We start from the raw sequence: 57,671 nt of genomic DNA on the forward strand, positions 1-57,671 counted from the left end.
GCCGATGGTAGTGTGGGAGTTCCCATGTGAGAGTAGGACATTGCTAGGCTTCTATTATGAGAAAAGGCTATCCTAACGGATAGCCTTTTTTTGTGCGTGTCATTTGATTACCCGCATGCGATGTTTTTTCTATCAAGATATAAAGATATGTCAGTGTGAAATATACGCCCGACATGAAAGAGGCCTCTTGTTGCCTACAGCATAGTGATCATATTTCTGGGACGGAAAGCCTGTTTCTGTGCTTGAAACGCTGAACAGCTAGTTCTATGAGTATTCCTGCCTTCGAAACATTCGCCTTTTATGCAAGCAAATTGTATTGCCAGCAATACAAAGTATCTGAGTGTGCTTGACATTAGATGAGAGTAGGTGATTGAAAGCCTTATATACGAGCTAAAGTTCACAAAAGCCCGCATGCTTGTAGCGGGCTTTTAGATTTCTCTCTATACATTTTTATAAAATTATTTTACCTCAAACCTTGTGAATAGTTTGAATAACTTTATTTCCCTATTGATATCGTTAAATGATCAAAGGTTTTAATTTTATCAATAACTTGTACTACATGATCGTGACTTGTGTCGTAACTAGGAATCACGACTGCACTGTTTGTATTGTTAGTGGCTAGATAACTTTCTATTCTGGCAGCTAACCTTTCAATATCAACCAATTTGCCATTTAGGGAAACTAAACCAGAATCATTAATTGTCACTACGATTACTGGTGAGTTACTTTTACTACTTTTGTTAGCTTTAGGGCGATTAACTTCTAAACCTTCTTCTTTAATGAACGAAGTAGTAACAATGAAGAATATTAATAATATAAATACGATGTCTAACATTGGCGTCATATCTACATCGCCTTCGTTATTTATGTTTTCATGTTTTTTTCTAGTCATGTCGTTACCTTTTATTTATTTTCTTTTATCAATATGTACGAATTTTATCGTAATTGCTAGATATATTTACGATGTTGTTCGTACTTTTATGGCAAGTTGAAGTTATTGGATAGATAAAATGATTATTTAATGCCGGAAATTAGTATTTTTGTTAAAATCTACAAAAACTTAATGTGATAATTTTATAATGGCTATAAATTGGTTTCCTGGGCATATGCATAAGGCTCAAAAAGAAATTAAAGAAATTCTTCCGCAAATTGATGTTGTTATTGAAGTATGCGACGCACGCCTACCCTTTAGTAGTGAAAATCCGATGATCACTGAGATCCGAGGGGATAAACCATTAATAAAAATTTTAAATAAAAGTGATTTAGCAGACCCTGAAAAAACGAAGCATTGGCTCGATTATTTAGAGTCCCAACAAAATGTTAAAGCGATTGCTATGACAACTGAAAATTCTTCTGTCGCTAAAACTATTCCTTCGTTAATAAAAAAATTAGTCCCAAATAAAGATGAAGCGGGAAAGCAAATTAATGTCGTAATTATGGGAATTCCTAACGTAGGTAAGTCGACTCTGCTAAATACGTTAGTTGGAAAAGCAAAAGCTAAAGTAGGTAATGAACCGGCGGTTACTAAAGGACAACAAAGAATCAGGCTCGAAGAAGGATTATATCTTTACGATACTCCTGGCATGTTATGGCCTAAAATTGTAAATGAAAATAGTGGGTACCGATTAGCGATCACTAGTGCAGTAAAAGATACTGCTTTTGATCACGATGATATTGCTTGTTTTGCTGGTGAGTATTTATTGCAGGCTTACCCCAAGCGCTTAAAAGAGAGATATAAATTAGCAGATTTACCACATACTGAAGTTGAGTTAATTGAAGCTATTGGTCGTATACGAGGATGTGTAAAAAGTGGAGGCCGAGTTGATTTTCATAAAGCATCAGCTATTTTAATCAATGAAATTAGAGATAAAACTTTAGGTGGTTTAACTTTTGAAATGCCAGAAATGGTTGAACAAGAGAATCACCATTTTGCTAAGATACAAGAAAATAAAATTGCAGAACGTGAAGCTAAAAAGCAAGCCCGTGGCCGAGGTAGGAAAAATAAACCTAAAAAAGGTAGGTAAAACTTATCTAATTTTCAAGAGGTTAATTATAGGGGGAGTTTAGCTCAACGTCATTATATGGTGCGTATAACAATGACGCTGAGGATTTTTAAATTAGTTTATTGAGAATTAGGCCACACTTTGACAAGGGTTTTCAATCGCATCTAGCGATTGTTTTAAATCCTCAATTAAGTCAGTCACGTTTTCAAGACCAGCTGAAATTCTTATTAAACTATCGCTTATACCTGCTGCTCTGCGCTCCTCATCAGTATAAGGTGAATGTGTCATTGAAGCAGGATGTTGAATCAATGATTCTGCATCACCTAAACTAACTGCAATTGAAAATAATTTCATTCGATTAATAAATTCTGCCCCGCCTTTTAAATTAGTATGTAATTCAAAAGCAATTACTCCTCCTGCTGCTTTCATTTGTGTACCAATATATTGATGCCCTGAATGAGAGGGAAGGCCAGGATAAAAAACTTTATCTACACTTGGGTGTGACTCTAAAAACTCAGCCAATAATTGTGCATTTTGACAATGACGTTCTACACGTAAATGTAATGTTTTTAATCCTCGAAGAATTAACCAAGCATCATGTGGACTCATCGTTGCACCGATATCTTTTAACGCGGTTAATTTTATGTGCTCGATCATTTCTTTTGAACCACAGATAATGCCAGCAACAACATCACCATGACCGTTGAGATATTTTGTTGCACTATGGATGATAATATCTGCGCCCATCTTAGCTGGTTGCTGTAAAACTGGGGTCATAAAGGTATTATCAACTACCGAAATAATATTGTGTTTTTTTGTTATTGCTAAAATACTGGTTAAATCTAATACTTCTAAATTAGGGTTTACTGGGCTTTCTAAAAATAAAACTTTAGTATTTTCTTTTATCTCGGCAATAATATTACTTGGGTTAGACATGTCGACAAAACTCACTTCAATCCCGAATTTTGTTAACATGTGACTAATAAGCGCATAGGTACAACCATAAACGGCTTTAGATGAAATAATGTGATCACCTGCAGATAAATTTGCTAATAAAGCACCTGATACTGCTGCCATACCTGTCGCTGTTGCTGCAGCATCTTCCATACCTTCCATCGCTGCAACGCGCATCTCTAATTGTCTGGTGGTTGGGTTACCAAGTCGAGTATATATAAAGCCTTCTGATTCGCCAGCAAAACGCTCAGCGCCTTGTTCTGCGTTATCAAATATAAATGTCGAAGTTTGATATAAAGGAGTTGCTAATGAGCCGAATTGCTCGTCATTAATTCGACCAGAATGAATTGCTTGTGTCTCTATAAACTTACTGTGATGCATATATCTCTCTAATTTATTGTTTTAATCGTAAATGTTAAAACTAGTTATTTTGAATGCTTATATAAACAGTTAAAGCAATAACGAAACCAATTGTTTAATATCGTTTACTATCAGTGGGTTATGTTTATTTATTGTCTTGTTCGGCAAATGCTTGTAATAAAAATATTACGCGCTTGGCTAGTTTCAAGAAATACTTACTCAATTTGGTTATTTCTATTGAATTTATTCATATCTAGGGTGTAATATAAATATTACTTTGTAATAATATTAATACACTATGCGCGTTAAAATTGAATCATCCGATAGAATTGGTATTAGCCAAGAGATATTATCGATATTTTCTCTGAAATTTTGGAATGTAAAGAGTATTGAAGTAGAAACAAATTTTACTTTTGTTCATCTTGATAGCAAAGATTTATCGCTTGCAGATATTAAGCGTTCATTAAAACAAGTATCAGGTGTTATTGACTGTATAGAAATTGATCAAATGCCTGCAGAGCTTAGAGAAAATCACCTTCAAACCTTATTGAGTAGAATTTCTGATCCAATTATTGATATTGATGCACACGGGGTCATTTTGGCGAGTAATGCTGCGGCTAATCAATTAGTGATCAATAACAGTAAAATAACTTCGTTAGTCAATCACAATATTATCAAATTAATCGATGTTCCTCTTAAACACTTTTTAACCTCAAACGAGGTAAGTTTATCAATAAACTTTCTACAACAACCATTTATTGCCGATGTAAATCCTGTGGTTTCTGCAAAGAAAATTACGGGTGCTGTTATCAGTTTAAAGTCAATGGATAAAGTCGGACGACAACTTGCACTGATGCAATCGTCGACGGATGACGCATTAAAGTCAATCATAGGTGTTTCAGAAAAAATACGTTTGGTACTTGCACAAGTTAAACGTTTTTCCGAGTTGGATTTACCTGTGCTTATTTCGGGAGATACCGGTACAGGTAAAGAGTTAATAGCGCGCGCTTTACATCAATTAAGCGATAGAAAACAAAAGCCATTTTTAACGATTAACTGTGCGGCTTTACCAGAGCAATTATTAGAGAGTGAATTGTTTGGTTATGAGAGTGGTGCGTTTACTGGAGCTAGTAAAGGGGGAAAGCCGGGCTTGTTTGAGCTTGCCCATGGTGGCACCATTTTTCTTGATGAAATAGCCGAAATGTCGAATTACCTACAAGCTAAATTATTACGTTTTTTACAAGACTATAAATATCGAAAAGTAGGGGGGACAAAAGAGTTTACTGCCGATGTTAAAGTGATCAGTGCAAGTCATCAAAACTTTACTGAATTGATCGAACAGCAACAGTTTCGTGAAGATCTTTATTATCGACTAAATGTCTTAAGATTAGAATTGCCTGCATTAAGGCACAGAACTGAAGATATACAATTATTGGTTAATCATTTTGTTTTGAATGCGGCTAGTCAAGTCAATCAACGCGTTCCCTTTATCACTGAAGAAGCATTAAAAATGTTAAAAGCTTTCCACTGGCCGGGCAATATTCGTCAATTGGAAAATGTTATCTTTAGGCTCGTAGCACTGAGTGAAAACGACTATATCACTGAAGAAAATGTCAGCAGTGTTTTATTTGAATCGAACATGGATCTTCAAAGTACTCCAATACCAGAAGAAGGTATTGTTGATTGGGCTGATGCACAAGCCAGGTTTGAACGTAAATTATTAACCGAGCTTTACCCTTTATACCCGACAACAAGAAAGTTAGCGGAGAGATTGAATGTTTCTCATAATAAAATAGCGATGAAACTACGCGCTTATCAGATCAAAGCAAACTAAATCGATTTGATAAGCACTATTGGTAAACGTTATGCTGTTAATGCTCTAGCAATCTAAAAAGGATTTGCTTGACAAATTCTGGCTCGAAAGGTTTATCACATAGTGCGTTCACACCATCTTGTTCAATATTGGCAAGGTGCGTGTCGTTACTTTCACTGGTTACCATTAATATAGGGAGGTGAGATTGTTGACTTTGCTCTCTGACATATCGGGTTAATTCTCTGCCATCAACCTCAGGCATATTGTAGTCAGTCACGATTAAATCATACATATTTTCATTGAGTAAATTAATCGCTTCTTTACCATCAACCGCTTCAGTAACTTTTAATAAACCTAAGTTATTTAATACTCGCCTAATGTGGTTACGAGCTAATTTACTGTCATCAACTAATAAAACGCGGATTTCATGAACATCAAAATATTCTAATTCCATTTCGTCAGCAGTTAATAAGTCAATGGTATTGTTAATTGCCGCATGTAAATGCTCAGAAGTAAAAGGTTTAGGTAAAATGGCTACAACACCCGACTGTTTGTACTCTTCTAGATTATCACGTTTACATTCGCTCGAAACCAACATAAAAGCAGAGTCTTGATTACGCTCAGAGTGTTTGATTTCTTTAAGTAAATCTAACGCGGTACCATTATCAAAATACATGGCACTGGCAATTAAATCATAATGTTGGCGAGTCAGTATTTCTCTAGCTTCAGTCAAACTTTTTGCGAGGGTTATTTTATTAATTCCTTGTGCTTTTAATTGGTTTATTATGTACTTACTTTGCGTATCTGAAGGTTCAATCAATAAAATTGATAATTCGCTTGGTTGTATCGTTGTCATTGTTTTCTCATATAAGATGATGGAGAATTCTTAGTGATTAGCCACCAATAAATTTTACTTTATAGCCGGACTTTTCTAAAATTTTCTGAATGGCTTCGCGGTTGTCGCCTTGAATTTCAATGGTCTCATCGACAACACTACCGCCGGTACCACAACTTTTTTTTAGTTTGCTGGCTAAGTCTTTTAACGCTTTAGTATCTAGGCCTAAACCACTGATCACCATCACGCCTTTGCCTTTTCTCCCTTTGGTTTCTCTTCTTACTTTCGCAAAACCATCGGTTGGGGTAATCGACTTTACTTTATCAGGCTTAATTTTGCCTTTATCAGTTGAATATACAAGATCGGATAATTGGTCTTGCCAAGACATAAACAATACTCTTAAGGGAACTTAGGTAAATTATAGTAAAACTGGACGGAAAAGAATACGATGCTTGCGATGAATAATGAATTTTGTTGATTTTGTTCTAACATTAGTTTTAGCTATCTTTCCAATTATAACGATTACTCAGTGACTGATGATAGATTTAATAGAACATCTTTATCGAATTAATTGATTATATTTATTGCAAGAAATATTAGATAATTATTCCAACTTAATAATTGAACAACAAAAGAGAGTATTATGTTAAAAAATATCGAAGGACAAAAGATCCCATCATTAAGCTTCCCAATGATTGACAATGGTGCTTGGGTTAAACGAACTACAGAAAGTATTTTTGATAACAAAACCGTCATTGTTTTTGCCTTACCCGGTGCTTTTACTCCGACTTGTTCTTCAACACATTTACCTAGATATAATGAATTGGCTGAAACATTTTTTGCGAATGGGGTGGACGAAATTGTTTGCTTATCGGTTAACGATACTTTTGTGATGAATGCTTGGGCGGAAAATCAGCACGCAGAAAAAATCAGCTTTATTCCGGATGGCAATGGCGATTTTTCACAAGCGATGGGTATGCTAGTTGATAAAAGTGATATTGGTTTTGGTAAACGCAGTTGGCGATATGCGATGTTAGTTAAAAATGGCGTTATCGAAAAAATGTTTATAGAACCTGAGGTTGAAGGTGACCCATTTGAAGTCTCTGATGCTGACACTATGTTAAATTATATCAATCCAAATGCTACACAAAAACAAACAGTAACAGTATTTAGCAAACCTGATTGCCCATTCTGTAAAAAAGCAAAGCAATTATTGAATGAAAAAGGCTTATCTTTTGAAGCGTTAGAAGTGGGAAAAGATATTAGTTTATCCACCTTAAAAGCCGTGGCTAATGCAGAGACTGTGCCTCAGGTCTTTATAGATGGTGAGTTAATTGGCGGAAGCGAGGCATTAGAAGTTTACTTTAAATAAAGTTATAAACCGTTTTTATTCCTTTATTCATATAATTAACGTAGAAATATAATAGAATAAAAAAGCCAATCAGTTTTGCTGATTGGCTTTTTAGATTGTTTTTAAAGGTTATTTTTTATTTAAAGTTTTGCTTCAAGCTCTGGTAAAACGTCAAATAAATCACCCACAATACCGTAGTCAGCAACTTGAAAAATTGGTGCTTCAGCATCTTTATTGATAGCAACAATTACTTTTGAGTCTTTCATACCGGCTAAATGCTGAATTGCACCTGAAATACCAACGGCAATATATAAATCAGGGGCGACAATTTTACCTGTTTGACCAACTTGCATATCATTGGCAACAAAACCAGCATCAACAGCAGCGCGAGAAGCACCAATGGCTGCTCCTAACTTATCTGCAATGCCTTCTAATAACTTAAAGTTATCACCATTTTGCATGCCACGGCCACCAGAAATTACCACACTTGCTGCGCCTAAATCTGGACGTTCAGAAACTGTTAACTCATCACTAACATGGCTTGAAGTACCCGCGTCAGTTGCGTTGTCAATGTTGACGATCTCAGCGTTGCCATCAGTAGCAACAGCATCAAAACCAGTAGAACGTACCGTGATCACTTTTTTGCTATCTAAACTTTGCACGGTTGCAATGGCATTACCCGCATAAATCGGACGAACAAAAGTATCAGCTGATTCAACTGCAATAATGTCAGAAATTTGCGCGACATCTAATAGAGCTGCAACACGTGGCATAAAATTTTTGCCTGTAGTTAATGCGGTTGCAATAATATGCTCGTAGTCAGCGGCTAATTCTGTCACTAATAAACTTACGTTTTCAGCTAATTGATGCTCATAAGCAGGGTTATCTGCAACCAGTACTTTACTCACACCATTGACTTTCGCAGCTTGCTCAGCAACCGTTGAACAGTTTGAGCCGGCTACTAAAAGGTGAATGTCGCCACCAATCGCTTGAGCGGCAGCTACCGTTTTTAATGTATCAGCTTTTAATTCGTTATTATCGTGCTCTGCAAAAACTAAAATACTCATGAGATCACCTTCGCTTCATTTTTTAACTTTTCTACTAACTCATCTACTGTTTCAACCACAATACCTGCCTGACGTTCTGAAGGAGGTGTTACTTTTAAAAGTGTTGAACGTGGTGATAAGTCGATACCAAAATCTGCCGCAGCTTTTACATCTAATGGCTTACGTTTAGCTTTCATAATATTAGGTAAAGAAGCATAACGTGGTTCATTTAAGCGTAAATCAGTGGTGACAATTGCCGGTAAGTTAAGAGCTACCGTTTGTAAACCGCCATCAACTTCACGAGTTACATTTACTTTATCACCGTCAACTTTAACTTCAGAAGCGAAAGTACCTTGCGCTAACCCTGTTAATGCAGCAAGCATTTGTCCTGTTTGATTGTTGTCGCTATCAATAGATTGTTTACCTAAAATCACCAATTGAGGCTGTTCTTCTTCAACAATTTTTTGAAGTAATTTCGCCACATTTAATGAATCTAAATTTTGATCTGTTTCAATTTGAATGGCACGGTCAGCACCTAATGCTAAGGCGGTACGTAATTGTTCTTGGCAAGCTTTATCGCCAATTGATACAGCAATAACTTCAGTTGCTGTACCTGCTTCTTTTAATCGAACTGCTTCTTCAACTGCGATTTCACAAAACGGATTGATAGCCATTTTTACATTGGCTAAATCAACATTAGTGTTGTCTGCTTTTACGCGAACTTTAACGTTATAGTCGATGACACGTTTGATGGGGACTAATACTTTCATCGTTGCCTCTAATTATGCTTGTTGGTTTTTTTTGCCTAGTTTTTATCGCAATAAGAATAATGAACTAGACTTAGTTTTATTGGCTCAAAGATTACTTTTAGATAGCGTCAACGTCAACGTAACTTTATCTCAAAATGAGCAAATATGTTTATATCAGTAAATACTCTTTTACAGCATAGTATTTACTGACGAAAATTCTATAGGTATGATATTATCAAACAGGTGTTTGAAAATCAAACGTGCGTTTGAAATTCAATAGTGAAACAATTTTGGGAGAAATTATGGAACGTGAATCAATGGAGTTTGACGTGGTAATCGTTGGTGCTGGGCCATCAGGTTTATCAACGGCATGTCGTCTTATGCAATTAGCACAAGAAAAAGAACAAGAGCTAATGGTGTGCGTAGTTGAAAAGGGCTCAGAAGTTGGCGCGCATATTCTTTCTGGTGCCGTATTTGAACCTAGAGCACTGAATGAGTTGTTTCCTGATTGGCAAGAAAAGGGCGCACCGTTAACAACTAAAGTAACCGGTGATGATATTTATCTATTTAATAATGAAGAAAGCGCAATAAAATTACCTAATTTTAGTGTGCCTAAAACTATGCACAATGAAGGTAACTATATTGCCAGTATGGGGAACATGTGCCGTTGGTTGGCTGAGCAAGCCGAGCAACTTGGCGTTGAGATATTCCCTGGCTTTCCCGCGCAAGAAGTTATTTATAATGATGATGATGGTAGTGTAGCTGGCGTATTAACGGGTGATATGGGATTAGATGTAGAAGGTAATCCTAAAGATTCATTCGTACCTGGAATGGAGTTACGTGCTAAATACACGGTGTTTGCTGAAGGTTGTCGTGGTCATCTGGGTAAAGAATTGATTAAAAAGTTTAATTTAGACGCCGATAAATCCCCACAGCATTATGGATTAGGCTTTAAGGAAATTTGGGATATTGATCCTGAAAAGCACCAAGAAGGTCTTGTTGTTCACACCGCAGGTTGGCCTTTAGATAAAGATACTAACGGTGGTGGCTATTTATATCATGCCGAAAATAACCAAGTATTCGTTGGGTTAATTGTTGATTTAAATTACAGTAATCCTCATTTAAGCCCATTTGATGAATTTCAACGTTATAAGCATCATCCTAAAATTGCTCAATATTTATCTGGTGGTAAACGTGTTTCTTACGGTGCGAGAGCCATGGCAAAAGGTGGTTTTAATTCGCTACCAAAAATGACTATGCCCGGTGCTTTATTAGTGGGCTGTGATGCAGGAACCATTAATTTTGCTAAGATTAAAGGTAATCACACGGCAATGAAATCAGGCATGTTAGCGGCTGAGTCTATTTTTGCCGATTTATCTGCTGAGGCCGCATCTGAACATTCTGGTGGTAAAGATTTAGTGTCGTTTACTGAAGCATATCAAAATTCTTGGCTATATGATGAACTATACAATACGCGTAATTTTGGTCCCGCAATGCATAAGTTTGGTACTTTTCTAGGCGGTGCATACAATACGCTCGACCAAAATATTTTCGGTGGAAAGTTGCCGTTTAACTTTAAAGACGATTCGTTAGATCATGAGCAGTTAAAACCGGCGTCTGAATCAATCATGATCAATTATCCCAAGCCGGATAATAAGTTAAGTTTTGATAAATTATCTTCGGTGTTTTTATCTAATACTAATCATGAAGAAGAGCAACCTTGCCATTTGAAGTTGGCCGATGCTTTGATCCCGTTAACGGTAAATATGCCGAAATATGCTGAGCCTGCGCAACGCTATTGTCCTGCTGGCGTTTATGAAGTTGAACAAACGGAAGAAGGTGAAAAGTTTGTGATTAATTCACAAAACTGTATTCACTGTAAAACCTGTGATATTAAAGATCCGAGTCAAAATATCACTTGGGTAACACCAGAAGGAACCGGTGGACCAAATTATCCTAACATGTAGTTAACTGATTTCAATACAAGAAAGTGAATAATAAAAAGCCAACTTTAAAAGTTGGCTTTTTTGTCTCAAGTTACTTAAGTTAGTTTATGGGTTATACACTACATCTAACGTTAAACCAGATACTGCAGTATAGCCATAAATACCAATATGCCATGTATCTGCACCAGGATTGGTAAATGAACAGGTTTCAGTATTGCCATTTTTATAAGGACGACAATCATACGTTGATGATGTTGGTTGAGCACCTTTTCTTATATAAAGATCGGCATCACCAGTACCACCACTAATATCAAAGTCTAATGTCGCCATTCCAGCAGGTACATCAATTGTGTAGTATTGCCACGCACGTCGAGCAATGCTGATATCTGTGACGTTTGCACTGCCACCCGTTGCTCCACCAGAGCCACCACCTGAATTATCGGTATAGCTGCCAGTTAATGAAACACCTGAAAAGCTTGAGTAAGCTATTGCTTTCACATAATAGGTACCTGCTTGTGCGGTTGCTATTGGACAGCTTTCAGTATTACCATTTTTATAGGGACGACAATCATATGAGCTAGTCGTAGGAGCTGAGCCGAATTTTACGTATAAATCTGCATCACCAGTACCACCTGACATATCAAAATTTAAGTCAGTTGCGTTAGCAGGTACTGCCATCGTAAAGCTAAGTTCTTGACCTGTGCTGGCAGTTAAGCCTGTTTTTGCAACACCATTTTCTAAGACATTGCCTGTTGGCGGTGGTGTTGTGCCGTTACAGTTGCCTGCTAAAGAGTCCGAAGCTGCTTTTGCTTGCACTAAACCGTAACCCGTTTTGTCATCACGACCAGCGGTTTCTAAATCAACAGCAGTCGATTTTAAAGCACTGCGTATATCATTAGCACTACAATTAGGATTATTACTCCATACAAGAGCCGCTACGCCTGCAACATGAGGTGTAGCCATAGATGTACCGTTATAATAAGCATAATCTTGATTGCCATTTACCGTTAAAGTGACATTGCTACCTAATTGTGTTGAAAGCTGTTGGCCTAACGATCTGTTTACTGAAACGGTTGGAACGGTTACATCGTTATTAGCATCCACTAAAAATGGGTTTTGTAATCCAGGACGATCATTATCACTGTAAACTATAACACCGGCTGCACCCGCATCTGCACAAGCTTTTGCTGGGTTAATTTCAGGATAACTACTGCCTACTTGGTTGCCATTTCGTTCTGCTAAACAAATATTACCGCTAACATTACCGCTACAACTGTAGCTACTGCCTGAAACGGTACAGCTTGATAAAATACCCTGTGCAGTGCCGTTAACATTATTAATAGAATAATTACCACCGCTTTCTACATAGCGACTTTGTGGCACAACATTATCATTGCCGTATGTCGTTGAACCGATAGTAATGAAACCTAAGCGACCATCTCCAGCTACCGTAGATAAAACAGCTTCGCCCGGAGCGGCAACTTCAACTTGACTTGTATATTGAGAAAACTCAGCATGTTGACCATTTTGATCAACAGCACCGACCGCCATAACTGAATCATATGAAGCAGGGTAAGAAAGCGTAGAATTACCGTCATTTCCTGATGCTGCTACTAAAAGCACACCCGCATCTGTTGCTGCTTGTAATGCATTTTTCTCTGCATTGGTAGAGCCTGCGCCACCTAAACTCATATTCACAACTTTTGCGCCATTATTAACACAAGTATCTACCGCATCAGATAGATCACCGGAATATCCCCAGCCGCTTGCGTTAAACACTTTTACAATGTGTAAATTAACATTAGTGTTTGGCAAAATACCAACGACACCTTCGGTATTGTTAACACCTGCAATCGTTCCTGCAACATGAGTACCGTGTGAACCACCAGCTTGGTACCAATTTCCTGTACCTGAGTTGTTGGTGCCTGTTGCATTATTGGCATTTAAATCTGGGTTTGTTTGTTCATAACCTGAATCGATAATACAAACCGTCATATTGGCAGCATCAGTATCGGGAATTAAATCAGATTGCGTGTTAGCGATACCCCAAGGTTGGTTTTGAGAGTAGAGAAAACGGCGATAGTTTATTTCAACACTCTCTACTGAAGGGTGCTTTCTCATTTTTTCAATGAATTTTTCTAAGTCTTTTATGTGTTTAAGTTCGCCAATAGAAACAGTGTGCAAGCCACTTTTTAATTGTTTGATATGTTTTAAATCTAGGCCGACTTTCTTAGCTAAACCAGGAGGAATCGCGTGCCCTTGGTTTTTATCTTTAAATTGAATAATTAATTGATCGGTGTAGTCGAATTTATTCAGCTTTTCATTGGCACGCCATTGTGCAAAAGAAGCTTGCGAAGAAGTATCTGTTGTAAGTTTATTGATGTTTTTTATTTTCGCTGATTGTGCTGTAACTGAGTAACTGGTAGCAGATAATAAGGCTATTGCTAACGTGCTTAACAAATATTTATTATTATTTTTCATTTAAGGGTAACTCCAATGTTTAGGTTATCTAAATGACATTTCCCTATGTAGATAACACGGTAGTTATTATTTGTATGTTGATTTTTCAACCTATTCATCATGGGATTAATTGGTGACTTGAACTAGCAAATTAACGACGTTTTTTATGATTTTTCCGCCAAGTTAAATTTATTTAAAACATGTTAGGTGTTTGATTAATAATGAATATTGTTGTGCTTGTCGTTTTTGTACGAAAAGCTGTCGCTATTTTGCTAGGGGATCTTTTGTGTTTAGGTAATATCAAGAACACGAACTTCATTAATAACGTTGTTCAATAAAAATTGAATGGAACTCATTAATAATAAAATTAAAAAAACATCCTCATTCGGAGAGACATATGAAAGTTTCAAAATTTACCGGTTCAGTAGTAGCAATAGCCATTTCAACCGTATTAAGCGCACAAGCGGCTGATGACAGATATATTATTCAAGTCGACAATAGTAAAAAAGGCATCGTTAAAGCGTTAGCAAAACAATTAGGTGGTGATGTTAAAATAGACGGTAACGGATTTCTCGCGGCATCCTTTGCTGGTAAAGATTTAGAAAGTGTCAAAGGTTTACTAAATAACCCACATATTAAGGTGATAGAAGAAGATCATCGTCGTATGCCATTGTCTGTTTATAATGACGATACAGGCAACCCCATGACTGGACAAGTTACCCCATATGCGGTTTACCAATCGCAAGCGAATCAAGTTAATTTTAATGCTTCAGCAGGTATGAAAGTTTGTGTTATTGATTCAGGTCTTGACCGCTCAAACCCAGACTTCGTATGGAATAACATTACTGGTGATAATGATTCAGGAACCGGAAACTGGGATGAAAATGGCGGACCACATGGTACACACGTAGCCGGTACTATTGGTGCTGCAGATAATAATGTGGGTGTTGTTGGCATGGCACCTGGTGTTGATATGCACATTGTTAAAGTCTTTAATGCTGATGGTTGGGGCTATTCTTCTGATTTAGCTTATGCTGCCGATAAATGTAGTAATGCCGGCGCAAATATTATTAGTATGAGTTTAGGTGGTGGCGGTGCAAATAGCACTGAAGAAAACGCCTTTAAAGCGTTCACTGAGTCAGGTGGGTTAGTGGTGGCAGCAGCAGGTAATGACGGTAACAATGTTCGTTCATATCCAGCAGGTTATTCATCGGTAATGATGATAGGTGCAAATGATGCTGATAATAATATTGCTGATTTTTCTCAATTTCCAAGCTGTACAGTGACAACAGGTCGCGGCAAGAAAGCAACGACAACCACTGATGAAACAGTGTGTGTTGAAGTCACCGCAGGTGGCGTTGATACGTTATCTACATATCCCGCTGGTGGCGCTACAAGTTCAGCTCTGACAGCAGACGGTAGTTTCTTTGCTTCTTCGTCGATGGAAAATTCAGGTTCCGCATCTGGTAATACTTATTTTATGGGAACGGCTGAAAGTATTGATTCTTCTGCCAACGGCAAAGTTTGTGTGATTGACCGCGGTAATATTTCATTTCATGACAAAGTACAAAATTGTGAAAACTCAGGTGGTGTAGGTGCCGTTATTATAAATAATGAAGCAGGAATGTTATACGGCACACTAGGTGATACCAACGCAACAACGATCCCTGCCGTTGGTGGTGCCTTCGAAGATAGAACGGCTTTATTAGCGGCAACTAGTATGGATATTACGATTGGAACCAGTGATTATGGTTTTATGAGTGGTACTTCAATGGCAACGCCTGCAGTATCTGGTGTCGCAGCTCTAGTATGGTCTAATCACAATAACTGTACAGGTACCGATATACGTAATGCATTAAAAGCTACAGCAGAAGATGCTGGTGCAGCTGGTAACGATGTTTATTTTGGTGCCGGAATTGTTAAAGCGGCAGCAGCCGATGCTTATTTAACCGCTAATGGTTGTGGTGATGTTGTAGAACCACCGGTAGGTGACATTGCTTTATCAGCTAACGGCTACCGTTCAAAAGGCAAGAATAAAGTAGATTTATCATGGAGTGGTGCTTCAACCTCTGATGTTGATATCTATCGTAATGGTAGTTTCTACCGTAATACTGCTAATGATGGCGCCTATACCGATAGTTTCAGAACGTATGGTTCATATACATATAGTGTATGTGATGCAGGTTCTGCTAATTGTTCTGAGAACGTAACAGTAACATTCTAATTTTAAAACAGTTTACTAATATCTAGCCTAAATTTTGCGGCTAGATATTAGTTTTTGAGCTATAGCTGATTAATTTTTTAAAGTTAAACGTTAGATATTATTGTTTGACAATAAGGGACATTAATAGATATGTTCGGTGTTGTAGTTTAGCTAGACCTAACGATTTATAAATAAAGTATTGATAAAAGAAGTGCTGAAAGTTAGCGCTCAAAAGATACACCCTTATGTTTTAAATCAGTTTTTAAGTTGTAAATAACAAAGGGGAGCCCTATGTTTTACTCTTCATTAAATAAAGTTTCGGTATTTTTACTATTATTATTGATGGTAACCATAGCCACATGGACAGTCACTAAGAAACAATCGAGTAATATTAATCAAAGCCAGTCTTATATAGTTAGCGCAAACGATTTTGCGAAACTGAACAAGATAATTGAAATCAATAACTTTAAAACCACCCACATGTTACCTGTCATTAATGCTGTTGCGGTAAATTTAACTGAGGATGAAGTTTTCGCTTTAAAGCAAGAAAGTTGGTTAAAGGTTTCAATCAATCATCAAGTCAAATTATCTAACAATGGCTGGCGTAAAGGTCAGCGTCGTTGGCAACCTAAAGCGGTCGTTGCCGATTATATTGAAGCTACATCAGCTCATTCAGAACACATTTTTGGTGATGGTATCACCATTGGTATTTTAGATACTGGCATAGAACAATTATCAGGACTCACCAATGATTTATATGGTTATGATAAATTTTGGGGCACGTATGATGCGATAAATAATAGTATCAGTAATTATGGCGGTGAAAGTAGTGGTCATGGTACTCATGTTGCCAGTATCGCGGTAAATAGTGATTATGATATTAACGGTAAAGTTTATGGTGTTGCCCCCAATGCTTCGTTAGTGGGTATAAAAGCATTTGATGATGAAGGAAAAGCCACTTATGCCGACGTTATCAGAGGTATTGATTGGGCGATCCAAGTGAAAGATCAAATAAATCTACGTGTGTTAAACATGTCTTTTAGTGGTCCTGTTCGCTCTTATTATTGGGATGATCCGCTGAACGTTGCTGTGATGAAAGCTTGGCAAGCCGGTATTGTTGTCGTTGCGTCAGCAGGCAATAAAGGCCCTGAACCTATGTCAGTAGGTGTGCCAGGAAATGTTCCTTACATTATCACCGTAGGGGCAATGACTGATAGTTATACAGAAACCTATTTTGAAGACGATCAGTTAGCTAGTTTTAGCTCTGCAGGCCCAACCGTTGAAAGTTTTATTAAACCTGAGATTGTTGCCCCAGGTGGACATTTATCTGGATTGATGTCGTTTGATGCAAAAATTGTTATCGATCATCCTGATTTTCATGACGGTGGTCGATATTTCGAAATGTCAGGAACATCACAAGCCGCAGCCGTTATTTCCGGTGTTGTTGCTTTGATGCTTGATAAAGACCCATTATTAACACCAGATGATGTTAAATGTCGAATAATGGCAACCGCGAGGTTAGCAACAGACGCGTCTGGACAACTGGCATATAGCGTATTCCAGCAAGGTGCTGGCGTGGTAAACGTGAAAGATTCACTCAACAGTGTTGCGATAGATTGTGCTAATACGGCTATGAATATCTCAGAAGATATTGCTGGCTCTCAGCATTATTTTGGCCCGGCCAATGTCGATGAGCATGGTAACTTTTTTGTTGAAGGTTTAGGGGATAGATATCAATGGAATATTGCTGATAATTTAGACAGTGATGGCGGTCTTATCTGGAAAAATAATTTAGGCACCGATGGCGGTCTTATCTGGAAAAATAGTTTAGGTACCGATGGTGGCCTTATCTGGAAAAACAGTGTTGGAGTTGACGGTGGCCTTATTTGGAAAAATACGGTTGGTGTAGATGGCGGCCTTATATGGAAGAATAACTTTGAAATAGATGGTGGTCTCATTTGGAAGAACAATGTCGATTTTAACCAAACAGAAGATATTTCTGTCAATCATTGGGTTGAGCAACAATAAAAGTTAAAGAGCCAATATCGTCATATTGGCTTTAATCTTTAAGGTGGTAGTTTTTGAAAAAAACACTTTTTCTATTTTTATTTTCCTTTGTTATTTTTAAATCTATGGCACAAGAGCTCAATTTATTGGGCTCTTTTCCTCTTGATAATCCTCTTTCATATCAGTTTGTTCGTGCTATAGCGCAAGACCAACATGGCTTTATGTGGTTTGGCTCACAAGAGGGCTTACATCGTTTTGATGGCCATAATTTTGTGAGTTATCATCACGATGCCTCAAACCCGACATCATTGGGTTCAGATGTGATTAGCCGTTTATTAGTGGATAGAAAGAATCAATTATGGGTGGCAACTCGAGGCGGGGGGCTAAATCTTTTTGATGAAAAAACAAATAGCTTTAAGTTGTTTACCACTAACTCGGTATCGGCAAAATTAAGTCATGATAATGTCAATGAAATTCTCCAAGATAGCCAAGGAAAAATATGGGTAGGGACTGAAAAAGGCCTAAATATATTAAATAAAGTCGAAGGAAAGTGGCAAAATAAAGTTATTTTACAAGAACTTGGTAATGAAAAAAGTTTATCTAATAATATGATCCACGCGCTGCTTGAAACCAAGCAAGGCACGATTTGGGTAGGCACCAATGGCGGAGGGATTTCCGTTTTCGATCTTCAGGGGCAATTTATCAAAACCATCAAATATGATAATCATCAAGCCATTGCAAAAGATGGAAAACTCATAAATTCTTTGTTTCAGGATAAACAAGGCTATATATGGATAGGTACGGTAGAGCGAGGTTTAATTAGATTCCAGCCTAAATTAGCAGCTTTTAAACAATATAAATTTGAGCCTAATAATGCTTTTTCTCCTCCCAGTAATACTATTGGCGCTATTGAGCAAGATTCTTCAGGTCGATTGTGGATTGCTACCGATAAGGGCTTGTTAATTTATAACCCCATTGACGACAATTTTTGGCGTTTTAATCATTCTGTCACCAATCCATTTAGTTTGAAAAGCGATTATATTTTGACATTCTTTGAAGATAAAGAACAAATGATTTGGATAGGGACGTTTGCTGGGGTAGATAGATGGAACCCTAAAATGACAACGTTTAACCAATACAACGCACAAAAGCATCCAAGTTTAAAAAGTAATAATATCAGTGCGTTCGCACAATCTACAGAACACATTGTTTATTTTAGTACCTATAATGGTGGTTTGTATCAGCTTGATACGCGCACGAACAAAATTGATGCGTTAGCCATTTCTGAAAAATTCGCCAATTATCGAATTATGAGCTTATTGTCAGATAAACAGACCCTTTGGGTTGGCACGCGATCATCAGGGTTATTCAACGTTGATTTAAATGAAAAGTCTATTGTTCGTTTTCAGCATCAAGCAAAAAATCCTCAATCTATTTCTGCTAATAGCATTACTGACATACTTAAAGATCACCAAGGCACTATTTGGGTTTCAACTTATCATAATGGTTTAAATCGCCTGAATGACGACGGATCCTTTACTCGTTATGTGGCGACAAGCCCAGCGTCAAATAAAGGCCCTAGTACCAATCATGTATTACAAATTATAGAAGATAAACAAGGTGTTATTTGGTTAGCAGCCTATGGTGGAGGCATAAATCGATTCGATCCTTTGACTGAAACGTTTATGCATATTCAACATGTCGATGGTGATATAACGAGCCTAAGTAGTGATTTAGCCTGGGTTTTATATTTAGATAGTCATGAAAATTTATGGGTAGGAACACAAGCTGCCGGAATAAATATTTTAAAGAAACAAGAAATAGACTCACAAAGTTTCACGTTCGAACACTTAAACTCAAAAGACGGAATGAAAAGCCAAACGGCTTACGGTATAAATGAAGATAAACAAGGTAATATATGGTTTAGTTCGAATAAAGGCATATCGCAATACTCTCCTAAAGCCAAGCGATTTAAGCACTATGATACCAGTCACGGTTTACGAGATTTGGAATATAATCATGGCGTGGTCTTTGCCAGTTTTGATAAAACTTTGTATTTTGGCAGTGCGAAAGGTTTTATCAGTATTCATCCTGATAGTGTCTCTGAGCAAAGCAAGGCGCCAGTAGTTAAATTAACCAACATATATAATTTAAATCAAGCCATGGTATTCGAGAACGGGTTAAATACCCTCAAAGAGTTAACCTTAGATTATAAAGATCAATTAATTTCATTTGAATATGTTGGATTAAACTATAGTTCGCCAGAGTCAACACGCTATCGCTATCGTTTGCTAGGTTCGGAAAGTGAGTGGATAGATGCAGGAAAGCAACGTCGCGCAACCTATACTAACTTGCCACAAGGTACTTACACGTTACAAATTATTGCCGGTAATAGTGATAATGTATGGAGTGACCCATATGAGTTAACCATTGTAATGCATCCTGCACCTTGGAAAACGTGGTGGGCATATATGATTTATGTGGCGATTATTGCCTTAGCTTTATTAAGTTACTCTCGCTTTTTAAATAGAAAACTTGCGATTGAACAATTACAAAAGTTAGATCTTAAAAAGCAAGTTGAAGAGAAGACTCAGAAATATCTCGCCAAAAATACGGAATTGGAGTTAGTAAATAAAAAATTAGAACAGGCGGCAACGATTGATAAAGTGACGGGAATAAAAAGTAGACGTTATTTAGATATTTATATCGAACAAGCCAGCCAACTGATGAATCAAATCCATCAAAATTTACTGCCTGTGCAGCGCAATATTTTACCGCGTTTATATATATTAATGATTAATATAAATGATATTAACACCGTGAGTAATAGCCAATTAGTGAATTTCACTGATCTATTACTTTATACCCGTAATCATGATGATCTGCTTATTCGTTGGTCAGATGATACTTTTGCCATTATTGGCTATGAAAAAGAAAATAATGCTGCTGAATTATCAACGCGTTTGGTCAATCGCTTTAACAGTGTATTTGATCAAACAATCTCTTTAAATATCGCGTATTCGTTTTATCCATTTAATCGTGAGCAGCCCGTAGATATTTCTTGGGATCAAATGAGTGTATTAATTGAAAAAGGTTTACGGCTCATAAATCAATACCCTGAATATTCATGGATTGGCTTATATGAGCCTAAAGAGCAACCGTTTGAATTTATAGATATATTGCAAGTTCACACACTTGATGCTCTTAAAGATAAAGTGGTGTTAAAGGTCGGTTGATTCATTCGCACATTTTTGTTGGTATTGTTTAGGGGTGCAATGATACGTTTCTTTAAAACACCGACCGAAGTACGTTTGAGAAGAAAAACCAACATCTAGGGCGATTCGACCTATTTGAGCGCCACTTTTCAGTAATTCTTGTGCTTTTTTTAGCCGGAACTCTTTAATAAAATTATTTGGTGTTGTCCCTAAAATCACTTTGATTTTTCGTTGTAATTGACGCTCACTCATCGCCATATTTTGTGCTAATTGTGTAATACCTAATTCAGGGTTGATATACATTTGTGCGATGGTCTTTTCTAATTTTTCTAAAAACACTTCTTCAACTGAGTCAATAACATTATCTTCACTTGTTAATAATGAAGCTTTTTCATGACTAGCGGCTTTTCTTTCAGACGTTTGTATAGCTTTGAATTTGTTTAAGTGACTTTGTTGTAGGTTTTCTCTGTTCTGAATTAAATTGTCAATGCGCACTAATAGCTCTTGTTGATTAAAGGGTTTACTTAAGTAGTCGTCAGCGTGCAAGTTTAAGCCGTGTAGCCGACTATCTAAGTCAGAGCGAGCTGTTAATAAAATGACCGGAATGTGGGAGGTGATATCGTTTTCTTTTAATTGTTTTAACACTTCAAAGCCATCAATACCGGTTAACATGATATCGCAAACAATGAGGTCCGGAATATATTCTTGCGCGATAGATAACCCTAATTCGCCACTACTTGCCAGAATACAATGATGTGCTTGTTCAACTACTTGTTTAATATGACTTTGCATATCAATATTATCTTCAATAATCAGTACAACTTGTTGGTCTTTATCTTGAATATGCTTTTTAGGCTCGTTTTGTTCCACTAAAATTGAAGCAAGTTCTTCTTCAGAAATGCTATAGGGTAGTGCGGCTTCATTGGTGATCGGTTTAGCCGTTGGGATCGACAAGCTAAACTTACTACCATTATTGTATTCACTGACTAAGTTAATACGCCAATGATGCGCTTTTACTAATTCATTCACTAAAGATAAGCCGATACCCACCCCGAAAATCGCTTGATTTTCTTGATCATCAGCCCGTTGAAAACGATCAAATATTTTATCTTGTGAAGTCTTACTGATGCCAATACCAGTGTCGATTATATCTAATATGATGGTGTCTTTTTCTTGATAAGCGTTCACATTGATTGTCCCGCCGGCTGGTGTATATTTGATTGCATTGGATAACAGGTTAAAAATAATCTTTTCAAAAGCTTGTGCGTCGCATTCAAGCCATAAATCTGCAGGTATATTAATATTAAAAGCTAATTGGCTTTGTGTTGCTAAGCGAGTAAATGAATCTCCGGGCATTTGCATTAAAGTCTCAAGACGATAAATCGCTAATGACATTTTAGGGTTGTCATTTAACCGAGACAATTCTAATAGTTGTTCGACCATTCTTACCAACCGTAAACCGTTTCGTTTAGCTGTGGTTAATTCTTGTTGTTCTTGCCGTGATTCAGTGTGTTGTAAGTATCTATCTAAAACCCCGTTAATAATGGTTAAAGGAGTTCTAAATTCATGCGATATGTTAGCAATGAATTTATCTTTTAATTCAAGCGCTTGCTTTTCTGCTAATTTTCTAGCCGTTAAATTGATAAATGTTATAACGATCAAAGGTGACTCTTGTCTGTCCGCCCACTGTAATTCCACTTGAACAGGAAATTCACTCTTATCTGAGCGAATCGCTTTACATTCTAGGGTTAACCCTTGTTCTTTACGTTGTAGCTCATAAACATTGCTATGATAATCGAAAAAATAATGCATTTTATCATCGGGTGAAAATAAGGTACTGACACTTGAATCAATTAAGTCTTGTTCAAGTAATTGAAAAACCTGCACCGCAGATGGGTTAGCGGATAAAATTTTACCTGTTTTAGACACGGTTAAAATAGCATTGTTTGAAGCATTAACAATTGCTTTATTTTCACTGTATATAATCGCTTTATTTAACGATTCGTTCTGTTTTTTCAGTCCGCTTAATTGATGCTTTATATCATGAAGTTGCAGCTTTAATTGTTGGTATGCTTTGCGTTTTTTACGGGATAATAAAGCAACAAATACAACAGCAGATGAAAACCATCCTAAGACTATTACTGACTGCCAATAGTGGTTGGTACGATAAAATAATTGATAATGTTCACCTAATAAGTGTAATGACAATATGCCTAACACCAGTAGTAACATGTACAATTCAGAATTAACTTCATATTGTTGAGAAATAGCGGGATTATTATCGGTTAACGAAATTTTGCTAGCAATGATTAACGTTAAGAAGGGCAATAAAATAAAAACATCATTAAATAGCGAAAAAATACTTTGATGTTGACGTAATTCAAAAAAATTAAGGAGGTTATCGCTAAATATGATTAAAGCACCACAGAGTAACATGCCATATAAATGTCGCCAGTAAGTCGTCGTTGATTTTGCAAAGCTAATCAATAACCGAAAACCAATTAAGCCGGTAATGAATAGATGAAACATGACCGAAGGCTGGCGACTTTGATACTGTAACTCAGAAAATTCATAAGGGAGTAAAATAAAATAACTGAAACAAACGACAACAAAAAAGATAGCAGGTACACGGCCACCTGAATACTTATTGACTGGAGTTTCTTTAAGGTGAGGGTTTGTTTCTATCGCTAAAAAAATAAAGAAGTAGCTAAATAATGATAAAAAATCTTGAAGCAAATAAAGTGTCGGGAAAACAATAAGAACTATATTGGCCAAACCTCCGCCAAACGTCACCATAAGTAAATATTGCCAAAAGAGTTTGAGCGATTTTGACTGCGTTGAATTTTTTGCAAGGTTAATAGTGATGAGGGCGATAATTTGTAACGAAATTAACGCGCACATTAATAATATATTTTGATACGCTCCAATGCCTTTTACAAAAATACTATAAGGTAGGAAGGTTAATAAAAATGATAATATTACAACAGGATTTTTATATGCACTTTGCAAATGTATTTCCTAATATTGAATTGGTTTAGTTTTAGTTCGTTCTGTGAACACCTACTCCTTATTTGTTAATACCCAGTATACATTAAATTAACATTTGTGAAATATCACCGTTTTTAGTTCTGCATAGATTAGTTTACACTTATAAATCGTTTTGCTTTTTATCTAAAAATTTTTCGGCAAATGCTAAGTAAACTTTTTCTTCGATAAATACATCATATAAATCAGGATCTAAGTGATCATTCTCTTTCATTCTATCCATAATGGCGATGGTTTGAGAGAGTGTTTTTGGGGGTTTATATGGCCTGTCATTCGCGGTTAGCGCTTCAAAAACATCTGCAATAGCCATAATGCGAGCTGGAATTGACATCTCATTTCGTTTTAAGCCTTTTGGATAACCTGTACCATCCATCTTTTCATGGTGGCCACAAGCATACTCAGGAACATTTTTTAAATGTTTAGGAAACGGTAATGACTCTAACATATCAACCGTGACATCCATATGACCGTTAATGATTTGTCTTTCTCTATTGTTTAATGTACCGCGTTTAGTGATGAGGTTAAGTACTTCATCGTCGGAAAGAATAGGTTGAGTCACGCCATTGATGGTTACTTTATAGTGTTTGGCAATTTGGTAAACTCGGTTGATTTTAGCGTCATCAAAAAATTCACTTCCAGTATTAGCATTTATAATAAAGGCCTTATCATCAGCGAGTTGTTTAAGCTTTCGCAACTTTTCATTGGCATCATATTTTCCATGATGAGAAATATACAATGATGCAACTTCAAAACGGGCAATAATTAGTTCAATGCGATCAAAGACGGTTTCTAATTTTGTCGCTTTATCCATGACATATTCAGGTGTCGCCACTTTACCGCAATCATGTAACCAAGCTGCTACGCTTAGCTCATGAAAGTCGGCATCGCTGAGTGAAAAGTTAGCGAGTGGACCTTTTTTAATTTCATGACAAGCACGGGCAAGTGACATGGTTATTTCTGGTACTCGTCGACAATGTTCTCCCGTATAAGGAGACTTCTTATCGATTGCGTAAGCAATTACGCGTGAAAATGAACCAAAGAGCTCCTCCATTTGGTCGATTAATTGTTTATTGGTTAAAATCACCGCCGCTAATGACGTTAGAGCATGAATGGTACGCTCAATTTTTTTATCAAATGCGATAACGTTATTGTTTGAATCGGCAGCGTTAATCAGCTGTATCACACCGGTTAGATCATTTTCATGGTTGTTCATTGGAAGCGTCAATACCGATTTTGTACGATAACCGGTTCGCTTATCCATTTCTTTTGCTGCCGTGACATCATAATCTTTCACGTGATAGGCATCTTCAATATTAATGATTTTGCCGGTAGTTGCCGCTATGGAAACTAATGCACTTTTATTCGGTTTTTGATATTGATAAATATTAATCGCAGGTATTTCTATTTTATGAGAAGTCGTTCCTCCCCAATGTATATTAAGGCTTTTATTGATAAGGGTATCAAAGACTAATTGTTCTTCATCGTTCACCGAATAAATAGTTCCGCCATCGGCACGTGACAACGCCATCGCACTGAGTAAGATTTGTTCTAATAAAACTTGATGATTTTTTTCTTTTGAAAGGGCTAAACCTATTTCAATAAAGTGTTCAATATTTTCCATTTTTCTCTCTTTTTCATCCCAACTAAAGATGTCTTATCAAGTATAGGTGTAAATTAATGCTTTATTTTTATTAGTTTCTTAAATGACTTTGCTACATTATTTCCGTATTTATTCATGCGGTTACTTATTGATGTAAAAGATTTTTCTAAATGCCGCTATCCGGTGCGAGAATGACTTTTTAGATGACCATGTCAATGCATGGGAAAATACAAGCTAACACTGAAAGTAACAAAAATTTGCGGGGTCTTTCTTACGAAATCTAAATGCGTTATTTTTCTTGTTAAGGTAAATATAATTAAAACTAATAAGAAAGATTATTGATGATAAGCAATTAGTTTTTGATTAATTTTGCCCTTAAAACACGTTATTTTATTAGGCTAAGGATTGTAGATATTAAACTTTCTTTAATAATAGGTTTAGATTCATGTGCATTCATTCCAACAGCTAAGTAGCTTTTAACATCACTTTCTAAAACATTGGCCGTCAGTGCTATTATTGGTAGCTTTACTAATTTTTTATCTAGACTCGAGCGGATAATTTTAGTGGTTTCAACGCCATCCATAATCGGCATATGAATATCCATTAATATAATGTCAATCTTATTGGGGGCGTTGATAACTTTTATTGCTTCAACACCATTATTCACCATGGTTATATCCGCGCCTTCTGCAGTGAGTATTTTGTTGATAACCAATTGATTTATATTGTTATCTTCAGCAACCAATATATTTATACCTTCCAAGCGTTTTTGTATGATCATTGTTTCTTTTACCGGTGTTTTGTTTTTTAATACCGATATTATTGCTTGATGTAATACTTCTGTTGGACAGGGCTTTTGTAAAACCGTTTTAATAATAGGGAGTGCTTCTCTGGCTTTTTCGATTGAAGAAGTTTCGTAAGCTGACAGGATAATAACTTTAGGTACTACCTTCATATTTAGGGTTAATAATTCTTGAACAAATTCACCTCCATTGGTGTGTGGCATGGTCCAATCAGAAATAATCAATTTAATTTTGTGCTCTGAATTTTGCAGTATATCTAAGCCTTCTTCTGCCGATTGTGCCGTAATAGGAGTCATGTTTATACTTGCTAAATAGTTGCTAATAATATTCAAGGCGATTGGGTTATCATCGACAATTAGCACCTCAACATTTTCATTTATCAATGTTTTGTGTTTTTCAGTTAATTCATGTTCATCAATTAAAATATCGGTATTTAACTGAATCTTTATAAACGCAGTAAAGATACTACCTTTGCCTTTAGTGCTAGTAAGGTTTATGTCGCCTCCCATCGCTTGACAGAGTTTCTGGCTTATTGATAACCCTAAACCTGTGCCGCCATATTTTCTAGTCGTTGATGAGTCGGCTTGGCTAAAATTGCTAAATAAAGTGGCGATATCTTTTTCATTTATGCCTATTCCTGTATCTTTAACTTGGAATCTAAGAATAAAGATATTATTTTTATCATCTACTTTATTCATAGAAATGATAACATCTACACGGCCTTTTTCGGTAAATTTAATCGCATTCGAGCATAAGTTCATTAACACTTGATTGATTCTAAAAATATCACCCATTAAGTCAGGTGGCGCGTATCCCTCTATAGAAACTTTAAAGTCTATACCTCTGGCTTTGGCTATATCTTGAAATGTGCCGTTTAAATTATCAATAATACTAAAAATTGAAAATGCCGAAATTTCTAGGTCAACTTTGCCTGACTCTACTTTGGAAAAATCTAAAATATCATTGATAACCGATAATAAATGTCTACCTGAATAAATAAGTTTCTCAACATATTCCTTTTGATCAACATCTAGTTGAGTTCTATTTAATAGCTCTGTTAAACCAATGACTCCATTTAACGGAGTTCTTATTTCATGGCTCATATTGGCAAGAAATTCTGATTTAGCATTGGCAGAAATTTTTGCGGCTTCTACGGCATGTATTAGGCGACGATTCTGTTCCGATAATTGATTTCGTTGATGATAAATGGCAGACGTTTTACGTTTTACTTCTCGGGTTAAAAGCTTTTGACGAGACAACAATGAATAGGTGATAAATGAGATAGCAAAAATTAAAATAATGCCAACAATAAAGAGAGGGTATAGCAAACTATCAATGTCTGCTAATTGCTGATCATTTGGGATAACAATCAATTCAAAACGATTATTGATTAATCGGATGGTAAATTGAAAATGAATTGTCGGTAGTTCTGCCAGTAAAGTAGAATCAAAACTGCGTAATGTATTACTTGGAAAGTGAAATGCGTTTTTATTGCTGTCTATCAAGATATATCTATAATTATCATCAGGATTACTGATTAACTCGTTGATGAAAAAGTCCGAGATTGATTGACTCGAGACAATTAAACCACTGACTTCTGATGAATCATCCGACACTGTATCGATAGAGAAAAAAGGATGAACATATATAATAAAAGGCTCATCTTTTATCGTTGATAAAGGCGGTGAAAAATCAGAAACAATAGGTTTTTTTAGTTCTATAGCCGGAAAAATTAAAGGGGATATTGGTGACGACTCTACTATCGAACGACCGAGAAAGTTAGCTATATTTTGTGCTGGGAAAGTATAACTAATAATATTATAAAAGTTATCAGTTGTTGTTGCTTCGCTAAGTTCATTCGGAGCCGAGTAATCAAAGATACTAAACTTTTCATATTCAGGGGTTGGGTTTTGGCGAATATTAGTTAAATAATCATCAATATATGACGCTGGAATATGATGAATCGCACTGATTCTTCGGTTTTTGGGGAAATTTGGGAATACCCGTCGAACGAATTGAGAAAACTCTGAATGACTTACCCACCCTGAAGAGGAATATAAATTAGCAATAGAGGAGACTTGAAAAAAAGAACGCTTTATTTCTGCTTCAATATCTTTGGTTTGTAACTCAGCACGTTGCTGATATTTCTCATATACCGCTTGTTTTTCATTTTTAAGTGAATAGCTATATAAAATAATTAAGCCAGTTAAGCTAATTATTAGCACCGATAATGCGATAAGGGCAGGCTTTTCAAACAGTATTTTTGTTTTAAAAGTTAGCATTAGAATTAAAAAGTCCTTTTAAATGTTAAGCCAATTTCTCTAGGATCACCTTGGGCACATAATCTAGCGGTTTCGGTTGATGTTCCTGGCGCTATTGCTCGCTCAGTACAATATTTTTCATCAGACGCATTTTTTAACCACAGTGATAATTGGAATTCTCTTTCTTTGCCAAAAAAATAAACACTATTTAATGTAAGTAAACCTACCATATCTTCTGAAAAATTATCAAGCCAAATAGAACTTTGTGTACCAGCAAGTTGATGTGGGTGCTTATCTAAAAAGTTATAATACATACTTAATTCTAGTTCACTGTGGGTAAATTCAATATTTTTAATGACAGAAATGCTGTAGCTAAATTCAGGGGCATTGGTGAGCTGATTACCTGAAACAACTTGGTTTTGAAATCCTTCAACGATCAGGGGGGAGATCCCCGATGTGTCTAATTGCCCATCAGTTACTTTGGTTGATAACCAGGCAGTACTGAGGTTGAAACGAAGGGTCGATGAAGCCTGCCAAGATAATTCAAGCTCTGCACCGGCTGACTCGGCAGAAGGTAAATTGACAAGAGAGGCAAATAAGTTAGCCGGATTGCCAGGGTTATAAACTAAAAAGAATTGATAATCACGCCAAGTGTTTTTGAAAATAGCGCCATTTAGCCTTAGGGCACTATTCGGGAATTCAGATTTAAAACCGATTTCAGTGGTGACTAAACTTTCCGGTTTAACGGTTTTGCTGAGTAATGATTTATACGCAGTAACAGTGGGGTTTGAGTTAACGCCGCCCATTTTAAAGCCTCTTGATAATGAACTATAGAGCATCAAATTTTCATTTAAGTGATAATCCAATGATATTTTCCCCCCCCATTCATTAAAAGTTTCATCTATTTGTTCTGATGCCGGAAAACCTCCATTGGCGGTGATATATTGTGTTGCTCGCTGAAAGCCCATAAAATCTGATAAACGATCAAAATCATTATTTCCTATACTGTACCAACCCAAACTGCCGAGTGGAAATTCTTGTCCGGGCAAGTCCATCATCATACCCGCAGCATGAACGGTTGGCTTAAGATGTTGAGTAGTCCAACGATAACCAGAAGTTAAATTTAGGTTTTCAGTGATGGGGTAGGTCAATTGCCCATAGGTTGAAAAGGTGCGACTTTTATGGTCAATCCATGCTCCTCTATCGAACATTGGGCCGATACCTTCATCCGCTATGCTGTCATCAGGTCTACCTGGGCCTGCGGGATCAATTAATGCCGCTTGAAATATATTTCCGTATTCTATGTTATAAAGTAGACCGAAAACCCAATGGATATCGTTATTGAGTGCCGATTGCCATTGCAGCTCTTGGGACAACGTTTCAGTATCAGTTGAGTTATAAATATTAGATTGATAAACACTGGATTGAAGTTGTTGGCCTCCCCAATCATCCATACGTTGAGAGACGACATTTTCGAAAGATGAAATGGCATTAAAAATAAAAGTATCGCTGTGCGAAGTAAACTTTAAAAACCCGCCGTATGCATCGATATCATTTGGAGGATTGATCAATGAAGAATAATTCTTTGACAGGTCTTGGCTATCAATATCTATGATTGATTGACTATCCTGAGGACTCATTGCTGTTTTAATTTCAGCAACTTGATCTTGCTGACCGCCATAGAGACTAAATGATAATTGCTGGTTGTCGTCAATGATGTATAACAACTTCATTCGAGCCCCAAAACGATTAATATCATTATACTCTGAAGTATTGTTGGGGATGTTACTTGAAACTGTGCCATCTCTTTTGTGTGAGTATGCTGAGAGCCTGATACCAGCTTTATCAGTGAGAGGAAAACTAATCGCTCCCTCAGCTTTAATAAGGTTAAAGTTTCCTAAACTTAATTCCCCAAAGCCTGAAGTGTCACCTTCATTATTTGCGTCATTTGTGAAAAAATTAATCGCACCTCCGGTGGTGTTCTTGCCAAATAATGTATTTTGTGGTCCTTTTAAAACTTCCACTCTCTGTAAATCAAATAGCGCAAAATTGGCGAGAACCGGGCTGTGAATTGCAACATCATCAACATATAGACCAACTGCAGGTACTGACGATAAGTTAAAACCGTCCATGCCGACACCTCGAATAAAGAAATTACTGATGCCACTTATAGATCTGGTCGCATTAACATTGGGAATTAATGTCGTGACTTCACTAGCATGTCCTATTTTTGCAGATGATAACGTTTGCGAAGAAATCGCGGCAATTGAAAACGGTACATCTTGCACCGATTGCACACGTTTTTGCGCCGTTACCTCAATAACTTCAATAGGGTCAACAGCTTCTGAGTAAACCGTCAGTGGCAAAAAATAAATAAAAAAGATAAAGCAAGATAAAATATTAAATTTTTTAAGCATAAGATTTCTATTTTGTAGTGACAATTTCCAGTATATTCTAGTTTGATTTTTAAACCAGTTTTTCTGCTTAATTATTAATATAATTGATAATTTTATTATTTTAAACTTATTTTTTATGCCGTTATTTCTTCTATTGAATCTTAGTGTTTTTAAGCATAACGATTAAGATATTATGATTTTGAAAGGGATAACATAGCTATTTTTTATGAAATGCTCTAGAGTAACCTTTGAATTTCATTTTCTCTTTTATTAAATAGAATCAGTTAAAATGTCTATGATTTCTAAATCTTTTTTTAATCGCTTTATTTATTTCTTTTGTTTTTCTTTGGTGATTAACGTATCTGCAAACAGCACAGAGCAATTATCGGCTCTTAAAAATGACTACGCTATTGAAAAACTTACCGCGGAGGATGGTTTTGTTTCTTCAGAAGTCTATTCCATCATTCAAGATCATCAGGGTTTTTTATGGTTTGGTACTGCAGAAAACGGTGTGATGCGTTATGACGGTCGTAAAGTAACCTTATTTGAATTTGATAGCACAAGTACCAACAGTTTATCGCATAATGATGCTGGTAATCTCATGTTAGATCACCAAGGTCAAATATGGATTGGAACATGGGGGGGCGGGGCGAATCGTTATGATCCTAAAGTTGGACGCTTTGAAAACTTCCTTCATAACCCGAAACGCCTAGACTCAATTTCTTCTGGGAGAATTCAAACCTTATTTCATGATCAACAAGGCCATATCTGGTTAGGAACCTATGATAAAGGCTTGAATAAATATCTAGGAAATGACCGTTTTGAGCGTATTGAAAAAAGTTTAGGGGATAAAACTAGCTTATCTCACAACCGCATCTGGGATATTGAAGATAATGATAAAGATAGTCTCTGGATTGCAACAAGTTTTGGGTTAAATTTATTTGATAAAACGACCTCTAAATTTGAACATTTCTTACCTGAGCCAAATAATTATTCACCAACAGGTGGCAACGAAATTCGCAATATTTTGAAAACTACTAATAATGAACTTTATGTCGGCACGCAAAAAGGGCCTTATTATTTTGATGATAAAAGCAAAACTTTTACTCACTTAATAAATAAACAAGGTGCAATACTTGAGCAAGTAAACTCAATGATTGAAGCTCAAGATGGCAATATCTGGTTTGTAACAAGTAAAGGTTTGTATCGCAAGTCGAAGTCAGCTGATGTCGTTGAGCGATTTGATTTAGATAATAATAGCGGCTTACGAATTGTTTTCGAAGATAACAATAAAACACTTTGGGTGACGAATGAAACACAGGGTATTTACAAGCTTGTTCCGCACCGTCAATTTAGACCGATTAATAGCCCAGAATTACGGCCTCCTAACGGCATTACCACAGACTCTAATGGCGACTTGTTGATTGTTTCATCAACCTCGCAATTATATAAGTGGCACATCGATGAGAAAAAATTAGAAAAATTAACGGAGACAATTTTTAGTGAAGAAAATGGTTATCAAGGCAATAGATTATTAGAAAAACCAATTGTATTTCAAGATGTTAATAATCGAGTTTGGATTGCACAAGATGAAGGGTTAGCTTCATATAATTTGGTCACTAAAACACTTAAGTTTATAAACTACCCAACGAGTGCTGCGGGTTATAAAGAGTTTAGAGAGTTACGAGCTTTAAACATGGATAAATATGGCCTCCTTTGGATTGGAACCTATAAAAATGGGGTTTATCAATACAATCCTGCGACGGAACATTTTATTCATATGGATGAAAAGTTTGGATTATCTCATCCTGAAGTATTCGAGATATTTAAAGATAACCATCAACAGATATGGGTCGGCACTGGTGATGGAGTCAACCTTTGGGATGATGAAACAAAACGGTTTATCACTTTCAAAGAAGAGAAAAATAAAGCAGGCAGCTTATTAGGCAGTATTATCCAAGATATACATCAAAGTAAGAACAATGACATTTGGATTGCTACGCAAGCAGGTCTTAATTTATTTGAGCCACAAACAAACAGCTTTAAGCATTTTGATCGTAAAAATGGGCTTCCTACTTCATTGATTCGCGCGGTTACTGATGACGACAATGGCACTTTATGGCTTACCACTAATAAAGGTATTTCAAAACTCGACCCTTCTTCTGGTCACGTCACTAATTATGATAGTCATAACGGCGTAATGGGGTCGAATTATTATCCAAACAGTTTAATAAGTGGCAAAGATCAAACCTTATTTACCAGTAGTCAAAGAGGCATAGAATACTTTAAAACCACAAACATTGAGTCAGAAAAGAGTGATTTTAATGTCGTATTAACCGGGTTTAATAAAATGGGGCAAGCGTTTCAACTTGATTCGCCTTATGCGTATGTTACCGATATTGCTTTATCTTATCGAGATTACTTTTTCTCTTTCGAATTTTCTGCATTAGATTTTATTTCTCCGTTTAAAAACCAATATGCGTATAAGTTGGAAGGTTATGATGATAACTGGATAAATATTGGTAATAGAAACATTGCCTCATTTACCAATTTAGATGGTGGTTCATATCGATTATTAGTGAAAGCTGCCAATAAAAACGGAATATGGAGCGACAAAATTTTAACCATCAACTTGGTCGTTTCTCAACCCCCTTGGCAAACTTGGTGGGCATATTTGATTTATTTTACTTTTGCTCTATTTATTATCTTTTCAATAATTTATGTACGTACTCGACTTCAACGAGCGGAAATATCAAGACAAAAAGAGTTTGTGGTTAAACTTGAAGAACAAGTGACACAAAAAACAGCGACGTTAAAAGCGCAAGCTCAAGACTTAACTGAAGCCCTTGAAAAAGCCGAAGAAGCAACCCAGCTTAAATCAGAATTTTTAGCCAATATGAGCCATGAGATCAGAACACCAATGAACGGTGTGTTAGGCATGCTGGGGTTATTAAAGAATAGTCGTTTAACGGCAGAGCAAGCGCATCGCTTGAATATTGCTTATTCAAGCGCTAACTCATTATTAGCTTTAATTAATGACATACTTGATTTTTCAAAAATTGAAGCAGGGAAATTAGAATTAGAACTGATTGAGTTTAATGTTCATAACTTATTAGGCAAGCTTGCTGAGTCAATAACAATGTCAGCAAAGCATAAAGATATTGAAATAATACTGGATCTAACTCACGTAAAATTTACCTCGATAAAGTCTGATCCAAATAGAATCAGGCAAATAATTACCAATCTATTGAGTAATGCCGTTAAATTCACCGAACAAGGGGAAATTCTGATCACCGCGAAATTAACGCCGACAACAGTAGATAATGAATTACGATTTAGTTGTAAAATTACTGATACTGGTATTGGTATTGCCGAGGAACATATTCCCTTATTATTTGGCGCTTTTAGTCAAGCTGATGCCTCGACGACCAGAAAATATGGTGGAACCGGATTAGGCTTAAGTATCACGAAAGAGCTTTGTAAATTGCTTAACGGCGATGTAACTGTAACAAGCGAGCTAGGTAAAGGAAGTTGTTTTGAAATATCTTTTTTAGTGGAAAAAAGCAAAACGTCTCAATTAATTGCACCCGAGTTAGAAACGTCAATGATTGATGTTTTGATTGTCGACGATAACCCAACGATTCGAGATGTCTTAAAGCGACAACTTCAATGTTGGGGAGTTAAGGTTAGTGTCGCGGATTCTGCTGAAGAAGCTTTGAATTTATGCGAGAGTCGATGGTCAAATTCTAGCGTAAAAAACTTTGATTTAGCATTACTTGATTTGCATATGCCTAATGTCAATGGAGAAGTATTAGCGCAACGAATCAGGGAAACGAAACATTACCAAACCATGAAGTTAGTAATGATGACTTCGATGAATCAACAAATTGATTCTGATCACTATGATGAATTAGGCATTAGTGCTTATTTTCCTAAACCAATCACCACACATGAGTTATTGAAGGCTTTAAATGTTTTAATAAATGAGGAAAAGCCGTTAGTTGAAACAGAAAATACCGAAAAAATCGTACCTTCACTTGAATCTTCAAGTGAAAATAGTTTAGCGGGTGACTTATCTTTTTCAGATGAAAATATTAATCCGAGTGAAAACTGGCCACCAGAAACCAATATATTGCTAGTTGAAGATAATCGAATCAATCAAATGGTGGCGTTAAGTGTTATTAAAAATATTGGCTTAACTGCCGATGTAGCAATAAACGGTATCGAGGCATTACAGCGAATTCAGGCAGCTACGGATGAAAAGCCATATACTATTATCATTATGGATTGTCAGATGCCGGAAATGGATGGTTATGAAACAACACGAAGATTAAGGGCAGGTGAAGCTGGTATTAGAAATATTTCGTTGCCAATTATTGCCATGACCGCTAATGCTATGGAAGGTGATAAACAAAAATGCTTAGATGCGGGTATGGATGATTATCTTACCAAACCTATAGAGCCTAAAAATGTTCATGAAAAATTAAGTTATTGGATCAACAAAAAATAATTTATTTTAGCGTGTAATCGTTCAAGTTAAAGTTGAGCTGCTTTTTAGTAAAAGCTCACTTCTTATGACTTATTAATCAGCAAGATTGGTCCATTCTAGCGTTGATTAATTGTGTCATTTGCATGTAACAGAATAGTGAAAAATCGATAGGCTCTGATACTTCATTATAATAACTAGTCATTATTGCTGTAGAAAGGCGAAAAAAAGCTAGGCAATAGCCTAGCTCATTGAAATATCATTCATTCTTTGATTAATTATTCACTTTTCTTCTGTTTAACATCAAGCCAAATAAACCTAAGCCTGCAAGTAAAATAGTTGAAGGTTCAGGAACTTGAGCCGGATCTCTAGCCCAAACATTGATATGTAATGGTTGTGCATCGTTACCAAAGGTTGGGAAATCATCCATATTAAAGCTACCGCTTAACATATAAGGCGTATTAAAGTTTAAATCAGCATTATTTTCTGCAGCAAAGATATCTTTAAAATTAAAATCATAAACAGCAAAACGAGTTAATGAATTGATTGAAAAAGCAAGATGATCAAAGGTCGCCTTTCCTAATAAACTTTGCACGTCATCGATAATGCCTAGTTCGGTGGTTAGTTTCCAATACCCTGAATTATCGGCACAGTTATATCCGGAGACAAAACTAGCAAAATACTCTTTACAACCAAATGATAGAGTTAACAATTCATTTACTTGAAAGGTAATTTCTTCATGAGTACCAACTTCGTCATAGCTGGTTGTAAAACCAGTGCTCCATTTTTTCCAAGTATCACCTAAATGAATCCAACCTGGATCTGTTGCGTTACCGTCACCGTCTAAATCTTGTAAATCTTCTGGTCCATCGAGAAATTCATTACCCGTTAAAACACCCCACTGGCCGTTTAAAAAACCATCACCTAATTCACCAATATTATTGTCAGTATAGGCACCACCACCAATAATATCTTGACCCCAATACGTACCAATACAGCTAGTAGCATCATGCCCACTAGATAATAAATTGGTATTAGTATTATCCCCAACTACAGAAACATGATCTAGTGTAACGCTGTCTGTTGTACACTCGCCAGCTGACACTAATGTTGCTGAGGCATTAGTTGAGATAAATGCAGCAGAGCACATAAGCACTGCCATTAATTGTTTTAAACCCTTCTTCATAATCATTCCTTTATCTTGTTTAAAATTGCACAATAGAGCAATATCGTTAAAGCAAAATCAAGGCCATTAATTAAGTTATTGAAAATCAGTGGTTTTTATTGATGATGTATTGATGCTGTAAAAAAATTTGACAAATATTATCACTCAATTCTTTAACTAGTTGTTGGAAAATATAATAAAAGTTAAAGGTCGAAAATGAACGATTCGTTGAGAATCAAACTATTATAATAGGCAGATGATGTTTTGTTTATCACTGTTTAAAACTAGTTAAGGCTAGTAAAAACAGCTCGCGTTTAAAAAACAAACAAAAAAAACATCAATGATTTTGAAAGTCATTGATGCTCTTATTAATTGATTATTTTATTAAAATTTCAATTATTTTTTGATTTTTCTAGAAGCTAAACCAATGATACCTAATGCAAAGATAGCGAGTGTTGACGGCTCTGGCACTTGAGTATTGTCTTGAAGAAAAACATAGTTAATAAAATTTCCTGAACCACCATTGTCTCTAACATATGCTGAAGCGTCATCGCCAGATCTCCAACCAGAAGCGCCATATCCATCATCATTTGAATCTAAGCGATAACTTTGAATAAAATCACTCACACCATTACCAACAACATCATACCAAGCTGTTTGACTGATGTTATTTATGTCTGTGCCATTGATTGAAATAAGATAGTTTCCATTAACGGGGCTGCCAAAAATTTCTTCAGCGGCTTCTATAGCACTATAAACCTCTGGGTTTGTCGTCCAAGCAGGACCGTCATAGAGATTATATGAACCAATATAAATAATCCCAGCCATTGCCGTGTTACTAAGCATTAAAACTACAGCTACTAAAGCAGCTTTTAATAATTTAACATTCATCGTTTTTCCTCGATAAAACAATCATCAACATAATGATTATAAGTTTATACTTCTATTAAGCAATAATCGAACCTTTTTTGTTAACTTGTTGATAATAGTGGGTTTTATTTTGTTGTGTGAAAGGTGTAAGTATATTTTCGCAAAAAAGTGTAAAAAAACGTGACAAAATAAATGCAAGTAAACCAAGATTGGTTGCATGATAGCTTAATCTTATTTACCACCACTAATCTGCTATACGGTGTTTTTAGACAAGGAATTTTTATACGATGAGTACGGAATTATATTTTTAAACTCTCTTTTTAATTAGATTGAAAAATTCGGGTAAACTACTATTGTATTAGCGGTTTACTCTTAGGGAAAACACTTAAAGAAGTAAATGTTATTCATCGTTTTAATTCAATCAATATTTGAAAAATATTAACTTAATAATATTTGCAGAAAAATCTATATAAATTAGCAAAATAGCTAAAAATGACAGATACTTAACTTACACTAAAGGTAATTTCTTAGGCATTGTTATACTTATAACATGCTGAATTAGATTCACTATTTTTAGTATATGATGAAGCATTAATGAAAAAGAGTAACTAAAACCTAAAGGAGTATATAACCACGTTGAAAAAAACATCATTATTACAAGATGAAAACTTATCATTTAAATTAAGCTATCAGCTGTTACCTCAAGAACATCAATGTTTAGATCTTTACTTTTCAATACCCGATGAAATGGGGATTAGCGCCAGCACATTAACAGAAGAAAGTTACTTTTATAGTAGTATTAAAGCGCACAGTGCTTATTACTCAGATCAAATTCATTTGCCTTTAGTACGCAGCCGCTTTATCAGTAAACAAAAAGGTGAGCAAAGTGATTATCGCAGTAATTTAAATTTATTTTCATATCAATTAAGGATGGCATTAGATACAGATCTAAAACAGACCTTACAAAATAAATCAACTGAAGACTTCTATCAAAGCGCCATAGAATTAGCAGAGCAAACTCAATCGTTATTGAAGAAGCTACGAAGGTATACACCTGCTGATCCGAAACTTAGTTCGTATTTTGACAATGTTGATAATTATTTAAGTTGGTATGTTGAGCAGTCATTTTTAAATTTATTGGCAAATGGCCCCAAAAGCAGTGAGAAATCTAAAGAGCGTGAAAGCTTATTTGAATTATGTCGACAAGAAAACACATACCGGATTGAGCATGAATATAATTCACAAGTCACGATGGACGATCCAAATCGGATTACCAATAAAATGCGTTTATTACAACGTTTAAGCGAGTATGGCGTTGTTTTTCAGAAGAAAACTTATCACCTCAACACTAATTTAAAACGTGTTGTTCGCGGAACGGTTACTGCAATAATTATGGCATTTGTTATGACTATTATTTTGAATGCTCGTTCGGCATTTACTGAGGTGTCGGTTGTGTTAATTGCTTTACTGGGGTTTATTTACGGATTAAGGGAAACCTTTAAAGAGGACATAACTCGTATTATTTGGCGTAAAATACAACAAGGGCGAGCAAAATGGCAGCATATATTCAGTAATAGCGTTAGCCAAAGCAAAGTGTGCTCGCAAACAATATGGCTTGAATATATTAGTAAAAAGCATTTACCTAAAAAGGTTTTACAACAGTTACAAAAACGACGTCAGCAAAATAAACAATCTGCCCAACTGTTGCATTTTCGTTGCGTGTCAAAAGTTTTATCAAAAGAGTTTTTGCCTGGCTACGACGAAATACAGAATCAAATATTATTTAATTTGACCCCATTTGTACGGTATCTTAAAAAAGGTGAAGGACGACTATATTCACTTGACGGCAGTAAAATTTCGAATCAAGGGGTTGAGCGCCGATATCAAATGACTTTGGTTTTAGTGCAAAGTAATAAGAAAAATGAAGAATATATACAGCGTTTTAAAATAACGATAAACCGTTCCAAAATTATTAATATTGAACCGATGAAAGCAATTCAAAATTTTGAGGTGAAAACAGAAAATTTAAACAGTTAAGCTTGGTCACGAATTCAGCAACTGCTTAATTGGTATTGCTTTTAAAGGCATAGACAAAGATATTTTAAGTGCTATTTCAACCGATTAACTTCATGTGTGGTAAATTTCAAACAAAAATAAGCACCATTACTTTACAAGACAATGGTGCTTTATAGTTTGTTTAGTTTAAACAGTTTATTTAGTTAAATCAGATAGCTTACTGTTTCTTTAATTTTCTTGATGTTAACCCTATAATGCCTAATGCAAAAATAGCAAGAGTTGAGGGCTCTGGTACATCTCTGGTAACGGTATTCACTCTTAAATTTGGGTGTAAAAAGTTACTAAAACCAAATTCAGCTTCATAACCATCGATTAATTTAAACTTGCCATCAATGCTTGCTGGTAGTGAGCTATCATTATAATAAGTTAGAGTACTAGCCCACGTTTTATTTACTGAAACAGGGCGCCATTCAAAGGCATAAAAATTACCGATAGTAAAGGTAAAATCAATTGCAATATCGTTCCAACCTAGGCTTGTTGTACCAAAAGTTTGCGCGCTAGAGGCAAGAAGATTATTCAATTGATGCCCATTTGTGCTACTCCAGATAACTATTTCAAAATCTTGAGCGTTTAGTGCCGCTTCAATACCTACTGATGAAATACTAAAAGTGCTTAGTGCTTCAAATGAAATTCCTCGAGATTCACCAACACCGCCAAGGGCTCCATAATAATCACCTGAATTAAGCGTAATTAATCCTGCATTGGCAAAGCTACTGATAGCGAATAGTGAACTGATTAGTAACCTTTTAAACATTTTTATATTCACGGGACTTCCTTTATTGGGCATTTTTTAAATTTTACTAATGTCTAAGCAATATAAATGCCAGATAAAGAACCCGTTAATAATCAATAACTTGAGCTTGTTTGGTTCGGGGTAGCCATTAAAGATGTAAAGTTTTCCGACAGTTAAATCATGCCATTTAATGTTTATCTGTAGCACAAATTGTTTATTTAAGACTGATGGGTTAGATGCTTAATACCCCGATGAAATAGTGAAGTTAGTAGCTTTTAGCTGTATAATCCGCTCACTAAAAATCACCCTGTAAAATGACTTCGAATCATAAAGGCACATTATGGCAGTTGAACAATTCGACCCAAAACAAACCACGACATTAGAAACACCAAGTAAAGTGTTAGACCAACAGTCAAAGGAGCTTTATGCCAATGTATCAAACTCTAAAACAGACTCAGAACGTGCTGCCCGTGTAGGGTTTGTCAGCCTTGGTTGTCCTAAAAATCTTGTTGATTCTGAGCGGATTTTGACTCAGCTTCGCACCGAAGGTTATGACGTGGTAAATTCCTACGATGATGCTGAAATGGTGATAGTCAATACCTGTGGATTTATTGACTCTGCCGTACAAGAGTCCCTCGATACTATTGGGGAAGCACTTAAGGAAAATGGAAAAGTGCTAGTAACAGGGTGCTTAGGTGCAAAAAAAGATGAGATTGTTGAGCTTCATCCTAACGTGCTTGGTGTTACGGGCCCTCATGCTTACGATGAAGTATTAGCACAAGTTCACGAACATGTTGAAAAACCAATGCATAATCCGTTAATTGATTTAGTGCCTGATCATGGCGTTAAACTAACACCTAAACATTATGCCTATTTGAAAATATCAGAAGGCTGTAATCATCGTTGTACTTTCTGCATTATTCCTTCAATGCGGGGAGACTTAGACTCACGTCCTATTGGTGATGTTATTGGTGAAGCTAAACGCTTAGTAAATGCTGGCGTAAAAGAATTATTGGTTATTTCACAAGACACCTCTGCTTACGGGGTAGATGTAAAACATAAGCTTGATTTTTACGAAGGTATGCCGGTTAAAACACATATGCAGCAGCTTTGTGAAGAATTGGCTAAGCAAGGTGTTTGGGTGCGTTTACATTACGTTTATCCTTATCCGCATGTGGATAAAATCATTCCATTAATGGCAGAAGGTAAAATTCTGCCTTACTTAGATATTCCATTTCAGCACGCTAATAAGCGTATTTTAAAATTGATGAAGCGTCCAGGTAGTTCAGACCGTGTGTTAGAACGTATTAAAAAATGGCGTAAAATTTGTCCTGAACTGGTGATCCGTTCGACCTTTATTGTAGGATTCCCAGGGGAAACCGAAGAAGAATTTCAAGAGCTATTAGACTTTTTAGCAGAAGCACAATTAGATCGTGTTGGCTGTTTTAAATATTCCCCCGTTGAAGGCGCCACTGCAAACGAGTTACCCGATCATGTTCCAGAGGACGTTATGGAAGATCGTTTACAACGTTTTATGGCTGTTCAAGCGAAAATAAGTGCGGATAAATTACAAGCTCGCATTGGACAAGAATACCTAATTTTAATTGATGAGGTTACAGAGCTTGGCGCAGTAGGGCGTTCATACATGGACGCGCCAGAAATAGATGGCAAAGTGTATTTATCTGATGAGTATGATGTTGAACCGGGTGATCAAGTTTGGGTGCAAATTATCCATGCTGATGAACATGACGTTTGGGGCGTTTTAGTCGAAGATTAATTAATTTTATATTAAGTCGTCATCATGAATAATCGATTATGACGACTTTTTTAAATGTTATGAATTTATTTAATAGCAAAACCGTTAACCATTAAAAGTTAAGTTAACGACAAATTAGTCCTTAAGAATTTAACTACAAGTTAATTCATTGCCGCTTCTATCTTCATCTTTATCATCATTATCTGTGTCTTGACTGGCGTAAACCCTGCCTGATAACGAAATATTGATCCCTCTGGCTAGTTCAGGATAATCTTTTGGACAATAAATAAAAACACTGTTGTTGCCACTAATTAACCGACCGGTAGGAGAGTACACTAAGGATGTTTGGTTAAGGGTTAATGAATCATTGGTTTTTATTGCTGCTTTGACTTTAATAACTTGTTCATTCGTTGAATCAAACTTTGTGTTATCAGCGGTATTGTTAAAAACGGTGAGTTCTTTTTTCCAGTCAGTACCGCAAACATTAGACGTTGACAATGGGCACAAGGTTACATTTTTTCCGCTATTTATCGCTGTATTACGGGCGGTTAAAATAAGGCGATGTAATTCAGAAATTTCATTATCAACGCGCGATTCAACTAAATAACTATTTAAATTGGGGATAGCTATCATCATAAGTACACCAATAATAGAAACACTGACCAAGAGCTCTATTAATGTAAAACCTTGATGTACCAAAACTAGTTTTATAATTTTTTTGCGACTTTTCATAATAAAAACAACTTAAATTTTAAACCGTCTGAGTAAGTTATATCATTTTATGACTTACTCAGCCAATGTAAATTCCTCAGTATGATTTCCAGCGTTCTGAGGATTTAATCTTTATTATAAAAGGGATTTAATCACATAGAATTATTTTTCCGCTTCTATTTTTGTCTTTACCTTGATGTTTACCTGTCTGACTTTGATAAGATTTATATAATCTACCTGATGTTGCTACTATGATAGCTCTAGAGCTGTTTGCATGGTTTTTAGGGCAGTACTTAAAGGTGCCATTTTGTCCCCACCCTGATAAATAACCGGTAGATGCGTAAGTTACGCCAATTCTATTTTTTCCGTATTGCAGCTTATCTTGTTTATCAATGGCGCTTTTCATTACAATAATGTGTTCATCATTATTTGGCTCAAAACGTTTATTATCGTTGCTGTCTGTAAACACATAGATAGGCTGAGCCCAATCATTAGTACAATGATTGTTATCATTTAATGGACAAACTGTGGTGAATTTTCCTGTATTGATTGCTGCATTTCTAGCAGAGAGCAATAAACGATAAAGATGGGATATTTCATTATCTACTTTCAACTTGACGGTATATTCCATAAGGCTTGGAACACCTATTGCGACAAGTGAAATTAATACCGCAAGTGCAACTAATACTTCTATTAACGTAAAACCAATATACCTACTCATTTTATTCATCATCCATGAAGAATTAAACGTGAAATAGGTATAGAAGGTAAATGAATTATTTGCCAGTTAATTTGTCGATTTTTTAATCATCAAACGTCATATATTGTTGGAATGGCGGAACGTTTATGTTGGGTACGTTGATAAATAGCAAGAATAGATGCTAACGTTTGGCTATCGACTTGCTTGCCTTCTAAAAAGTCATCAAGTTGGTCGTAACTCATACCTAAGGCATCTTCATCTTTTTTACTTGGTGACAATTCTTCTAAATCTGCTGTCGGTGCTTTGTCAATTAACACATTTGGTGCGCCTAAGGTTTTAGCTAATTGTCTGACTTGACGCTTCGATAATCCGAACAACGGTGCTAAATCACAGGCACCGTCCCCCCATTTTGTAAAAAAGCCGGTGATATTTTCGGCAGAATGATCTGTACCTATAACAAGCCCCCCTAACATTCCCGCAATATGGTATTGCATTGCCATTCGTGCTCTGGCTTTTACATTGCCTTTTGAGAAGTCAATTTGAGCGTCTGCCATGGTAAGTAGATTCTTATTTTTTAATGCTTGAACGACTTCGTTATGTATACCTTCTACACCTGCAAGTACATTAGTGGTTAAGCAATGAGAGGGCTTTATAAAATCAATAGCTAATTGTGCATCCACTTCATCGGCCTGTACGTCAAAAGGTAAACGAACAGCAATAAATTGATATTGAACATCTGTATTTTTTGAGGTTTCTTGATTTAACTCGTCGATAGCAAGTTGTGCTAGTTTTCCACAGGTTGAAGAATCTACGCCGCCACTAATACCTAAAACTAAATTGGTTAAGCCTGAGTTGAGTAATTGTGACTTAATAAACTGAATACGGCGTTTAATTTCAAAATCTACATCAATTGAGGGTAAAACCTTCATTTCTTCAATGATATCTTGCGGGTTCATCTGTTTTCCTATGTGCGAGAGTAGAATCAATAAGTGCTTAATACTTAGTGTATCAAACTCTAAAATAGAAGTGATGAATTTTTATTGTTCGAACTTAGAATTTATTTCTATAATCAATTGTGTACAATAGTTATATCTGCTGTTTATTTATTATCAACGAGTTATTTTTATGAAAAAAATTGAAGCGATTATTAAACCATTTAAATTAGATGATGTACGCGAAGCTTTAGGTGAAATTGGCGTTACAGGGATGACTGTTTCTGAAGTTAAAGGTTTTGGTCGTCAAAAAGGCCACACTGAACTTTATCGAGGTGCAGAATATATGGTTGATTTTTTGCCTAAAGCAAAAGTTGATATTGTTGTTCAAGATGACTCTGTTGAGCGATGCATTAAAGCGATTATGGATTCTGCTCAAACGGGTAAAATTGGTGACGGTAAAATTTTTGTTACTGATGTTGAACGGGTGATCCGAATCAGAACAGGCGAGGAAGATGGCGAAGCGATTTAATTGCAAGCTTATTTAAAATTATCTTTTAAAAGATAATGTAATTGAACCATAAAAAATGGCGACTAAATAGTCGCCATTTTGTTATCCAATCAAAACTTGGTGTTAGTCAATCGAATCATCTGCGTTTTGGTTATTCGGATAATTTGCTGCTAATACTTGTTTCGCATTACTTTCTAAATCACTTAATCCCATCGCTTGATAACATTCAATCATAATTTCTAAAGCTTGCTCAACTTCTGGGCTCGTTGAATAATGCTCCACGATAAAGCGGCCTCGATTGGCTGCCGATGCGTAAGCCTCACGTTTTAAGTAAAAGCGAGCCACTGAAAGTTCATATTTTGCTAAGCGAGATTTAATCGCTATCATGCGTTTTCTTGCATCTGTCGCGTACTTGCTTTGCGGAAAGTCAGTTAAAATGGTTTTAAAATCATTAAACGCTTCTCTAGCTGCGGTAGGATCTCGGTCTGAACGGTCAATACCTGCCAAGTCTTGAAATAAATTTTCTTCGGTAGAAAGGTTAATTAATGCGCGCATATAATAGACATAATCAACATTAGCATGGTTTGGGTTTAGCCTAAGAAAGCGTTCTGCCAGTGCGATACCTTGCGCTGAGTCACCACTTTTATAATATCCGTAAATCAAATCTAATTGTACTTGATGAGAAATTGGTCCATATGGAAAACGCGAATCAATGGCTGACAGTATTTGTATCGCTTTTTTATATAAGCCGTTATCTAAAGCTTCTCTCGCATCGGTAAATAAGGCTTGTGCAGATTTATCTGGCACTTTATCTAATTCAGTTTCTTCAGATGAAGAACAACCCATTAAAGTTAATATGAGTACTAAAAAAATTGTTTTAATTATCAGTTTGTCCATAGACCTTGGTATCACTACGTTATAATACTAACCTTACTTACTGGTTGGTATGTTCGTTAAAATAAAATGTTTACTTGTTTCAGTTACCCAACGTAATTATTTGGTGTAATTGATTTATCAAACAGGTAAAATAAGCACTGGCATTCTAACCTAGCAATCAAACCTTGCACAGTGCTAATTAATAGAGATTTTAATGGCTGAAAAAATTCAACACAAAGATATCGTTCCTGAATCATGTTTAGGTAAGCGATTCGACCAAACCATTGCGGAAATGTTCCCTGAATATTCGCGTTCACGATTAAAAGAATGGATCTTAGCCGGTCACGTTCAAGTCAATGGTGAAGTATTAACCAAAGCGCGAGAAAAAATGTACGGTGGTGAAACGATCAGTATTGAAACTCAGGTTGAGGCTGAAGAGCGTTTTAAATCACAAAATATCCCATTAAATATTGTTTATGAAGATGATGATATTTTAGTGATCAATAAACCCGCTGGTTTAGTTGTTCACCCCGGCGCGGGTAACCCTGACGGCACAGTTTTAAATGCCTTATTACATCATTGTCCACAGGTAGATGTAGTTCCTAGAGCTGGTATTGTGCATCGCCTTGATAAAGATACAACAGGCTTAATGGTGGTCGCTAAGACTATTGCAGCGCAAACCAATTTAGTAGAATCACTCCAAGCGCGTGAAATCACTCGTGAGTATGAAGCTATTGCTAGTGGTATTATGACCGCCGGAGGCATTGTTGATGAACCTATTGGGCGACATTCAACTAAACGCACTCATATGGCGGTGACTATTTCAGGACGTCCTTCCGTAACACACTATCGTGTTATGGAGAAATTTCGTTTACATACCCGTTTACGTTTACGTCTAGAAACTGGACGTACTCACCAAATTCGTGTTCATATGGCGCATATCACTCATCCTTTGGTTGGAGATCCGGTATATGGGGGTCGTCCTCGTCCTCCTAAAAATGCGACTGTTGAATTAAGAGAAGTATTGAAAGGATTTAAACGCCAAGCTTTACATGCCGCTATGTTATCGTTGTTTCACCCTATTACTGGCGAACAAATGACTTGGCATGCTGAAATTCCGCAAGATATGGTGGCATTAACTAATATTCTTCGTGAAGATTCTAAGTTGAATGAAACGCCAGATTTTTAATCTAAACCCTAAAAATAATATCGCTTTTGATACAGTTGAAATGCATGTTGATCACATTCAGGCATTTCAAACTACACGTTTACATCCCTTTATAGAACAACATTCATTTTCATCTTCATGTGTAAAAATTGCTAGTCCAAAGTCTTTTGAACACTTTAATTTAGGTTTACATGTTGCTGATGATGCCCAAAAGGTATTAGAAAACAGACAGGAATTACTCAACTATTTACCGCAAAACACCGCGATACAATGGTTAGAACAAGTACATGGTAATCATGTAGTTACCGTTAAAAATGTCAATACGCCTATTCAAGCCGATGCGGTTATCACTCGTACGCCGAAATTAGCGTTAGCGATTATGACAGCGGATTGTCTACCCATTTTATTAGCAAACAAGCAAGGCACGGAAATTGCCGCCATACATGCTGGTTGGCGTTCATTAGCCGGTGAAATAATCAAGGAAACGTTAGGTAATATGTATAGCGATAACAATGAGGTTGTTGCTTGGTTAGGCCCTTGTATTCGCCAAGAAAACTTCGAAGTAGGTGTCGACGTTAAGCAGCAATTTGAACAAGTAAATGCTAATTTTTCTTCTGCATTTATTGAACATCGACAAAACCAGCAAGCCAATAAGTGGCTCGCTGATCTACAAAAGCTAGCTCGATTACAATTAACTGAGTTAGGAGTGAATCATTTTTCGGTTAATTCCCATTGCACTTATGCTGAAAATGACCGTTATTACTCTTACCGAAGAGAGCAAAAGACGGGCAGAATGGCTTCAATTATTTGTATAAAATAATGCAACACTCCCTTGTAATATATTGTCGAGATAACTTGATTTAAATCAAAATGGCAATTTAAAACTTCTTAAAGTGCTTGAATTATTATTAATCGCCCATAAATTTTAATTAAGATTAATCGTAAGTCCAGTGATATGGCTGTAAGGAATTTTTATGCGTTTAGACCGTTTTACTCAATCTTTTCAAGTGGCAATTTCAGATGCACAATCCATTGCATTAGGTAAAGACCATCAATTTATTGAGCCTGTACATTTAATGTTGGCGTTATTAAATCAAAACAATGGCAGTACACTCCCGTTATTAAAAAGTGCGGGTGTTGATGTTTTTTCATTAAGAAGCCAAGTTGAAAAAGTGATTAATGATTTAGCCCAAGTTTCTGGTGCAGGTGGCGAAGTGCAATTGTCTTCTGCCATGGGGAACTTACTGAATTTATGTGATAAATATGCGCAAAAGTCAGGTGATAAGTATATCTCTTCAGAGATGTTTTTACTCGCTGCTCTTGAAGATAAAGGCAAGTTAGGTCAAATTTTAAAAACACTTGGCGCAACTGAACAACGAATTAAAGATGCGATAGAACATGTCCGTGGAGGTCAAAAGGTTGACGATCAAAATGCTGAAGATGTTCGACAAGCACTTGATAAATTCACGGTTGATTTAACCGATCGGGCAGAGCAGGGTAAATTAGATCCTGTGATTGGCCGAGACGATGAAATTCGCCGCACTATTCAAGTTTTGCAACGCCGGACAAAAAACAATCCCGTTTTAATTGGTCAACCCGGTGTCGGTAAAACGGCAATTGCCGAAGGGCTGGCGCAACGTATTGTTGATCATGAAGTACCGGAAGGTTTAAAAAATAAACGGGTATTGTCTCTCGATATGGGGGCATTGGTTGCGGGGGCAAAATACCGAGGTGAGTTTGAAGAGCGTTTAAAAGCTGTACTCAATGAACTTGCAAAAGAAGAAGGGCAAGTCATCTTATTTATTGATGAATTACATACTATGGTTGGGGCCGGAAAAACCGATGGCGCCATGGATGCAGGAAACATGTTAAAACCTGCATTAGCCCGAGGTGATTTACATTGTGTCGGTGCCACCACTTTAGACGAATATCGTCAATACATTGAAAAAGATGCCGCCCTTGAACGCCGTTTCCAAAAAGTAATGGTCGATGAGCCAAGTGTTGAAGATACCATTGCTATTTTACGCGGTTTAAAAGAGCGTTATGAGCTGCACCATAAAGTAGAAATTACTGATCCGGCTATTGTGGCTGCGGCAACTTTGTCACATCGTTATATTAGTGATCGACAACTGCCAGATAAAGCGATTGATTTAATTGATGAGTCTGCTTCAAGTATTCGTTTGCAGATGGACTCTAAACCAGAAGTATTAGACAAACTTGATCGTAAAATCATTCAGTTAAAATTAGAGCAAAAATCGTTAGAAGATGACGCCGATGATTCATCATTGAAGCGTTCAGCTCTGATCACTCAGCAATTAACTGACTTAGAAAAAGAGTACCATGAGTTAGATGAAGTTTGGACGTCAGAAAAAGCCGCCATTCATGGTACGCAGGCGATTAAAACCGATCTTGAACATGCACGGTTAGAACTGGATGCAGCCCGTCGAAGCGGTGATTTAAATCTTATGGCTGAATTGCAATATAGCCGCATCCCAGAGCTAGAAAAGCAGCTTGATTTAGCTACTCAAGCCGAAATGCATGAAATGAGTTTGTTAAAAAATAAAGTTACTGATATTGAAATCGCTGATGTGTTAAGTCGCTCTACAGGTATTCCTGTTTCAAAAATGCTGGAAGGTGAACGGGATAAATTACTGAGAATGGAGGAAGACTTACACAAGCGTGTTATCGGCCAATCTGAAGCCGTGGTATCTATTTCAAATGCGATAAGACGTTCACGTGCCGGTCTTTCTGATCCAAATCAGCCGATAGGTTCGTTTTTATTTTTAGGGCCAACAGGGGTTGGTAAAACCGAATTAACCAAAGCGTTAGCTCATTTTATGTTTGATAGTGAAGACGCCTTAATTCGAGTGGATATGTCTGAATTTATGGAAAAACATTCGGTTGCTCGCCTAGTGGGAGCACCTCCCGGTTATGTTGGCTATGAAGAAGGTGGCTATCTAACCGAGGCGGTTCGTCGTAAACCCTATTCAGTTATTTTATTAGATGAAATTGAAAAAGCACACAGCGATGTTTTTAATATTTTACTGCAAGTACTTGATGATGGTCGATTAACGGATGGCCAAGGCCGCACGGTTGATTTTAGAAATACCCTCGTCATTATGACCTCTAATATCGGTTCTGAAATTATTCAAAGCTTTACCGATGATAGTCAATATCAAGCGATGAAAGCTCAAGTCATGATGGAAGTGAGCAATAATTTTAAGCCTGAATTTATTAATCGTATCGATGAATCGGTGGTCTTTCATCCATTACTGTCAGAGCAAATACAAGAAATTGCAAGTATTCAAATCTCATCTTTGGCTAAACGGATTGCTGATAAAGGTCTCGAGTTAAAGGTTTCACAAGAGGCGCTTGCGTTAATTTCTGAAGCTGGATTTGATCCCTTATTTGGCGCTAGACCGTTAAAACGTTCTATTCAGCAACTCATTGAAAACCCATTAGCCAATAAAATATTGTCAAATGAGTTTTCATCGAATACAACCATTAACGTGGTAGTTGAAAACGGGGAATTAGTGTTTCAATAGGTACTTAGGCTCAAAGAGCGTCAGCAAGTGAATGACTGAGCTTAAGTCATGCTAATCGTTTAGTTTGACTTTAGCTCAGTATTAATGGCCTCAACAATTTTTTCAGGATTATCAAGATACAAGTTGTGATTAAGTAAAATGAGGGTGTCATTATGCGCTAATAGCAAAGCTGGTATTGCATTGGTGCCTATGACTTCTTGTAATTCAGTAATATCGTGAAATGTAAACTCTGCGTCTTTGGTCAACTTTTCAATTTTTAAAGCTTTCGCAGGCGGGGATAGCTTTAACACGTCAATCAACGGCTGCACTTCATCTTTATCTGTTAATGGGTTGCCGGCTTCAAAATGCGCATGCTGTAGAGAAATTAATAAATCTAACGCATGTTTAGTTGATTTGTTTTGAACCCAAGTTAATAAATTGGCCGCTAAAGTCGAATCTTTATATTCAGTTAAACTATTTAAATAGGCTTGGCTAAAGGATACATCACTTAAGTCTTTCACTGCCTTTATAGTAGATAAATCAACTTTATTCTCACCATCATAATAAGCACAATGCATCAAATGGATGGGCATATCAGGAAAAGCTGCAGCGATATTTTTCACAAGCGCTGTAGTGGCATAACTCCACGGACAATGAGAATCGTAAATGAAAAAAAGCTCGCTAGACATATTTTTTAACCTGTAAAAATAAAAGACCTGCGAATTTTAACTTCTCTGAGACAATAAACCTAGCCTTATATTTGAAATTTTTAGTAAAAACTGTGGTTAATTCTTGTGCTTTATGGTATAAAGTGCGCCGCTAAATTTAAGTTAGACAAATTTATATTTTTTACTTTAAAGAAGTATTTATTTGGCTACTTAGGTTGAACGACTAACTGTGCCATATATTGGTACGTACTATAAATTCACATATACCTATAGAAGATATATCGGGGTGCTCAAGTTTACTGTTTTAAAACAGTGCTATGGGTCGAATATATTGGGTGTATGAACGCTTAACCCCAAAGGAAAATATTATGCCAAACGTTTCAATGCGCGACATGCTAAAAGCCGGTGTTCACTTCGGTCACAAAACTCGTTACTGGAATCCAAAAATGAAAACTTACATTTTTGGTGCTCGTGACAAAGTTCATATCATTAACTTAGAGCAAACTGTTCCAATGTTTAATGATGCTTTAGCCTTTTTATCAGGTGTTTCATCTAAAAAAGGTAAAGTTTTATTCGTAGGGACTAAACGTGCTGCTAGCGACGCAATCAAAGATGCTGCAATCAAATGTGATCAATTTTACGTTAATCACCGTTGGTTAGGTGGTATGTTGACTAACTGGAAAACAGTTCGTCAATCAATCAAACGTTTAAAAGATCTAGAAGCTCAAAGCTCTGATGGTACTTTTGAAGCGCTTACTAAAAAAGAAGCGTTAATGCGTACACGTGAAATGGAAAAGCTTGACAAAAGTCTTGGTGGTATTAAAAACATGGGTGGTTTACCTGATGCTTTATTTATCATTGATGCTGATCACGAGCACATTTCTATCAAAGAAGCTAACAACTTAGGTATTCCTGTAATATCTGTAGTTGATACAAACTCAAACCCAGATGGTGTTGATTACATCGTTCCTGGTAATGATGATGCGATCCGTGCAATTACTTTATACACTGACTCTGCAGCAAATGCTGTTATTGAAGGTCGTGAAAAAGACATCGTTGTACAAGCTGAAAAAGACGGTTTTGTAGAAGCTGAATAATTTCAGTTAATACTTAAAACATCGTTTTATTTTGCATTTGCCACCTAAGCAGGCGTTTTCGCTTTCTGCTTTCGTGGCAACTTATTTAATACTTATGCCTAAACTTTTAAATGAAAGGTTAGGGGTAACAGATTTGAGGAATTAACTCATGGCAATTACTGCTGCAATGGTTAAAGAACTTCGTGAACGCACAGCTGCGGGCATGATGGATTGTAAAAAAGCATTACAAGAAGCTAACGGCGATATGGAACTTGCGATTGAAAATATGCGTAAGTCTGGTCAAGCAAAAGCAGCTAAAAAAGCAGGTAACATCGCTGCTGAAGGTCAAATCATCATTAAAGATGGCGCTTTAGTAGAAGTTAACTGTCAAACTGACTTCGTAGCAAAAGATGACAACTTCTTAGCATTTGCTAACAAAGTTGCTGATGCTGCAGCTGCGTCTAAAGCGACTATTGAAGAGCTTCAAGCACAGTTCGAAGAAGAGCGTATTGCTTTAGTGACTAAAATTGGTGAAAACATCAATGTTCGTCGCGTAGCTTATGTTGAAGGTACTACTTTAGCTTCATATAAGCACGGTGCTACTATTGGTGTTGTTGTTGCTGGTGAAGGTGATGCTGAGTCTCTTAAGCACATTGCAATGCACGTTGCTGCAAGCAAGCCAGAATTCTTAACACCAGATGACGTTCCTGCTGATGTAGTTGCTAATGAAAAGCGTATCCAAATTGAAATGGCGATGAATGAAGGGAAACCTGCTGAAATCGCTGAAAAAATGGTTACTGGTCGTATGAAGAAATTTACAGGTGAAGTTTCTTTAACGGGTCAAGCTTTCATTATGGAACCTAAGCGTACTGTTGGTGATGTATTAAAAGAGAAAGGCGTAACTGTTTCTAGCTTCGTTCGTTTAGAAGTTGGTGAAGGTATCGAGAAAAAAGAAGAAGATTTTGCGGCTGAAGTTGAAGCGCAAATTGCAGCGGCTAAAGCTTAAGTTCTTCTGACTTGATTTGCGAGTAATATCAAAGGTATTGGATCGCTAATCTTGAATATAAAAACGTCTACATAGTAGGCGTTTTTTGTAGGTAAAGCATAATAAAAGTGAGTTTTTGCACTTTTGACTTTCGATAGTGCGATAAACGTATTAAAATAGCCGCGGTTAATTTCGACCGCGGCTTTTTTATATCTATAATTCAGATCAGGAATGTATACTCTATGAGCATCAACCCAAAACCTACATATCGTCGAATTCTTTTAAAACTTAGTGGTGAAGCCCTGATGGGGGATGAAGGTTTCGGTATCGATCCGAAAATCTTAGACCGTATGGCTCAAGAAATTAAAGAGCTAATTGAAATGGGGATTCAAGTTGGTTTAGTCATTGGCGGTGGTAATTTATTTAGAGGTGCAGGGCTTGCTGAAGCAGGAATGAACCGAGTGGTTGGTGATCAAATGGGCATGTTAGCTACCGTGATGAATGGTTTAGCGATGCGTGATGCACTTCATCGTGCTTTTGTGAATGCTCGTTTAATGTCAGCCATTGATTTAGCCGGTGTTTGTGATAGATATAATTGGGCTGAAGGGATAAGTTTATTAAAATCAGGTCGCGTTGTTATTTTCAGTGCGGGTACGGGTAACCCGTTTTTTACAACCGATTCAGCCGCATGTTTACGAGGCATAGAAATTGAAGCTGACGTTGTTTTAAAAGCAACGAAAGTTGACGGTATTTATTCAGCAGACCCTGTTAAAGACCCTAGCGCTGAATTATACAGTCACTTAACTTATCAAGAAGTATTAGAAAAAGAATTAAAAGTAATGGACTTAGCTGCCTTTACTCTAGCACGTGATCACAATATGCCGATCCGTGTATTTAATATGAATAAACCTGGTGCATTAAAAGCCGTTATTATGGGCGAAGATGAAGGCACAATCATCGACCACGCTAAAAATTTAGATTAGTATTTTTAAGTAATTAGTTTTAAGGATTATCAAAGTGTTAAATGAAATAAAACAAGATGCTCAAGAAAGAATGGGCAAAAGTATTGAAGCGTTTAAAACCAATTTAAATAAAGTAAGAACGGGTCGAGCGCATGCGTCATTACTTGATAATATTACCATTGAATATTACGGCTCTGATACTCCGTTGAACCAAGTGGGCAATATTTCTATTCCTGATGCACGCACTATTGCTGTGACAGTGTTTGATAAATCAATGATCAGTGCGGTAGAAAAAGCCATTATGTCATCTGATTTAGGATTGAACCCTATGTCACAAGGCACACTAATTCGTATTCCGTTACCTCCGTTAACTGAAGAGCGTCGTCGTGATTTAGTTAAAGTGGTTAAAGGTGAAGGTGAAAACAGTAAGATTGCCATCCGTAATATTCGCCGTGATGCGAATTCAGATGTAAAATCATTAAACAAAGAAAAAGAAATCAGTGATGATGAAATGCATCAAGTGGAAGATGAAATACAAAAAATTACTGATACTTATATTAAACAAGTTGATGCTATTTTAGCGGATAAAGAAGCTGAATTGATGGAAATTTAATTCATCACATCAGTTGAAAACGTCGTATTTAATGTACATTAATACGGCGTTTTTATTTAGCGATAGAAAAGTTTGATGAGTGGAGTTTGTGTGATCGAACAACAACGAGCAGAAAATAATCCAGCTATTCCAAAACATATTGCCATTATAATGGATGGTAATGGGCGCTGGGCACAACAGCGTGGCAAAACACGGGTAGTTGGACATAAAAACGGGGTTGAGTCGGTTAGAGCTGTGGTATCTACGGCACGAAAGCAAGGTGTGAAAGCATTAACTCTTTTTGCATTTAGTAGTGAAAACTGGCAAAGACCAGAAAAAGAAGTCAGTGTATTAATGGATCTTTTTATGTATGTTTTAACGCGTGAAGTTAAGAAACTACATAAAAACAATATACGATTTCAAGTGATAGGCGATGTTAGTCGATTTTCAGATAAGTTGATTAATAAAATCAACGAAGCAGAAAAATTAACAAAAAACAACAATGATATGGTACTGTCTATCGCTGCTAACTATGGCGGCCGTTGGGATATTACCCATGCGGCTAAGCAACTCGCTCAAAAAGTAAGCGATGGCGAGTTGTCCGTTGACGATATTACTGAGCAATCATTTGATCAACAAACAAGTTTAGCGGGTTTACCTGAACTTGATTTATTGATCAGAACTGGGGGCGATTATCGTATTAGTAACTTTTTACTTTGGCAAGCTGCCTATGCAGAGTTTTATTTTACCGAAGTATTATGGCCTGATTTCCAGGAAAAAGAGTTACTTAACGCTATGGCGTGTTTTGATCAGCGAGAAAGACGTTTTGGTCAAACAGGCGAACAAGTTAAACGTAGTGAATAAAAAAATAAAATCTAAAAACTAAAATTTATAAAAGGGTTTCGTTTGTTAAAACAACGTATTATAACAGCATTATTATTAGCGCCATTGGCTATTGCAGCTATATTTTATATGTCGCTAGAATACTTTTCTATTTTCATTGCCGCCGTGATGGCTATTGGTGCATGGGAATGGGGTCCTTTAATGGGCTTTGAAAATAAACGTCGTCGTATCGCCTTTGTGCTTACAACGATTATTCTAATTAAAGCCATTTGGTATTATTTCCCCTTAATGAGTTTATGGGATGCGCAAGCGGAACTAAATTCAACTATTCAGGCAATTTTATGGGTTGCCGTCGCGTGGTGGTTATTATCAGCTGCTTTAACATTCTTATATCCTCGCTATAGTGCTTTTTGGTCAAGTCATCGTTCTATTCGCGGAGTCTTTGGTTGGTTAACGCTTGTTCCAACTTGGTTAGCGTTTGTCGTTTTAAGAGCGAATGATTATGAAGTAGATCCTTATCAAGGCGCACAACTGATCATGTTTTTATTCCTAATGGTATGGAGTGCTGATGTTGGCGCTTATTTTGTCGGTAAATCTATTGGCAAACATAAGTTAATGCCTAATGTTAGTCCAGGTAAAACAATGGAAGGTTTTATTGGCGGGGTAATCTTTGCATGTATTTTAGTAGCCATTGCTGGCGCTAATTTGGGTTGGACACAGCAACAATTTATTTTAGTACTTGGTGTCACGGTTATCATCACTACTATTTCTGTTTTAGGGGATTTAAATGAAAGTATGTTTAAACGTCAAGCGGGTATAAAAGACAGTGGTACCATCTTACCCGGTCATGGTGGGATATTAGACCGAATTGACAGTTTAACCGCTACAGCTCCTATTTATGCGTTATGTTATGCATACCTGGGTTGGTAGGTTATTTTATTCATGACAAAGCGTAAACTCTGTATATTAGGCTCAACGGGCTCTATTGGTGTTAATACCTTAGATGTTGTCAGGCTTCACCCTGAAAAATTTTCCATTTATTCTTTGTCCGCCAATAAAAATGTTGAGCAGTTATTAGCTCAATGCCGTGAATTTAGTCCAAGCGTTGTGGTGATGGTTTGTCAAGAATCCGCAAAACTACTTACTCAAAAGTTATCCGCTTTAGGGCTCGATAGAATTCAAGTACTCTCAGGTATCGATGCTTTAACTACGATTGCTCAATCAGATCAGATAGATACGGTCATGGCCGCTATTGTTGGAGCATCGGGATTAATGCCAACATTAGCCGCTGTGAAAAAAGGTAAACGAGTTTTATTGGCTAATAAAGAAGCCTTAGTGACATCTGGGCAAATATTTATTGATGCCGTTAAAGTCTCTGGCGCTGAGTTATTGCCTATCGACAGTGAACACAATGCTATTTTTCAAAGTTTGCCAAGTATGGCGCAGCAAAATGTCGGGACTTGTCAATTAAGTGAAAATGGCGTCAGTAAAATTTTACTGACCGGCTCAGGTGGACCTTTTAGAACGAAAGCTATTGATGAGTTAACAGCCGTTACGCCTGATCAAGCTTGTGCGCATCCCAATTGGGAAATGGGTAGAAAAATTTCGGTAGATTCAGCCACCATGATGAATAAAGGATTGGAGTTTATTGAAGCCAAATGGCTTTTTAATGTTGAAGCTGACGATATTCAAGTTGTGCTTCATCCCCAAAGTACTATCCATTCAATGGTTCAATATAAAGATGGTTCGGTTATCGCACAAATGGGTAATCCTGATATGCGAACACCCATAGCGCATGCATTAGCATTTCCTGAGCGTATTGAAGCGGGAGTTGAGCCATTAGACTTTTTTAATACACCTTCCTTCGATTTTGAACAACCTGATTTTGAACGCTACCCTAATTTAAAACTTGCTATAGAAGCGTGTAAGCAAGGACAAGGTGCTTGTACGGCTTTAAATGCTGCAAATGAAATAGCCGTTGATGCCTTTT

The 57,671-nt window shown here is 36.6% G+C and carries 40 protein-coding genes (1 of these 40 running past the window's edge); 21 read left to right on the forward strand and 19 right to left on the reverse strand.

Features of this window, described 5'->3' with window-relative positions:
- Window positions 1-496 precede the first annotated feature (496 nt).
- Window positions 497-892, reverse strand: a complete 396-nt coding sequence (locus tag RM573_RS12550; protein ID WP_311582510.1) for an ExbD/TolR family protein — start codon at window positions 890-892, stop codon at window positions 497-499.
- A gap of 187 nt (window positions 893-1,079) precedes the next feature.
- Here RM573_RS12550 and ylqF point away from each other — a divergent pair, with 187 nt between their 5' ends.
- Window positions 1,080-2,024, forward strand: coding sequence for a ribosome biogenesis GTPase YlqF (gene ylqF / locus RM573_RS12555; RefSeq protein WP_311582513.1), 945 nt, complete (start codon window positions 1,080-1,082; stop codon window positions 2,022-2,024).
- A gap of 108 nt (window positions 2,025-2,132) precedes the next feature.
- Here ylqF and megL read toward each other — a convergent pair whose 3' ends face one another.
- Window positions 2,133-3,338, reverse strand: a complete 1,206-nt coding sequence (gene megL / locus RM573_RS12560) for a methionine gamma-lyase (protein ID WP_311582516.1) — start codon at window positions 3,336-3,338, stop codon at window positions 2,133-2,135.
- A gap of 277 nt (window positions 3,339-3,615) precedes the next feature.
- Between megL and RM573_RS12565 the strand changes: the two genes are divergently transcribed.
- Window positions 3,616-5,151 (forward strand): sigma 54-interacting transcriptional regulator, encoded by a 1,536-nt coding sequence (locus tag RM573_RS12565; protein WP_311582519.1) that lies wholly within the window; start codon window positions 3,616-3,618, stop codon window positions 5,149-5,151.
- Window positions 5,152-5,188: 37 nt separating this feature from the next.
- Here the strand turns inward: RM573_RS12565 and RM573_RS12570 are convergent, their stop codons facing one another.
- A complete protein-coding gene (locus RM573_RS12570; RefSeq protein WP_311582522.1) occupies window positions 5,189-5,986 on the reverse strand; it encodes a response regulator in 798 nt (265 codons plus the stop codon).
- A 37-nt stretch (window positions 5,987-6,023) separates the two neighbouring features.
- Window positions 6,024-6,353: an SUI1 family translation initiation factor gene (locus RM573_RS12575; RefSeq protein ID WP_311582525.1), complete on the reverse strand. Its 330-nt coding sequence runs from the start codon at window positions 6,351-6,353 to the stop codon at window positions 6,024-6,026.
- 255 nt (window positions 6,354-6,608) lie between these two features.
- On the opposite strand from RM573_RS12575, the gene RM573_RS12580 reads away from it, so the two are divergent.
- Complete coding sequence (locus RM573_RS12580) at window positions 6,609-7,337, forward strand: glutathione peroxidase (protein ID WP_311582528.1); 729 nt, start codon at window positions 6,609-6,611, stop codon at window positions 7,335-7,337.
- Window positions 7,338-7,456: 119 nt separating this feature from the next.
- Here RM573_RS12580 and RM573_RS12585 read toward each other — a convergent pair whose 3' ends face one another.
- Entirely contained in the window at window positions 7,457-8,383 is a 927-nt protein-coding gene (locus tag RM573_RS12585) for an electron transfer flavoprotein subunit alpha/FixB family protein (RefSeq protein WP_311582531.1), read from the reverse strand.
- Complete coding sequence (locus RM573_RS12590; protein WP_311582534.1) at window positions 8,380-9,132, reverse strand: electron transfer flavoprotein subunit beta/FixA family protein; 753 nt, start codon at window positions 9,130-9,132, stop codon at window positions 8,380-8,382. The genes RM573_RS12585 and RM573_RS12590 overlap by 4 nt, the downstream gene beginning before the upstream one ends.
- Before the next feature lie 281 nt (window positions 9,133-9,413).
- Here RM573_RS12590 and RM573_RS12595 point away from each other — a divergent pair, with 281 nt between their 5' ends.
- A complete protein-coding gene (locus RM573_RS12595; RefSeq protein ID WP_311582537.1) occupies window positions 9,414-11,078 on the forward strand; it encodes an electron transfer flavoprotein-ubiquinone oxidoreductase in 1,665 nt (554 codons plus the stop codon).
- An 84-nt stretch (window positions 11,079-11,162) separates the two neighbouring features.
- Here the strand turns inward: RM573_RS12595 and RM573_RS12600 are convergent, their stop codons facing one another.
- Entirely contained in the window at window positions 11,163-13,538 is a 2,376-nt protein-coding gene (locus tag RM573_RS12600; RefSeq protein ID WP_311582540.1) for a S8 family serine peptidase, read from the reverse strand.
- Between the two features lie 376 nt (window positions 13,539-13,914).
- Between RM573_RS12600 and RM573_RS12605 the strand changes: the two genes are divergently transcribed.
- From RM573_RS12605 to RM573_RS12615, 3 genes are all read left to right on the forward strand, one after another.
- On the forward strand, window positions 13,915-15,741 hold the full coding sequence (locus tag RM573_RS12605) for a S8 family serine peptidase (RefSeq protein WP_311582543.1): 1,827 nt from the start codon (window positions 13,915-13,917) through the stop codon (window positions 15,739-15,741).
- A gap of 270 nt (window positions 15,742-16,011) precedes the next feature.
- On the forward strand, window positions 16,012-17,748 hold the full coding sequence (locus tag RM573_RS12610) for a S8 family peptidase (protein WP_311582545.1): 1,737 nt from the start codon (window positions 16,012-16,014) through the stop codon (window positions 17,746-17,748).
- Between the two features lie 53 nt (window positions 17,749-17,801).
- Window positions 17,802-20,963: a ligand-binding sensor domain-containing protein gene (locus RM573_RS12615; protein ID WP_311582548.1), complete on the forward strand. Its 3,162-nt coding sequence runs from the start codon at window positions 17,802-17,804 to the stop codon at window positions 20,961-20,963.
- Here the strand turns inward: RM573_RS12615 and RM573_RS12620 are convergent.
- The 4 genes from RM573_RS12620 to RM573_RS12635 all read right to left on the reverse strand — a co-directional run bounded on the left by RM573_RS12620 (window position 20,949) and on the right by RM573_RS12635 (window position 31,068).
- Window positions 20,949-23,951 carry a hybrid sensor histidine kinase/response regulator transcription factor gene (locus RM573_RS12620; RefSeq protein WP_311582551.1) on the reverse strand — a complete coding sequence of 1,001 codons (3,003 nt, stop codon included), beginning with the start codon at window positions 23,949-23,951 and terminating at the stop codon, window positions 20,949-20,951. The two genes, RM573_RS12615 and RM573_RS12620, sit on opposite strands and share 15 nt — an antisense overlap.
- A gap of 139 nt (window positions 23,952-24,090) precedes the next feature.
- On the reverse strand, window positions 24,091-25,608 hold the full coding sequence (locus tag RM573_RS12625) for an HD domain-containing phosphohydrolase (RefSeq protein ID WP_311582552.1): 1,518 nt from the start codon (window positions 25,606-25,608) through the stop codon (window positions 24,091-24,093).
- Window positions 25,609-25,972: 364 nt separating this feature from the next.
- Complete coding sequence (locus tag RM573_RS12630) at window positions 25,973-28,672, reverse strand: response regulator (protein ID WP_311582555.1); 2,700 nt, start codon at window positions 28,670-28,672, stop codon at window positions 25,973-25,975.
- A 5-nt stretch (window positions 28,673-28,677) separates the two neighbouring features.
- Entirely contained in the window at window positions 28,678-31,068 is a 2,391-nt protein-coding gene (locus RM573_RS12635) for a TonB-dependent receptor (RefSeq protein ID WP_311582558.1), read from the reverse strand.
- A 268-nt stretch (window positions 31,069-31,336) separates the two neighbouring features.
- Between RM573_RS12635 and RM573_RS12640 the strand changes: the two genes are divergently transcribed.
- The gene (locus RM573_RS12640) at window positions 31,337-35,557 is read left to right on the forward strand and encodes a response regulator (RefSeq protein WP_311582561.1); all 4,221 of its coding nucleotides are present in this window, start codon (window positions 31,337-31,339) and stop codon (window positions 35,555-35,557) included.
- A 250-nt stretch (window positions 35,558-35,807) separates the two neighbouring features.
- Here RM573_RS12640 and RM573_RS12645 read toward each other — a convergent pair whose 3' ends face one another.
- Complete coding sequence (locus tag RM573_RS12645) at window positions 35,808-36,719, reverse strand: PEP-CTERM sorting domain-containing protein (protein WP_311582565.1); 912 nt, start codon at window positions 36,717-36,719, stop codon at window positions 35,808-35,810.
- Between the two features lie 375 nt (window positions 36,720-37,094).
- Window positions 37,095-37,589, reverse strand: coding sequence for a PEP-CTERM sorting domain-containing protein (locus RM573_RS12650; RefSeq protein WP_311582568.1), 495 nt, complete (start codon window positions 37,587-37,589; stop codon window positions 37,095-37,097).
- 615 nt (window positions 37,590-38,204) lie between these two features.
- Here RM573_RS12650 and RM573_RS12655 point away from each other — a divergent pair.
- A complete protein-coding gene (locus tag RM573_RS12655) occupies window positions 38,205-39,605 on the forward strand; it encodes a DUF92 domain-containing protein (protein WP_311582571.1) in 1,401 nt (466 codons plus the stop codon).
- A 196-nt stretch (window positions 39,606-39,801) separates the two neighbouring features.
- Here the strand turns inward: RM573_RS12655 and RM573_RS12660 are convergent, their stop codons facing one another.
- Window positions 39,802-40,410: a PEP-CTERM sorting domain-containing protein gene (locus RM573_RS12660; RefSeq protein WP_311582574.1), complete on the reverse strand. Its 609-nt coding sequence runs from the start codon at window positions 40,408-40,410 to the stop codon at window positions 39,802-39,804.
- A 307-nt stretch (window positions 40,411-40,717) separates the two neighbouring features.
- Between RM573_RS12660 and rimO the strand changes: the two genes are divergently transcribed.
- Window positions 40,718-42,154 (forward strand): 30S ribosomal protein S12 methylthiotransferase RimO, encoded by a 1,437-nt coding sequence (gene rimO / locus RM573_RS12665; RefSeq protein ID WP_311582577.1) that lies wholly within the window; start codon window positions 40,718-40,720, stop codon window positions 42,152-42,154.
- Between the two features lie 129 nt (window positions 42,155-42,283).
- Here the strand turns inward: rimO and RM573_RS12670 are convergent, their stop codons facing one another.
- From RM573_RS12670 to nadE, 3 genes are all read right to left on the reverse strand, one after another.
- A complete protein-coding gene (locus tag RM573_RS12670) occupies window positions 42,284-42,865 on the reverse strand; it encodes a GspH/FimT family pseudopilin (protein ID WP_311582580.1) in 582 nt (193 codons plus the stop codon).
- A 127-nt stretch (window positions 42,866-42,992) separates the two neighbouring features.
- Window positions 42,993-43,565, reverse strand: a complete 573-nt coding sequence (locus RM573_RS12675) for a GspH/FimT family pseudopilin (protein ID WP_311582583.1) — start codon at window positions 43,563-43,565, stop codon at window positions 42,993-42,995.
- Window positions 43,566-43,654: 89 nt separating this feature from the next.
- Complete coding sequence (gene nadE, locus RM573_RS12680; protein ID WP_311582586.1) at window positions 43,655-44,500, reverse strand: NAD(+) synthase; 846 nt, start codon at window positions 44,498-44,500, stop codon at window positions 43,655-43,657.
- Window positions 44,501-44,669: 169 nt separating this feature from the next.
- Between nadE and glnB the strand changes: the two genes are divergently transcribed.
- Window positions 44,670-45,008: a nitrogen regulatory protein P-II gene (gene glnB, locus RM573_RS12685; protein ID WP_303452888.1), complete on the forward strand. Its 339-nt coding sequence runs from the start codon at window positions 44,670-44,672 to the stop codon at window positions 45,006-45,008.
- Window positions 45,009-45,110: 102 nt separating this feature from the next.
- On the opposite strand, the gene RM573_RS12690 is transcribed toward glnB, so the two are convergent.
- Window positions 45,111-45,884, reverse strand: a complete 774-nt coding sequence (locus tag RM573_RS12690) for an outer membrane protein assembly factor BamD (RefSeq protein ID WP_311582591.1) — start codon at window positions 45,882-45,884, stop codon at window positions 45,111-45,113.
- A gap of 193 nt (window positions 45,885-46,077) precedes the next feature.
- Here RM573_RS12690 and rluD point away from each other — a divergent pair, with 193 nt between their 5' ends.
- The 3 genes from rluD to clpB all read left to right on the forward strand — a co-directional run bounded on the left by rluD (window position 46,078) and on the right by clpB (window position 50,576).
- A complete protein-coding gene (gene rluD, locus RM573_RS12695; protein ID WP_311582594.1) occupies window positions 46,078-47,052 on the forward strand; it encodes a 23S rRNA pseudouridine(1911/1915/1917) synthase RluD in 975 nt (324 codons plus the stop codon).
- Window positions 47,033-47,851: a peptidoglycan editing factor PgeF gene (gene pgeF / locus RM573_RS12700; RefSeq protein WP_311582597.1), complete on the forward strand. Its 819-nt coding sequence runs from the start codon at window positions 47,033-47,035 to the stop codon at window positions 47,849-47,851. Before rluD ends, pgeF begins: the two co-directional genes overlap by 20 nt.
- 154 nt (window positions 47,852-48,005) lie before the next feature.
- Window positions 48,006-50,576: an ATP-dependent chaperone ClpB gene (gene clpB, locus RM573_RS12705; protein ID WP_311582600.1), complete on the forward strand. Its 2,571-nt coding sequence runs from the start codon at window positions 48,006-48,008 to the stop codon at window positions 50,574-50,576.
- 59 nt (window positions 50,577-50,635) lie between these two features.
- Here clpB and RM573_RS12710 read toward each other — a convergent pair whose 3' ends face one another.
- Window positions 50,636-51,244 (reverse strand): hypothetical protein, encoded by a 609-nt coding sequence (locus RM573_RS12710; RefSeq protein ID WP_311582603.1) that lies wholly within the window; start codon window positions 51,242-51,244, stop codon window positions 50,636-50,638.
- Window positions 51,245-51,591: 347 nt separating this feature from the next.
- Between RM573_RS12710 and rpsB the strand changes: the two genes are divergently transcribed.
- From rpsB to ispC, 7 genes are all read left to right on the forward strand, one after another.
- Window positions 51,592-52,320, forward strand: a complete 729-nt coding sequence (rpsB, locus tag RM573_RS12715) for a 30S ribosomal protein S2 (RefSeq protein ID WP_303452882.1) — start codon at window positions 51,592-51,594, stop codon at window positions 52,318-52,320.
- Between the two features lie 148 nt (window positions 52,321-52,468).
- On the forward strand, window positions 52,469-53,305 hold the full coding sequence (gene tsf, locus RM573_RS12720; RefSeq protein WP_311582606.1) for a translation elongation factor Ts: 837 nt from the start codon (window positions 52,469-52,471) through the stop codon (window positions 53,303-53,305).
- 221 nt (window positions 53,306-53,526) lie between these two features.
- Window positions 53,527-54,267: a UMP kinase gene (gene pyrH / locus RM573_RS12725; RefSeq protein ID WP_303452880.1), complete on the forward strand. Its 741-nt coding sequence runs from the start codon at window positions 53,527-53,529 to the stop codon at window positions 54,265-54,267.
- Window positions 54,268-54,337: 70 nt separating this feature from the next.
- Window positions 54,338-54,859 carry a ribosome recycling factor gene (frr, locus tag RM573_RS12730; RefSeq protein ID WP_432280243.1) on the forward strand — a complete coding sequence of 174 codons (522 nt, stop codon included), beginning with the start codon at window positions 54,338-54,340 and terminating at the stop codon, window positions 54,857-54,859.
- A gap of 75 nt (window positions 54,860-54,934) precedes the next feature.
- Window positions 54,935-55,702 (forward strand): undecaprenyl pyrophosphate synthase, encoded by a 768-nt coding sequence (uppS, locus tag RM573_RS12735; RefSeq protein ID WP_311582611.1) that lies wholly within the window; start codon window positions 54,935-54,937, stop codon window positions 55,700-55,702.
- Window positions 55,703-55,744: 42 nt separating this feature from the next.
- Window positions 55,745-56,611, forward strand: a complete 867-nt coding sequence (locus RM573_RS12740) for a phosphatidate cytidylyltransferase (RefSeq protein WP_311582614.1) — start codon at window positions 55,745-55,747, stop codon at window positions 56,609-56,611.
- 12 nt (window positions 56,612-56,623) lie between these two features.
- Window positions 56,624-57,671 carry the 5' portion of a 1-deoxy-D-xylulose-5-phosphate reductoisomerase gene (gene ispC / locus RM573_RS12745; protein WP_311582617.1) on the forward strand. Its footprint extends 188 nt past the window's final position, so the window shows 1,048 of its 1,236 coding nt (coding positions 1-1,048); it begins with the start codon at window positions 56,624-56,626; its stop codon lies off the right edge, out of view.

Origin of the sequence: Thalassotalea castellviae (genome assembly GCF_031846185.1) — a bacterium.
GTDB classification, from domain to species: Bacteria; Pseudomonadota; Gammaproteobacteria; order Enterobacterales; family Alteromonadaceae; genus Thalassotalea_H; species Thalassotalea_H castellviae.

Coding starts and splice junctions, on each gene's coding strand:
- RM573_RS12550 (WP_311582510.1), bottom strand. CDS start 892: ATGACTAGAAAAAAACATGAAAACATAAATAACGAAGGCGATGTAGAT.
- ylqF (WP_311582513.1), top strand. CDS start 1,080: ATGGCTATAAATTGGTTTCCTGGGCATATGCATAAGGCTCAAAAAGAA.
- megL (WP_311582516.1), bottom strand. CDS start 3,338: ATGCATCACAGTAAGTTTATAGAGACACAAGCAATTCATTCTGGTCGA.
- RM573_RS12565 (WP_311582519.1), top strand. CDS start 3,616: ATGCGCGTTAAAATTGAATCATCCGATAGAATTGGTATTAGCCAAGAG.
- RM573_RS12570 (WP_311582522.1), bottom strand. CDS start 5,986: ATGACAACGATACAACCAAGCGAATTATCAATTTTATTGATTGAACCT.
- RM573_RS12575 (WP_311582525.1), bottom strand. CDS start 6,353: ATGTCTTGGCAAGACCAATTATCCGATCTTGTATATTCAACTGATAAA.
- RM573_RS12580 (WP_311582528.1), top strand. CDS start 6,609: ATGTTAAAAAATATCGAAGGACAAAAGATCCCATCATTAAGCTTCCCA.
- RM573_RS12585 (WP_311582531.1), bottom strand. CDS start 8,383: ATGAGTATTTTAGTTTTTGCAGAGCACGATAATAACGAATTAAAAGCT.
- RM573_RS12590 (WP_311582534.1), bottom strand. CDS start 9,132: ATGAAAGTATTAGTCCCCATCAAACGTGTCATCGACTATAACGTTAAA.
- RM573_RS12595 (WP_311582537.1), top strand. CDS start 9,414: ATGGAACGTGAATCAATGGAGTTTGACGTGGTAATCGTTGGTGCTGGG.
- RM573_RS12600 (WP_311582540.1), bottom strand. CDS start 13,538: ATGAAAAATAATAATAAATATTTGTTAAGCACGTTAGCAATAGCCTTA.
- RM573_RS12605 (WP_311582543.1), top strand. CDS start 13,915: ATGAAAGTTTCAAAATTTACCGGTTCAGTAGTAGCAATAGCCATTTCA.
- RM573_RS12610 (WP_311582545.1), top strand. CDS start 16,012: ATGTTTTACTCTTCATTAAATAAAGTTTCGGTATTTTTACTATTATTA.
- RM573_RS12625 (WP_311582552.1), bottom strand. CDS start 25,608: ATGGAAAATATTGAACACTTTATTGAAATAGGTTTAGCCCTTTCAAAA.
- RM573_RS12630 (WP_311582555.1), bottom strand. CDS start 28,672: ATGCTAACTTTTAAAACAAAAATACTGTTTGAAAAGCCTGCCCTTATC.
- RM573_RS12635 (WP_311582558.1), bottom strand. CDS start 31,068: ATGCTTAAAAAATTTAATATTTTATCTTGCTTTATCTTTTTTATTTAT.
- RM573_RS12640 (WP_311582561.1), top strand. CDS start 31,337: ATGTCTATGATTTCTAAATCTTTTTTTAATCGCTTTATTTATTTCTTT.
- RM573_RS12645 (WP_311582565.1), bottom strand. CDS start 36,719: ATGAAGAAGGGTTTAAAACAATTAATGGCAGTGCTTATGTGCTCTGCT.
- RM573_RS12650 (WP_311582568.1), bottom strand. CDS start 37,589: ATGAATGTTAAATTATTAAAAGCTGCTTTAGTAGCTGTAGTTTTAATG.
- rimO (WP_311582577.1), top strand. CDS start 40,718: ATGGCAGTTGAACAATTCGACCCAAAACAAACCACGACATTAGAAACA.
- RM573_RS12670 (WP_311582580.1), bottom strand. CDS start 42,865: ATGAAAAGTCGCAAAAAAATTATAAAACTAGTTTTGGTACATCAAGGT.
- RM573_RS12675 (WP_311582583.1), bottom strand. CDS start 43,565: ATGAGTAGGTATATTGGTTTTACGTTAATAGAAGTATTAGTTGCACTT.
- nadE (WP_311582586.1), bottom strand. CDS start 44,500: ATGAACCCGCAAGATATCATTGAAGAAATGAAGGTTTTACCCTCAATT.
- glnB (WP_303452888.1), top strand. CDS start 44,670: ATGAAAAAAATTGAAGCGATTATTAAACCATTTAAATTAGATGATGTA.
- RM573_RS12690 (WP_311582591.1), bottom strand. CDS start 45,884: ATGGACAAACTGATAATTAAAACAATTTTTTTAGTACTCATATTAACT.
- rluD (WP_311582594.1), top strand. CDS start 46,078: ATGGCTGAAAAAATTCAACACAAAGATATCGTTCCTGAATCATGTTTA.
- pgeF (WP_311582597.1), top strand. CDS start 47,033: ATGAAACGCCAGATTTTTAATCTAAACCCTAAAAATAATATCGCTTTT.
- clpB (WP_311582600.1), top strand. CDS start 48,006: ATGCGTTTAGACCGTTTTACTCAATCTTTTCAAGTGGCAATTTCAGAT.
- RM573_RS12710 (WP_311582603.1), bottom strand. CDS start 51,244: ATGTCTAGCGAGCTTTTTTTCATTTACGATTCTCATTGTCCGTGGAGT.
- rpsB (WP_303452882.1), top strand. CDS start 51,592: ATGCCAAACGTTTCAATGCGCGACATGCTAAAAGCCGGTGTTCACTTC.
- tsf (WP_311582606.1), top strand. CDS start 52,469: ATGGCAATTACTGCTGCAATGGTTAAAGAACTTCGTGAACGCACAGCT.
- pyrH (WP_303452880.1), top strand. CDS start 53,527: ATGAGCATCAACCCAAAACCTACATATCGTCGAATTCTTTTAAAACTT.
- frr (WP_432280243.1), top strand. CDS start 54,338: ATGGGCAAAAGTATTGAAGCGTTTAAAACCAATTTAAATAAAGTAAGA.
- uppS (WP_311582611.1), top strand. CDS start 54,935: ATGAGTGGAGTTTGTGTGATCGAACAACAACGAGCAGAAAATAATCCA.